This window comes from Ferrovibrio sp. (genome assembly GCF_019636075.1).
In the GTDB taxonomy this organism is placed as follows: Bacteria; Pseudomonadota; Alphaproteobacteria; order Ferrovibrionales; family Ferrovibrionaceae; genus Ferrovibrio.
Window position 1 is genome coordinate 56237 of record NZ_JAHBYG010000006.1, and the last position, 57671, is coordinate 113907.

The 57671-nt window shown below is 64.2% G+C and carries 47 protein-coding genes and 2 tRNA genes (2 of these 49 running past the window's edge); 25 read left to right on the top strand and 24 right to left on the bottom strand.

Annotated features, from left to right (window positions below; all coding sequences use genetic code 11):
• Nucleotides 1-281 carry the 3' portion of a DUF4189 domain-containing protein gene (locus tag KF827_RS04510; protein ID WP_291000827.1) on the top strand. The gene continues 88 nt to the left of window position 1, outside the view, so 281 of the gene's 369 nt are visible here — the last part of the coding sequence; its start codon lies beyond the left edge, outside the window; its stop codon occupies nucleotides 279-281.
• Between the two features lie 115 nt (nucleotides 282-396).
• On the opposite strand, the gene KF827_RS04515 is transcribed toward KF827_RS04510, so the two are convergent.
• The gene (locus KF827_RS04515) at nucleotides 397-1086 is read right to left on the bottom strand and encodes a DUF4145 domain-containing protein (RefSeq protein ID WP_291000830.1); all 690 of its coding nucleotides are present in this window, start codon (nucleotides 1084-1086) and stop codon (nucleotides 397-399) included.
• Between the two features lie 222 nt (nucleotides 1087-1308).
• A tRNA-Gly gene (locus KF827_RS04520) sits at nucleotides 1309-1383 on the bottom strand.
• A 302-nt stretch (nucleotides 1384-1685) separates the two neighbouring features.
• Between KF827_RS04520 and KF827_RS04525 the strand changes: the two genes are divergently transcribed.
• Nucleotides 1686-1761, top strand: a tRNA-Glu gene (locus tag KF827_RS04525).
• A gap of 57 nt (nucleotides 1762-1818) precedes the next feature.
• Here the strand turns inward: KF827_RS04525 and KF827_RS04530 are convergent.
• Genes KF827_RS04530 through KF827_RS04545 form a run of 4 tightly spaced genes read right to left on the bottom strand, consistent with a single transcriptional unit; the run spans nucleotide 1819 to nucleotide 5802 of the window.
• Nucleotides 1819-2199, bottom strand: a complete 381-nt coding sequence (locus tag KF827_RS04530; protein WP_291000839.1) for a nuclear transport factor 2 family protein — start codon at nucleotides 2197-2199, stop codon at nucleotides 1819-1821.
• 23 nt (nucleotides 2200-2222) lie between these two features.
• On the bottom strand, nucleotides 2223-3620 hold the full coding sequence (locus KF827_RS04535) for a hypothetical protein (RefSeq protein WP_291000850.1): 1398 nt from the start codon (nucleotides 3618-3620) through the stop codon (nucleotides 2223-2225).
• Nucleotides 3617-4348, bottom strand: a complete 732-nt coding sequence (locus KF827_RS04540; RefSeq protein WP_291000853.1) for a class I SAM-dependent methyltransferase — start codon at nucleotides 4346-4348, stop codon at nucleotides 3617-3619. Before KF827_RS04540 ends, KF827_RS04535 begins: the two co-directional genes overlap by 4 nt.
• Nucleotides 4349-4350: 2 nt before the next feature.
• Nucleotides 4351-5802, bottom strand: coding sequence for a glycosyltransferase (locus tag KF827_RS04545; RefSeq protein WP_291000856.1), 1452 nt, complete (start codon nucleotides 5800-5802; stop codon nucleotides 4351-4353).
• Between the two features lie 139 nt (nucleotides 5803-5941).
• On the opposite strand from KF827_RS04545, the gene gmd reads away from it, so the two are divergent.
• Together gmd and KF827_RS04555 are read left to right on the top strand one after the other, a co-directional pair.
• On the top strand, nucleotides 5942-7018 hold the full coding sequence (gmd, locus tag KF827_RS04550) for a GDP-mannose 4,6-dehydratase (protein ID WP_291000859.1): 1077 nt from the start codon (nucleotides 5942-5944) through the stop codon (nucleotides 7016-7018).
• 3 nt (nucleotides 7019-7021) lie between these two features.
• Entirely contained in the window at nucleotides 7022-8419 is a 1398-nt protein-coding gene (locus KF827_RS04555; RefSeq protein WP_291000862.1) for a mannose-1-phosphate guanylyltransferase/mannose-6-phosphate isomerase, read from the top strand.
• A 16-nt stretch (nucleotides 8420-8435) separates the two neighbouring features.
• On the opposite strand, the gene KF827_RS04560 is transcribed toward KF827_RS04555, so the two are convergent.
• Entirely contained in the window at nucleotides 8436-9152 is a 717-nt protein-coding gene (locus tag KF827_RS04560) for a glutathione S-transferase family protein (protein WP_291000865.1), read from the bottom strand.
• A gap of 240 nt (nucleotides 9153-9392) precedes the next feature.
• On the opposite strand from KF827_RS04560, the gene KF827_RS04565 reads away from it, so the two are divergent.
• A complete protein-coding gene (locus KF827_RS04565; protein ID WP_291000870.1) occupies nucleotides 9393-10613 on the top strand; it encodes a polyhydroxyalkanoate depolymerase in 1221 nt (406 codons plus the stop codon).
• Nucleotides 10614-10722: 109 nt separating this feature from the next.
• Here the strand turns inward: KF827_RS04565 and KF827_RS04570 are convergent, their stop codons facing one another.
• The 3 genes from KF827_RS04570 to KF827_RS04580 are packed head-to-tail and all read right to left on the bottom strand — an operon-like array spanning nucleotide 10723 to nucleotide 14306.
• Entirely contained in the window at nucleotides 10723-11127 is a 405-nt protein-coding gene (locus KF827_RS04570) for a response regulator (RefSeq protein ID WP_291000904.1), read from the bottom strand.
• 9 nt (nucleotides 11128-11136) lie between these two features.
• Nucleotides 11137-11967, bottom strand: coding sequence for a response regulator (locus tag KF827_RS04575; RefSeq protein ID WP_291000907.1), 831 nt, complete (start codon nucleotides 11965-11967; stop codon nucleotides 11137-11139).
• Entirely contained in the window at nucleotides 11916-14306 is a 2391-nt protein-coding gene (locus tag KF827_RS04580) for an ATP-binding protein (RefSeq protein WP_291000909.1), read from the bottom strand. Before KF827_RS04580 ends, KF827_RS04575 begins: the two co-directional genes overlap by 52 nt.
• Before the next feature lie 328 nt (nucleotides 14307-14634).
• Between KF827_RS04580 and KF827_RS04585 the strand changes: the two genes are divergently transcribed.
• Nucleotides 14635-22902 (top strand): hypothetical protein, encoded by an 8268-nt coding sequence (locus KF827_RS04585; protein ID WP_291000911.1) that lies wholly within the window; start codon nucleotides 14635-14637, stop codon nucleotides 22900-22902.
• A gap of 9 nt (nucleotides 22903-22911) precedes the next feature.
• On the opposite strand, the gene KF827_RS04590 is transcribed toward KF827_RS04585, so the two are convergent.
• The 5 genes from KF827_RS04590 to KF827_RS04610 all read right to left on the bottom strand — a co-directional run bounded on the left by KF827_RS04590 (nucleotide 22912) and on the right by KF827_RS04610 (nucleotide 27568).
• Nucleotides 22912-24039, bottom strand: coding sequence for an NADH:flavin oxidoreductase/NADH oxidase (locus tag KF827_RS04590; RefSeq protein ID WP_291000913.1), 1128 nt, complete (start codon nucleotides 24037-24039; stop codon nucleotides 22912-22914).
• A 49-nt stretch (nucleotides 24040-24088) separates the two neighbouring features.
• Nucleotides 24089-25477: an MATE family efflux transporter gene (locus tag KF827_RS04595; RefSeq protein WP_291000916.1), complete on the bottom strand. Its 1389-nt coding sequence runs from the start codon at nucleotides 25475-25477 to the stop codon at nucleotides 24089-24091.
• Nucleotides 25474-26094 carry a TetR/AcrR family transcriptional regulator gene (locus tag KF827_RS04600; RefSeq protein WP_291000919.1) on the bottom strand — a complete coding sequence of 207 codons (621 nt, stop codon included), beginning with the start codon at nucleotides 26092-26094 and terminating at the stop codon, nucleotides 25474-25476. Before KF827_RS04600 ends, KF827_RS04595 begins: the two co-directional genes overlap by 4 nt.
• A 119-nt stretch (nucleotides 26095-26213) precedes the next feature.
• The gene (gene phnN, locus KF827_RS04605) at nucleotides 26214-26804 is read right to left on the bottom strand and encodes a phosphonate metabolism protein/1,5-bisphosphokinase (PRPP-forming) PhnN (RefSeq protein WP_291000922.1); all 591 of its coding nucleotides are present in this window, start codon (nucleotides 26802-26804) and stop codon (nucleotides 26214-26216) included.
• A gap of 14 nt (nucleotides 26805-26818) precedes the next feature.
• Nucleotides 26819-27568 (bottom strand): SDR family oxidoreductase, encoded by a 750-nt coding sequence (locus KF827_RS04610; RefSeq protein ID WP_291000930.1) that lies wholly within the window; start codon nucleotides 27566-27568, stop codon nucleotides 26819-26821.
• Between the two features lie 224 nt (nucleotides 27569-27792).
• Between KF827_RS04610 and KF827_RS04615 the strand changes: the two genes are divergently transcribed.
• From KF827_RS04615 to KF827_RS04630, 4 genes are read left to right on the top strand one after another with little or no spacing between them, the layout of a single operon-like run.
• Entirely contained in the window at nucleotides 27793-28305 is a 513-nt protein-coding gene (locus KF827_RS04615; protein ID WP_291000933.1) for a mechanosensitive ion channel domain-containing protein, read from the top strand.
• 41 nt (nucleotides 28306-28346) lie between these two features.
• A complete protein-coding gene (locus tag KF827_RS04620) occupies nucleotides 28347-29135 on the top strand; it encodes a hypothetical protein (RefSeq protein WP_291000937.1) in 789 nt (262 codons plus the stop codon).
• 24 nt (nucleotides 29136-29159) lie between these two features.
• Complete coding sequence (locus KF827_RS04625) at nucleotides 29160-30323, top strand: YbfB/YjiJ family MFS transporter (protein WP_291000940.1); 1164 nt, start codon at nucleotides 29160-29162, stop codon at nucleotides 30321-30323.
• Nucleotides 30320-30652 carry a DUF1491 family protein gene (locus KF827_RS04630; protein WP_291000943.1) on the top strand — a complete coding sequence of 111 codons (333 nt, stop codon included), beginning with the start codon at nucleotides 30320-30322 and terminating at the stop codon, nucleotides 30650-30652. Before KF827_RS04625 ends, KF827_RS04630 begins: the two co-directional genes overlap by 4 nt.
• Nucleotides 30653-30714: 62 nt before the next feature.
• Here KF827_RS04630 and purU read toward each other — a convergent pair whose 3' ends face one another.
• Nucleotides 30715-31590 carry a formyltetrahydrofolate deformylase gene (gene purU, locus KF827_RS04635; RefSeq protein ID WP_291000946.1) on the bottom strand — a complete coding sequence of 292 codons (876 nt, stop codon included), beginning with the start codon at nucleotides 31588-31590 and terminating at the stop codon, nucleotides 30715-30717.
• A gap of 87 nt (nucleotides 31591-31677) precedes the next feature.
• Nucleotides 31678-32403 carry a DUF1194 domain-containing protein gene (locus KF827_RS04640; protein ID WP_291000949.1) on the bottom strand — a complete coding sequence of 242 codons (726 nt, stop codon included), beginning with the start codon at nucleotides 32401-32403 and terminating at the stop codon, nucleotides 31678-31680.
• Nucleotides 32404-32654: 251 nt separating this feature from the next.
• Here KF827_RS04640 and KF827_RS04645 point away from each other — a divergent pair, with 251 nt between their 5' ends.
• Nucleotides 32655-33659, top strand: coding sequence for a putative sulfate exporter family transporter (locus KF827_RS04645; protein ID WP_291000953.1), 1005 nt, complete (start codon nucleotides 32655-32657; stop codon nucleotides 33657-33659).
• Nucleotides 33660-33675: 16 nt separating this feature from the next.
• Here KF827_RS04645 and KF827_RS04650 read toward each other — a convergent pair whose 3' ends face one another.
• Nucleotides 33676-34290 carry a pyridoxamine 5'-phosphate oxidase family protein gene (locus KF827_RS04650; RefSeq protein ID WP_291000956.1) on the bottom strand — a complete coding sequence of 205 codons (615 nt, stop codon included), beginning with the start codon at nucleotides 34288-34290 and terminating at the stop codon, nucleotides 33676-33678.
• 138 nt (nucleotides 34291-34428) lie between these two features.
• Between KF827_RS04650 and KF827_RS04655 the strand changes: the two genes are divergently transcribed.
• The 3 genes from KF827_RS04655 to KF827_RS04665 are packed head-to-tail and all read left to right on the top strand — an operon-like array spanning nucleotide 34429 to nucleotide 37633.
• Nucleotides 34429-36237 (top strand): ABC-F family ATP-binding cassette domain-containing protein, encoded by a 1809-nt coding sequence (locus KF827_RS04655; RefSeq protein ID WP_291000959.1) that lies wholly within the window; start codon nucleotides 34429-34431, stop codon nucleotides 36235-36237.
• Entirely contained in the window at nucleotides 36234-36941 is a 708-nt protein-coding gene (locus tag KF827_RS04660; protein ID WP_291000962.1) for an SDR family oxidoreductase, read from the top strand. Before KF827_RS04655 ends, KF827_RS04660 begins: the two co-directional genes overlap by 4 nt.
• Nucleotides 36938-37633, top strand: a complete 696-nt coding sequence (locus KF827_RS04665; protein WP_291000965.1) for an SDR family oxidoreductase — start codon at nucleotides 36938-36940, stop codon at nucleotides 37631-37633. Before KF827_RS04660 ends, KF827_RS04665 begins: the two co-directional genes overlap by 4 nt.
• Here the strand turns inward: KF827_RS04665 and KF827_RS04670 are convergent.
• The 4 genes from KF827_RS04670 to KF827_RS04685 form a co-directional block, all read right to left on the bottom strand.
• Nucleotides 37597-38562: a transglutaminase family protein gene (locus KF827_RS04670; RefSeq protein WP_291000967.1), complete on the bottom strand. Its 966-nt coding sequence runs from the start codon at nucleotides 38560-38562 to the stop codon at nucleotides 37597-37599. The two genes, KF827_RS04665 and KF827_RS04670, sit on opposite strands and share 37 nt — an antisense overlap.
• Nucleotides 38562-41174 carry a circularly permuted type 2 ATP-grasp protein gene (locus KF827_RS04675; RefSeq protein ID WP_291000971.1) on the bottom strand — a complete coding sequence of 871 codons (2613 nt, stop codon included), beginning with the start codon at nucleotides 41172-41174 and terminating at the stop codon, nucleotides 38562-38564. The genes KF827_RS04670 and KF827_RS04675 overlap by 1 nt, the downstream gene beginning before the upstream one ends.
• Nucleotides 41175-41231: 57 nt before the next feature.
• Entirely contained in the window at nucleotides 41232-44606 is a 3375-nt protein-coding gene (locus KF827_RS04680) for a transglutaminase family protein (protein ID WP_291000975.1), read from the bottom strand.
• A gap of 171 nt (nucleotides 44607-44777) precedes the next feature.
• On the bottom strand, nucleotides 44778-45491 hold the full coding sequence (locus KF827_RS04685; RefSeq protein ID WP_291000978.1) for an RNA pseudouridine synthase: 714 nt from the start codon (nucleotides 45489-45491) through the stop codon (nucleotides 44778-44780).
• A gap of 139 nt (nucleotides 45492-45630) precedes the next feature.
• On the opposite strand from KF827_RS04685, the gene KF827_RS04690 reads away from it, so the two are divergent.
• Complete coding sequence (locus KF827_RS04690) at nucleotides 45631-46401, top strand: GntR family transcriptional regulator (RefSeq protein ID WP_291000984.1); 771 nt, start codon at nucleotides 45631-45633, stop codon at nucleotides 46399-46401.
• On the opposite strand, the gene atzF is transcribed toward KF827_RS04690, so the two are convergent.
• Nucleotides 46398-48197 (bottom strand): allophanate hydrolase, encoded by a 1800-nt coding sequence (gene atzF / locus KF827_RS04695; protein WP_291000987.1) that lies wholly within the window; start codon nucleotides 48195-48197, stop codon nucleotides 46398-46400. The genes KF827_RS04690 and atzF overlap by 4 nt on opposite strands.
• Nucleotides 48198-48201: 4 nt before the next feature.
• Entirely contained in the window at nucleotides 48202-48552 is a 351-nt protein-coding gene (locus KF827_RS04700) for a hypothetical protein (RefSeq protein WP_291000990.1), read from the bottom strand.
• On the opposite strand from KF827_RS04700, the gene KF827_RS04705 reads away from it, so the two are divergent.
• The 10 genes in view from KF827_RS04705 to KF827_RS04750 are tightly spaced (at most 31 nt apart) and all read left to right on the top strand, a layout consistent with a single transcriptional unit that may run on beyond the window.
• The gene (locus KF827_RS04705; RefSeq protein ID WP_291000995.1) at nucleotides 48547-50163 is read left to right on the top strand and encodes an ABC transporter substrate-binding protein; all 1617 of its coding nucleotides are present in this window, start codon (nucleotides 48547-48549) and stop codon (nucleotides 50161-50163) included. The two genes, KF827_RS04700 and KF827_RS04705, sit on opposite strands and share 6 nt — an antisense overlap.
• 29 nt (nucleotides 50164-50192) lie before the next feature.
• Complete coding sequence (locus KF827_RS04710) at nucleotides 50193-51206, top strand: ABC transporter permease (RefSeq protein WP_291000998.1); 1014 nt, start codon at nucleotides 50193-50195, stop codon at nucleotides 51204-51206.
• Nucleotides 51203-52048, top strand: coding sequence for an ABC transporter permease (locus KF827_RS04715; RefSeq protein ID WP_291001001.1), 846 nt, complete (start codon nucleotides 51203-51205; stop codon nucleotides 52046-52048). The genes KF827_RS04710 and KF827_RS04715 overlap by 4 nt, the downstream gene beginning before the upstream one ends.
• Nucleotides 52045-53013: an ABC transporter ATP-binding protein gene (locus tag KF827_RS04720; RefSeq protein WP_291001006.1), complete on the top strand. Its 969-nt coding sequence runs from the start codon at nucleotides 52045-52047 to the stop codon at nucleotides 53011-53013. The genes KF827_RS04715 and KF827_RS04720 overlap by 4 nt, the downstream gene beginning before the upstream one ends.
• On the top strand, nucleotides 53010-54074 hold the full coding sequence (locus KF827_RS04725; protein WP_291001011.1) for an ABC transporter ATP-binding protein: 1065 nt from the start codon (nucleotides 53010-53012) through the stop codon (nucleotides 54072-54074). Before KF827_RS04720 ends, KF827_RS04725 begins: the two co-directional genes overlap by 4 nt.
• Nucleotides 54071-54271: a DUF4089 domain-containing protein gene (locus tag KF827_RS04730; protein WP_291001013.1), complete on the top strand. Its 201-nt coding sequence runs from the start codon at nucleotides 54071-54073 to the stop codon at nucleotides 54269-54271. Before KF827_RS04725 ends, KF827_RS04730 begins: the two co-directional genes overlap by 4 nt.
• Nucleotides 54268-55650, top strand: a complete 1383-nt coding sequence (locus KF827_RS04735) for an AtzE family amidohydrolase (RefSeq protein ID WP_291001016.1) — start codon at nucleotides 54268-54270, stop codon at nucleotides 55648-55650. The genes KF827_RS04730 and KF827_RS04735 overlap by 4 nt, the downstream gene beginning before the upstream one ends.
• Nucleotides 55647-56039: an oxalurate catabolism protein HpxZ gene (hpxZ, locus tag KF827_RS04740; RefSeq protein ID WP_291001019.1), complete on the top strand. Its 393-nt coding sequence runs from the start codon at nucleotides 55647-55649 to the stop codon at nucleotides 56037-56039. Before KF827_RS04735 ends, hpxZ begins: the two co-directional genes overlap by 4 nt.
• Nucleotides 56040-56069: 30 nt before the next feature.
• Nucleotides 56070-56894 carry a sulfite exporter TauE/SafE family protein gene (locus KF827_RS04745; RefSeq protein ID WP_291001025.1) on the top strand — a complete coding sequence of 275 codons (825 nt, stop codon included), beginning with the start codon at nucleotides 56070-56072 and terminating at the stop codon, nucleotides 56892-56894.
• A gap of 31 nt (nucleotides 56895-56925) precedes the next feature.
• Nucleotides 56926-57671, top strand: the start of a protein-coding gene (locus KF827_RS04750; protein ID WP_291001030.1) for a gamma-glutamyltransferase family protein. Its footprint extends 850 nt past the window's final position; only the first 746 of its 1596 coding nucleotides appear in the window; it begins with the start codon at nucleotides 56926-56928; its stop codon lies off the right edge, out of view.

Below are 57671 nucleotides of genomic sequence, written 5' to 3' on the forward strand. Positions count from 1 at the left end.
CCGTGGTGGATGAGGAAGGCGCCGATCCCGCCGATATCGGCTATGGCGTGGGCTATGGCGAAAACCGCGACGAAGCCGCCAAGGAAGCCATGGCCGAATGCCGCAAGGCCGGCAACAAGGGCTGCAAGATCGCCGTGCGCTTCGATACCTGCGGCGCCTATGCCGCCTCCAAAACCCATTTCGGTGTCGGCTGGGGCGAAAGCAAGGCCATCGCCAGCAGCAAAGCCCTGGCCGAATGCGGCGGCAGCTGCAAACTGGTCGTCGCCGATTGCGACGAGTAAACCGCAGGTTTCCGGGGCCTGGCAATCCGCCTGGCCCTGGGGGCGGCTGATGCAGCCCCAGAAAACACAAAAGCCGCGTCATGACGCGGTTCTGCAATAATTGGAAAATTGGAATTTAATTTGCCGGATCTATCTTGCTTAGATCGCTCTCCAATTGCTCAATTCTTGCTGGCAATACATATAAATAAGAAATCAAGTAACTGAGAAGTTCTACGATCTGACGGGCCACTGCTTCATCAGGCTCAAGTTCCATATCAAAGTGGGCGCCTAGATTTCCTCCACTCCGAATGGCGTGAGATAGCGCGCTTAAAGGTGCGGAGAGATCTTTTTCTTCTTTTGCGGCATCAATCAGTTTGGCAAGTGGCAAATTTCGTTTTTCTTCTGGAACTAAAAATTTAAAAATGCCTTCAAGTGTTCGTCGACCTGAAACAGCAGCCGCTGCATAAATACCGGCATTATAAGATTCAATCGTTGAGATTAGAGCTCGTCTAAGAGGTGATGGAATAAAATCTACCTCAGAGGGCTCTGGGAAGAAATTTTGAGGGCTGGGATGCATATAAATTTCAGCAGAGTGGATGGTTGCCACCCCACTGGTATTGATTGACCAAAAACCGACCTTTCCATTACAGGAAGGACAATTTCCGGCGGCCGATACTGAATTCAGATGTCCCCCTGTTGAAAAGCCGTACAGAGTGAAAATCACTTTCGCATTACATTTTGGGCATATAGCACTTACGGCTGCAGGTCGAATCAGTCTGCCACTTATCTCGCAGCCCCGAATTGCAGAGGGATCAATCTTCTGCATCATTTTTTCCCTGATTAACGATGTTTCCTTGATTACTTATAACGTTTTGATTGTGCATTTCAGGAAATTTATAAATATAACTAGTTTTTCCGCCCGATTAAGTTGGTCTGTAACCGCCCGGTGACCACGGGCTCCCTGGCCCCGGTCAGGCTGCTCCCTGCATCAACCCCCAGAAAACACAAAAGCCGCGTCGTGGACGCGGCTTTGAGATGTTCGGAAAATTGGAGCGGGCGATGAGATTCGAACTCACGACCCCAACCTTGGCAAGGTTGTGCTCTACCCCTGAGCTACGCCCGCTCGGCGGCAAGGACGGTCAAGCCGGCCCGTTGCAGCGCCGGACTATAGCGGCCGTTTTCCGCTTTGCAAGCGTCGGATGGCACAAAAAAATCCGTTTTTATACCGGGGCTTGGCCGGGGTTGGGCTTGGGCATAGCCGGGCGGCTGGGGGCGGTGGCCCGGCTCGGGCGGGTTTAGGGCTTGCGCCTGCGGTCCGGGTCGAGTATCAGGATGCCGCCTCGCGCGCCGGCCCTGGGTTTATCCCGCAAGCCATGGCGCGCCGACCGGCCGGCCGGGCCCGCTTCTGCGCTGCCCAGCCCCCAGGTCCCCTTCGTCTAGAGGCCTAGGACGGCGCCCTCTCACGGCGCAAACAGGGGTTCGAATCCCCTAGGGGACGCCATTCTCGTACAAAACCGGGAATACAAATCGCACGCTATCGCCCCTCAAGGCCCTGCCCTCAGGGTATGGGCGTCGGCTGATACAGGATCAGCTGCCAGGTGCTGCCGCGTTTCTGCCAGAGCACGGCAAACAGATTGTTGAGGCTGCGCCGCGCGCCGTCCATTTCGATTTCCGCTGCCATCCGGCCGGTCACCAGGGCGGCGGCATCGCCCAGCGGGCGGATCGCCTGGTCATGCATGGCGATGCTCAGATAGCGCACAAAGCCGCTGCCCAGCTTTTCCAGATACTGCGCCTTGCTGTCGCTCTGGGCATTGGAATGGGTGTAGAGCAGATCCGGCGCCAGCAGCGCATCCATCGCCGCCGTATCGCCATCCAGCATGGCCTGCCGGCGCGCCGCTTCCAGCCGGCGGATGTCTGCGATGGTGGTTTCGTCGCTCATGGCATCCTCCGGTTTCCGGTTTTTTATCTGCGGCGTTTCGGCGCCGCCCAGGTGAGGCCCAGCGCGGCCAGCGTGAGCAAGGCCGGCTCCATCGGCACGCGGAAGCGCGATTGCCCGAGGAACAGATAGCTCAGCGTGAAATAGATCAGCTCGGCCAGCAACAGCAGCAGCAGGCCGGTCTCGCCCTGGCGCCATAGCCGCCACAGGCCGAACAATCCAGCCAGGCGCATCAGCAGCGCAAAAGCGGCGGTGAGCATCACCAGCAGCGGATAGACCACCTGGCCCTGGCCGAGAAAATCCCGCGCGAAGGCGGCCAGGCCCTGCCAGCGATAGCTTTGCAGGAATTGCGTGGGCGTTTCGCCCGGCAGGTCCAAGTAATTCTTGGCATTGGCCGCGCCGCCGCCCACCAGCAGGGCAGCCCAGGAACGCAGCAAGCCCTTGGCCAGCGTTACCGGCGATTGTTGCAACAGCAGCGGCCCGATCACGCTGGCGGCAAAGGCCGAACGTTCCACCGCCGGGCGGTTTTCGAAATCGCTCAGCCCGGCCTTTTCGGCCGCTTCGTTGATCAGGCGATATCGCTGGCTGGAGGCCTCGCTGGCCGAAAGCCCCTGGCCGATCTGCAACAGCTCCACATATTGGTCGGAAAGATAGAAGCCGGCATTGCTGGTGAAAAACGGCTTGCCGAATTCGGCCGCGTTGCGGGCAAACCACGGCGCCACGCAGAGCATGGCCGCCAGCGTCATCGCAATGCCGGCGGTGATGATGCCTTGCGGCGGCTTGCGCCGTGCGCCGCTATGCAGCGGGGCGGCGATCAGCGCCAGGATCGGCAGCAGGAAAGGCAGCAGCGGAATCGCATACAGCGCCACCGGGCGGGTGAGCGTGGCCAGGCCCAGCAGCAGGCCCACGCCGATGGCGCGCATCCAGCCGGGCATCAGCGCCTGCCGCCAGATACCCACCAGCGCCAGGGTGGCCAGCAGGGTGAACAGGCTTTCCGGCTGCACCAGATGCGCGGTGAACAACGCATTGGGATTGAACAGCACCAGCAATTGCGCCAGGTCGCGGGCATTGTCCAGCGGTCGCGGCAGCAGGCCGCGCACGGCCAGTGCGGTGGCCCACAGCATGGCCAGTTGCAGCATCACGATGGCATTCAGCGCGGCAGGCCAGGATAGCAGGCCCACGATGGGCGCCAGAAAGATCGAATAGAGCGGCGGCGCAAAGCTGAGCGGCACATCCAGCGCCTCCGGCCCGCTGGCCAGGATGCCATGCTGCCACAGGGTTTTTGCCGGGCCCATATACACCGCCGCATCGCCGCCATGCAGATAGGTGGCTTCGGGCGCGGCCCAAAACAGCAGCAGCAGATTCAGTGCGATGAAAATCGCCGCCAATGTACCTTGCCGGCCAAGCCGCAGTTTCCACTTCATTGCGTGCGCTCCAACACGGTCAGCAGCCGGAAGGCCATCAGCGGGCCCAGCGCTGGCATCAGCCGGTCTTCCAGCCGCAGCAGCGGTGCGGCGGCAAAACCCGGCAACAGCGACCAGGCCTTGAAGCCGCCCGAAAGCGGATAGGCAAACAGCGACAGCCAATCGGCGCGCAGCAGCCGCAGGCCGGGCATCGTGGCCGCCAGCTTCCTGGCATCGCGGCGAAACAACAGCGTGGGTATCGCCTGGTTGGAATCCCAGGGATTGCCTGGATCGCATTGCGGCGTGTCGCTCAAGGGTTCGGCCTGCATGCGCACCGGCTCGGGATGAAACAGGTGGAAAAACACACGGCTCAGCGGCGTGATGCCGGGTTCGATCAGCACCAGCCGGCCGCCCGGCCGCAACACACGCTGCGCCTCGGCCAGAAAACGCTTCGGATAAGCCAGGTGATGCAGCACATCCACCATCACGATATTGCCGAAGCTGCAATCGGCAAAAGGCAAGGCCTGGGCATCGGCCACCGCATCCAGCCAGGGCGCCGCGGCGATATCGGTGGAGATTGCGTCCGGCAGGAAGCTTTTCAGATTGCCCGAGCCGCCGCCGATTTCCAGCGTGCGGCCCTGGGGCTGGCAATGCGCCAGGATGCGGCGGTAATAATCCTGGTAGATCGCGCGCAGCACGGGCTTGCGCTGCCAGGCGGCGCGATAATCGGTCGCCGCCTCGTCGCCCATGTTCAGAAAGCCTTCAGCTTGCGATAGGCGAACAGCACCATGCGCAGCAGCAGCACGCCATGGCGGAAGCGGCTGATCTGGGTTTCGCCATAGCTGCGGCTGGCATAGCGGATCGGCACTTCCACCACTTTCAGATTCTGCTTCACCGCGCCGAAGATCAGGTCGAAATCGCCGAACGGATCGAAATCGCCGAAATAGCTGCGGTTCTCCTTCAGCACGGCATAATGCCGGCGCGAGATCACCTTGGTGCCGCACAGCGTGTCGGTGAAGCGCTGGTTCAGCAGGAAGCTGAAGATGATCGAGAAAGCGTGGTTGGCGAAGAAATTCAGCGTCTGCATGGCGCCATCCTGCATCGGATAGACCAGGCGGCTGCCATTGATGAAATCGCCCTTGCCGGTGGTGAGCGCGCGCCAGAATTTCGGCAGGTCTTCCGGCGGCACGGTCAGGTCGGCATCCAGGATCATCAATATGTCGCCGCGCGCGGCATCGAAGCCCATCCACACCGCATCGGCCTTGCCCTTGCCGGTCTGCTGCATGCATTTGATATCCCAATCGGGATAGGCATCGCGCACGCGCTGCATCTCTTCCCAGGTGCCATCCTGCGAATGGCCTTCCACGAAGATCACTTCCATATCCTCGGCGAAGCGCGGCAGGCGCTGGATCGCCGGTTCTATATTGCCGCGTTCGTTGCGCGCCGGAATCACCACCGACACCGAATGCGGCACGGTTTCGCGCCGCTTGGGCAACGATTGCGCCACCACGAAATTGCGCAGGCAGAGCGCCCGCACCAGCGGCAGGGTGGCGACATAGCGGTTCAGCAAACCGCCCAGGCCGAGCAGGCGCTTGGGCGACAGCATGCGCATTTCGCTGCGGATCGGGTCGAAATCGGCCAGCCCCAGCAGGGCCTCGATATCGCTCGGCCGCAGCCAGTTCTTCGGCGTGGCCGGCATCTTGAAGCCCAGCGCCTCGGCGGTTTTCAGCACCGGCGCCCAGAGCGGCGAATGATACACGATCACCAGCCGCGTATCGGCATCGCACAGCCGGTGCAGCAGGCTGAGGCTGCGCTCCACGTCTTCCAGGTCGCCGATCGTATCGGCCAGCAGGATGAAATCGAACGGACCTTCGATGGCGTCCAGCGTGGCCGGCGCCTCGATATCGCCGGTATGGAATTCCAGGCCGGGAAAGCGCGCGCGGGCTTCGTCGATGCAAACCTGCGACAGGTCCACGCCCACGCCGCGCGAAGGCTCCAGCGCCGCCAGCAGGTCGCCGGTGGCGCAGCCCAGTTCCAACACCCGCTTGCCGGCCGGAATCAAAAAGCGCAGATAGGCCAGGTCCTGGTCATGGAAAAACCGGTTGCGCGCGATCCAGCCCTGCCGTTCCGGCGCATAGCGGTCGGCATGGTCGCGGATGGCGCGTTTGCGCAGGGAGGTCGGGTCGGCCGGGGAAATCGCCATCAGCGGGTCATGCCATCAAAGGGTTAACAGGCAGTTGGCGGATGTTTAGCAACCCCCCTGCCGCCCCGCAAGCTTGACAGCGGCTGGGGCAGGGCCTAAGCCCAGCCAGGAGCGATTTTAGGCGTGGGAGACGGCGTATATGGCGGAAAAAGTGGCCCTGATCACCGGCGTGACCGGCCAGGACGGCGCCTATCTGGCCGAGCTGCTGCTCGCCAAGGGATATACGGTACACGGCATCAAGCGCCGGTCCTCCTCGTTCAACACCGCCCGTATCGATCATCTCTACCACGATCCGCATGAGCGCGAGGTGCGCTTCCATCTGCATTACGGCGACATGACCGATGCCACCAACCTGATCCGGCTGGTGCAGCAGATTCAGCCCACCGAGATTTATAACCTGGCCGCCCAGAGCCATGTGCAGGTCAGTTTCGAAACCCCGGAATACACCGCCAATGCCGATGCGCTGGGCACGCTGCGGCTGCTGGAAGCCATCCTGATCCTGGGCCTGCAAAAGACCGTGCGGTTCTATCAGGCATCGACATCCGAGCTTTACGGCAAGGTGCAGGAAACCCCGCAGCGCGAAACCACGCCGTTCTATCCGCGCAGCCCCTATGCGGTTGCCAAGCTGTATGCCTATTGGATCGTGGTGAATTACCGCGAGGCCTATGGCCTGCATGCCTCCAACGGTATCCTGTTCAATCATGAAAGCCCGGTGCGCGGCGAAACCTTCGTCACCCGCAAGATCACCCGCGCGGTGGCCGCCATCCAGCTCGGGTTGCAGCAGCGGCTCTATGTCGGCAACCTGGATGCCAAGCGCGATTGGGGCCATGCCCGCGATTATGTGGAGGGCATGTGGCGTATGCTGCAGCAGGACAAGCCGGATGATTTCGTGCTCGCCACCGGCCGCACCCACAGCGTGCGCGATTTCATCGAGATGGCCTTCCTGGAAACCGGCCGCAAGATTCGCTGGCAGGGCAAGGGCGTGGATGAAAAAGGCTATGATGCAGCCAGCGGCGCCGAACTGGTGGCGGTCGATCCGCGCTATTTCCGCCCCACCGAAGTAGACCTGCTGTTGGGCGATCCGGCCAAGGCGCGCGAAAAGCTCGGCTGGCAGGCCACCACCAGCCTGGAAAGCATGGTGCGCGAAATGGTGGCGGCCGATCTGGTGGCGGTGAAGCGCGAAAGCGATGTGCGCCGCCACGGCCTGCACGAATAAGCCATGGCGATCCGTCCGGTCATCCTTTCGGGCGGTGCGGGCACGCGGCTCTGGCCGTTGTCGCGCGAATTATATCCCAAGCAGCTGCATGCCCTGGCCGGCGACCGAACGCTTTTGCAGCAGACTGCCCAGCGTTTGCAGGCCGAAGGCTTCGGCCAGCCTTTGGTGATCTGCAACGAGCAGCATCGCTTCATCGTGGCCGAACAATTGCGCGAAGCCGGCATCGAGCCGCTTTCCGTGGTGGTGGAGCCGGTGGGGCGCAACACCGCGCCGGCGGTGGCGGTGGCGGCCAGCCTGGCGGCACCCGATGATCTGCTGCTGCTGCTGCCGTCCGATCATCTGGTGCGCAAGCCGGATGCGTTTTTGCAGGCGGTGCGCAATGCCGCGCCGCTGGCCCAGGCCGGCCATCTGGTCACGTTCGGCATCCAGCCCACCGCGCCGGAAACCGGCTATGGCTATATCCAGCGCGGGCCGGCATTGGGCGATGCCGGCTATCAGGTGGCGCGGTTCGCCGAAAAGCCCGATGCGGCCACGGCGGCGCGCTATATAGCCGGCGGAGATTTTTTCTGGAATGCCGGCATCCTGCTGTTTCGCGCCGATGCCATGCTGGCCGAATTGCAGGCGCATTGCCCCGATCTGCTGGCGGGCACGCAACAGGCGCTTTCCGCCGGGGCGCGGGATCTGTTTTTCTTCCGCCTGGATAACGCGGCTTTTTCGGCCATACGCGGCGAGTCCATCGACTATGCGGTGATGGAGCGCACGCAGCGCGCCGCCGTGATGCCGGTGGATATGGGCTGGTCGGATATCGGCGGCTGGCCGGCACTCTGGGCGGAAAGCAACCCTGACCAGGATGGCAATGTGCTGCAAGGCGATGTGCTGGCGCTGGATAGCCAGGGCAGCTATCTGCGTGCCGATGGCCTGCTGCTGGCCGCCATCGGGCTGAAGGATGTCGTTGTCGTGGCCGGGCGCGATGCCGTGCTGGTGGCCGACAAAGCGCGGGCCAGCGATGTGAAGCAGGTGGTGGATCGCCTCAAGGCCCAGGGCCGGCGCGAGGCCACCGAGCCGATGCGGGTTTATCGCCCCTGGGGCTGGTACGAGGATCTGGCGGAAGGCCCGCGCCATCGCGTGAAGCGGCTTTGCCTGCATCCCGGCGGCAAGATTTCGCTGCAAAAGCATGCGCAACGCAGCGAGCATTGGGTGGTGGTGCGCGGCGAGGCCCGGGTCACCCGTGGCGAAGACACATTCACCCTGCTGGTAAACCAATCCACCTATATCGCCGCAGGCCTGGTGCACCGCCTGGAAAACGCCGGCACGCTGCCGCTCGAGATCATCGAGGTGCAATCGGGCGATTATGTCGGCGAAGACGATATCGTTCGGCTGGACGATATCTACGGGCGCTGATCAGAACGGGCGCTGATCAGAACTCGACGTCGAGTTCTTCCACTTCATCGGGCTCCAGCCGCGCATCCTGGAACCAGGCCTTCATGGCCGGCAATGCCAGGATCATGTCGCGATAGGCCGCGCAGGCACCATCCAGCTTTACGTCGTAGGTCTGAAACCGGGTGCAGACCGGCGCATACATGGCATCGGCCAGGCTGGGCGTATCGCCGAACAGATAGGGCCCGCCATATTGCAGCAGGCACTCGCTCCAGATTTCCAGCACGCGGTCGATATCGGCCTGGGCGCCGGCCCAGATCTTGAAGCCCTTGTAATGCGCCTTCAGGTTCATCGGCAGGGCGGCGCGCAGATTGGCGAAGCCAGAATGCATTTCGCCGGATACCGCGCGGCAATGGGCGCGCGCTGCCTGGTCGGCGGGCAGCAGCCCGGCCTGGGGGCGGATTTCGTTCAGATATTCGGCAATCGCCAGGGTGTCCCACACCTTTACATCGTTGTGGGTGAGGCAGGGCACCAGGAAAGAGGGGGAAAGCAGCAGCAATTCGGCCCGGGTGGAGGGGTCGTCCAGCGACACCCGCTGCTCGGCCACGTTCAGCCCCGCCATCTTGCAAAGCAGCCAGCCGCGCAGCGACCAGGACGAATAATTCTTGCTGCTGATGGCAAGCGTCGCCTCGGCGGGCGCCGCCTTGGCGGTGTTGGCGCCGGTTTTGGCCTTTACGGCCGCTGCAGGCTTCGGCATGGCATCCTCGCTCTGGCGGCAATCATCCCATTGATTACCCAACGGAAAGTAACCGCTCTCGGGCTTTTTCAACTGTGTTCGGGGCGGTGCAGGCTGTTGAGTCCGCCGCCCGTTGCTGCATTATTATCTCGCAGTGCAACACGAATTGCACTAGCCTTTTCACAAGCGGTTCACAAATTCCCGGTCCCAATTGTCGCATGGTCCGGGGGCGGTCCGCTCAGGAGTGGAATTCGCTGCCTCATGATGTATCGAGCCTACCAAGCCTATTCAGACATGATGGAGCCGGTGCGCGCCATGGCCCGGTTCGCGCAGCAGACCATCCGCAGTCCGCTCAACGGCTTCGGCGAGAGCCTTCCCCTGCGCACCCTGGCCGCCGGCTTCGAAATGCTGTCGCGCGCCGACCTCACCCATCAGCGACCGAGCTATAACCTCAGCAGCATCACCGTGGGCAACCGCGAAGTGGAAGTGACCGAGGAAAAGCGCCTGGTCACGCCGTTCGGCACGCTTTTGCGTTTCCGCAAGGATATCGATACCCAGCAGCCCCGGGTGCTGGTGGTGGCGCCGCTTTCCGGCCACTACGCCACCTTGCTGCGCGGCACCGTGGCCACGCTGTTGCCCGAGCATGATGTGCATATCACCGATTGGCATAATGCCCGCGATGTGCCGCTGGAGGCCGGGCGTTTCGGCTTCGATGAATATGTCGAGCATGTGATCCGCTTCCTCGACGAACTCGGCCCCGGCGCCCATGTGGTGGCGGTATGCCAGCCCTGTGTGCAGGTGCTGGCGGCGGCGGCCGTGATGGCCGAACAGAAACACCGCGCCACGCCGGCTTCCATGACCCTGATGGCCGGTCCGATCGATTGCCGCATCAATCCCACCGAAGTGAACCTGCTGGCCACCGGCCATCCGATCGAATGGTTCGAGAAAAACCTGATCGATGTGGTGCCCGATTGTCATCCGGGCGCCGGCCGCAGGGTCTATCCCGGCTTCGTGCAGCTTACGGCTTTCATGGCGATGAACCCGGATCGCCATATGCGCTCGCATCTCGATCTGTTCGAGCATCTCTCGCGCGGCGAATACGACAAGGCCGAGATCACCAAGGAATTCTACGACGAATATTTCGCCGTGCTCGATCTCGCCGCCGAATTCTATATCGAAACCGTGCAATACGTGTTTCAGGAATACCGGCTGGCCAAGGGCGAACTCACCTGGCGCGGCAACAAGGTCAATCCCGGCGCCATCCGCCGCACGGCCTTGCTTACCGTGGAAGGCGAGAAGGACGATATCTGCTCGGTGGGCCAGACGCTGGCTGCCCATGATCTCTGCACCGGCCTGCGGCCTTATCGCAAGCGCCACCATCTGCAGCCCGGCGCCGGCCATTACGGCGTGTTCAACGGTCGCCGCTGGCAGAACCAGATCTATCCGCTGGTGCGCAACCTGATCCTCTCCAACGAGGCGTAAGGCCGCTTTATAGCGTCACCCTCGGATTCATTCCGCGGATACATGCCAAACGCAGTTGCGATGCCGAAGGCTGGATGCCCGCAACATGTTCCGGCAGGACGCGGTAAAACTACAGCCCGAACTTCTTCTGCAGCACGGTATCGATGCGCTGTTTCAGGCTGGCCAGCGATACCGGTTTCACCAGATAGCCATCCACTTGCAGCTTCTTGGCGGTGATGACGGTTTCCTGCTGTTTGTCGGCGGTCAGAAAAATCACCGGCAGGTTGCCGAAAGTGGCGCTGCTCATGCCGCGCAGCTTGGCCAGGAAGCCCAATCCATCCAGCGGCTGCATATGCACATCGCACAGCACCAGCACCGGGCGGGTGCGCACCATTTCCTTGAAGCCGGCTTCGCCATCGGCGGCTTCGTCGATCAGGCGGAAGCCGAGCTGACGCAGCAAACTGCAGATGATCTTGCGGGTGTAGTCTTCGTCTTCGATCACCAGGATGCGGATTTTATCGTATTCGATCGCCATGATGATGCCTCAGCTTTTGCCGTGCAGGATTTTCGGCAAGGCATCCTGCAATTCCTGCACGGTGGGTTCCAGCAATTCCGCCATCAGCGCGGCGGTGTCGGCATCGTTGGCATCGCAGGCATCCTGCAGGTCGGAAGCCAGATTGCCCAGCCGCGTGGCACCCATGGAATAGCCGGCGCCTTTCAGCGCATGGGCTTCATGGCGCAGCGCCTTCAGGTCGCGCGCTGCCGCTGCGGCCGCAATCTTGGGCAGCTTTTCCACGGCATCTTCCACGAACCGGCTGAGGAATTCGCCAGCCGCCGCATCGAACGCGCCGAAGGTTTCGGTCAACCGCGCCGGATCGAAGATGTCCGGATCCCATTGCGGCGTGGGCGGCGCCGGCTTGGCCAGCTTCGCATCATGGCCGGCGGGGCGGCGCAGGGGCAATGCCTGAGGCAGCCATTGCGCCAGGGCATCGCCCAGCGCGCGGCTGTTGATCGGCTTGGTGAGATAGCCATCCATGCCGGCATCCAGGCATTGCTGCTCGGTGCCGGTGAGCGCATCGGCGGTCAGTGCGATGATCGGCAGGCGCGGGCCGCCGGGCTGTTCGCTGGCCCGCACATGGGCGGTGAGTTCAAAGCCATCCATTTCCGGCATGTGGAAATCGGTAAGCAGCAGGCCGTAGCGGCCATTGCGATACATGTCCAGCGCCACTGCACCGTTTTCGCCGATCTCGCAGGCAAAGCCCATGCGCGACAGCATCTGGCGGATCACCACCTGATTGGTGGCATTGTCTTCCGCCACCAGGATCAGCGCATTGTTTTCGCGTGCAGCCTCGATGCTCGGCGGCAGCCAGGCCATATCCTCGCGGAAGGCGGTTTCGCCCGTATCATGCTGCGCGATGCCCAGGCTGACGGCAGCGGCGCGCCACAGATTGTGGCGACTGAGCGGATAGGTGAGGGTGAGGGCGAAATTGTTGCGCGCGGCGGTATCCAGCGTGGAGACCAGATTGCGCGGTGCCACAAGGGCGAAGCTGACCTTGCCGGCTGCGGCATTTTCACTGGGGAAATGCAGAACCGAACCATCCGATCCGCGTGCATCCAACAGCGCCAGATCGTGCCGGTCCTCGGCGAGCAGGCGCTTCGCTGTCGCCAGGTTGCCGGCTTCATCGATATTGGTGATGCCGGCGGCGGCCAGATATTGCCGGGCCAGTGCCAGCTGGTTGCCTTGCTGCTGCTGGGCAGGCCCACCAGCAGCACGCGCGCCGCCGAAATATCATGGGCGGGTTTCGGCTTTTCCGCGCCTTCGGCCGGCTGCATCGGCAATTCAAACCAGAATTCCGACCCTTTGCCGGCCTCGCTGCGCGCGCCGATATCGCCATGCATCAATTCGCATAAACGCTGGCAGATCGAAAGCCCAAGGCCGGTGCCGCCATATTTGCGCGCCGTCGAACTATCGGCCTGCTCGAAGGCCTTGAACAGCTTTTCCTGCTGTTCCGGCGTGAGGCCGATGCCAGTGTCGATGATGCTGAACAGCAGGCGGTCGGGATCGTCGGGCTTCGCCCGCACCCGCAGGGTAACGCTGCCTTCATGGGTGAACTTTACCGCGTTGCCGCCCAGATTCAGCAGAATCTGCCGCAGCCGGGTCGGGTCGCCGATGCGCTTGTCGGCCAGTTCGGGATCCACATCGATCAGCAGGTCCAGCGCCTTGTCGTCGGCGCGCGGCGCCAGCAATTCGCCCACGCCATCCATCATGTCGGCCAGCGAGAAAGGCACGGCTTCGATATCCAGCTTGCCGGCTTCGATCTTGCTGAAATCCAGGATGTCGTTGATCACGGTCAGCAGCGCATGGGCGGATTCCCGGATCACCTTGGCCATGCGGCGCTGCTCGCCGTCCAGCGGGGTGAGTTCCAGCAATTCGGCCATGCTCATCACGCCGTTCATCGGCGTGCGGATTTCATGGCTCATGGTGGCCAGGAAGCTGGATTTGGCCTTGGTGGCGGATTCGGCCATATCGCGGGCCTCGCGCAATTCCTCTTCCGCCTGCTTGCGCTGGGTGATGTCGGTGCTCACCAGCAGCCAGCCGCCATCCATGGTGGGGATATTCTCCACCTCCACCACCCGGCCATTGGCAAAAGCCACGTCGGATTTGCGGTAGGTGCGTTGGGTCACCACGCTGTAGCGCTGTTTGAACAAATCGTCCGGATCGCCTTCGCCATAGGCGCCGATGCTCACATTGTAGCGCACCATGTCGGCTATCGTGGCGCCGGGCGAAAGCAGATGGCCGGGCAGGCCGGTGATGGTTTCCGCATTCCGGTTGGCCATGGTCACGGTATAGGTGTCGTCGAAAGCGGTGATGCCCTGATTGATGCCATCCAGCACATTGCGCAATTGCTGGCTTTGCCGCGCCATCGCCTCGCGGGCCTGGTCCAGCGCGATGGCATTGTCGCGGAACTTGGCCAAGGCCTTGGCCAGTTTGCCGATTTCATCCTTGCGGCGCTGGCCGGGAATCCTGGCATCAAGCTGGCCGCCGGCCACCGCGCCCATGGCATCGGTTATGGCGCCCAGCGGGCGCGCCACACGGCCCTGCACGATGTAGATTGCATAGGCGGCGATCGAAAGCACCAGCACCAGCAAGAGCAGCAGGCCCTGGCCGAAATTCTGAAAATTCGCCTCGGCGCGCTGCACGATGCGGTCGGAGGCGGCGATCTTGTATTTTGCCAGGGCATTCAGCCGGTCGTTGATCGGGTCGATGGTGGGATACATCACCTCGTCGACGAAGCGGGCCAGTTGGCGCAGATCCTCGTCCTCGATGGCGGCACGGAACATCGACAGCCCGGCTTCGGCGGCGCGCATGCGGATTTCCACTTCGGCGGCCAGCCGGCGCTCTTCGGGTTCGCGCACCGAGGCGATATAGCGTCCCCATGCGGCATCCACGCCATCCTGCACCTGGGCTGAGATGCGGTGGGCGTCTTCCCACTTGGTTATGCGGTTGCGCACCTTCACCGCCAGATCGGATACCCCGCTGCCATAGGCATTCGATACTTCCTGCAGTAGCACCACCGGCAGCAAGGCTTGGTTGCGCACTTCCAGCAGGTGGCGCTGGGCGCTACGTAACAACAACACACTGGCTACCATGCCGGCGATGATTGCACCTACCAGTAGAGTCACTGCCAGGAATAAACGGGCCCGGATTGTCATCGTGTCACTCGCTCCCCGCCGTCCATGTCGGCGCACCGGATAAATATCATTGTTTTCCTGCGCTTATATCCGGAAAAACACCTTCTGCCCCGGCATTTTTTGCCGATTCGGGCCAAAATGGCCGGCCGCCGGGTTTGTGATCGCCACCACGCGCCAGGGTTAATAGCCTCTTGTGTTTTCTCCAAAATCGGCGAAATTCAACCTAGCAGGCCAGGGAAAAGCGCCGCCAGAAATGGATGGCATGGGGCTTGCGATATCTGGTGCGGAAGCAACCAGGTGAATCCGGTCCGCAGGAGCCGGATTGCGTCTCAGAAGGAGAGCGTAAGTCGTGCCGGTGGTGATCACTCTCGGGGATGATGGCTTCAGCCAGACCCATGGCAAGGTAGATACCTTGACCAGCGGGACCGGCAACGATTCCATCGCCATCACCAGCCCGGTATCCGGCGCCTTGTTCGATCTCGGCGGCGGCAGCGACAGCCTGCTGCTGCAGGGCGGCAAGAACACCGCCACGGTGCGCAACGTGGAAAGCCTCACCGGCGGCTCCGGCGCAGATACCATCCTGCTCGGCACCGCCTTCAATGGCGGCCAGCTCGATCTTGGCGCGGGCAACGACAAACTCACCCTGGCCAGCGGCGGCAACACCTTCGCGGTGGCCAATGTGGAAACCATTCTGGGCGGCAGCGGCGCGGATTATGTCACGCTGTCCACCACGGTCGCCAAAGGCAGTTACGATCTCGCCGGCGGCAACGACAAACTCACCCTGGCCGATGGCGGCAACACCGTAACCCTGGCCAATATCGAAACCATCATCGGCGGTTCCGGCGCCGATAAGGTCACGCTCACCAGCGCGGCCACCGGCCCCAGCATCGATCTGGGCGGCGGCGCCGACAGCTTGAAGCTGAATGGCGCCGGCAACACGCTTACCATCGCCAATACCGAAACCATCACCGGCGGCTCCGGTGCCGACCGTATCACCCTGTCTGGCACCATGGCCGGCGGCAGCGTGGATCTCGGCGCCGGCATCGACAGCCTGAAACTCGCCGATGGCGGCAACAGCCTCACGGTCAGCGGCATCGAAACCATCACCGGCGGCTCGGGCGCCGACAGCCTCACGGTGGCAACCGCCGGCAAGATGGAGCTCAATCTCGGCGGCGGTTCAGATAGCGTCACCCTGGCAGCACCCGGTGCGGTGGTCAGTCTTTCGCAGGTGGAAACCGTTATCGGGTCCGGCGGCAACGACAGCGTCACGCTCACCAATGCATCCACGGGCACCAGCATCGATCTCGGTGCCGGCAAGGACAGCCTCACGCTGGCCGGTTCCGGCAATACGCTCACCGTCGGCAATGCCGAAACCATCACCGGCAGCAGCGGCGCAGATACCATCACGCTCTCCACCAGCATCTCCGGCGGCCGCGTCGATCTCGGCGGCGGTTCCGACAAGCTGATCCTGGCCGATGGCGGCAACAGCATCACCGCGGCCAATATCGAAACCATCACCGGCGGCAGCGGCATTGATAAGATCACCCTGGCCAATGCGCAGAATGGCGGCGGCATCGATCTCGGCGGCGGCGCCGACAGCCTCACCCTGGCCAATGGCAGCAACACGCTCACGCTGGCCAATGTGGAAAGCATCACCGGCGGTTCGGGTTCCGATCGCATCACGCTGTCCACCACGGTTTCCGGCGGTCAGGCCGATCTGGGCAGCGGGTTGGACAGCCTGAAACTCGCCGATGGCGGCAACAGCCTCACGGCCAGCGGCATCGAAACCATCACCGGCGGCTCGGGCGCCGATCACGTCACGCTGTCGGCTGCCGGCAAGGGCGAAGTGGCTTTGGGCGGCGGCGCCGACAGCCTCACGCTCGCCAATGCCGCCAACGCGCTCACGGTGTCGGGCACCGAAACCATCATCGGCGGCTCCGGCGCCGATACGATCACGCTCACCGACGCGCTCACCAATACGCATCAGATTTCGCTCGGCGCCGGCAACGACAAGCTGATCCTGGCCAACACCGCCAATACCGGCAGCGTGGCGGGCGCCGAAAGCATCGCCGGCGGGTCGGGCGCCGATACCATCACGCTCAGCGCCACCATCGCCAAGGGCAGTATCGATCTCGGCGCGGGGGCCGACAAACTCACGCTCGCCGATGGCGGCAACAGCCTTACCGTAGCCAATGTGGAAACCATCATCGGCGGTTCGGGCGCCGATACCGTCACGCTGGGCAATGCCGCCAATGGCAGCAGCATCGATCTCGGCGGCGGCGCGGATAGCCTGAAGCTGGCCGCCGGCACCAACAATCTCACGCTGGCCAATGTGGAAAGCATCACCGGCGGCGCCGGCGCCGATACCATCGCGCTGTCCACCACGGTATCCGGCGGCCGCATCGACCTTGGCGCCGGCAACGACAAATTGACCCTGGCCGATGGTGGCAACAGCCTCAGCATCGCCGGGGTGGAAACCCTGCAAGGCGGCAGCGGCGCCGATCATGTCACGCTGCTGACCGCCGGCAAATCCACCATCGATCTGGGCGGCGGCGGCGACAGCCTCACGCTCGTCACCGGCGGCAGCAATATCACCGTGGCCAATGTGGAAAGCATTTCCGGCAGCGCCACGTCGGAAACCATCACGCTGTCCGGCGCGCTCACCACCAGCGCCAATCTCGATCTCGGCAAGGGCTCCGACAAGCTGCAACTGGCCAATCTGGCCAATACCGGCAGCATCGCCAATGCCGAATACATCATCGGCGGCAACGCGGCCGATACCATCACCCTGCTTACCACCCTGGCCAATGCCAGTATCGATCTGGGCGCGGGCAACGACAGCCTCACCCTGGCCGATGGCGGCAACCTGCTGAAACTCAGCAATACCGAAACCCTGGTCGGCGGCGCCGGCAACGACACCGTTACCCTGGGCAATGCGGTGAATGGCGCCAGCATCGATCTGCGCGGCGGCGCCGACAAGCTGATGCTGGCCAAGGGCAACAATCTTCTCACCCTCACCAATCTGGAAACCCTGATCGGCGGTGCCGGCAACGATACCATCACCCTGGGCAATGCCGTCACGGCGATGCATGTGGATCTGGGCGCGGGTGCCGACAAGCTCACGCTTGCCAATGGCGGCAACGCCATCACCGTGGTGAATGCCGAAACCATCATGGGCGGCACGGGCGCCGATCTGGTCAGCCTGAATGGCAGCTTCAAGGGCAATATCGATCTCGGCGCCGGGGCGGATAAGGTCAGCTTCGGCAATGCCGCCAATATCGCCACGCTCAGCAATGTGGAAAGCATCAGCGGCGGCACCGGCAGCGATGTGGTCACCATCACCGATGCGCTTTCCACCAGCGCCTCCATCGATCTCGGCGCCGGCAACGATGCACTCACACTCATGCAATCGGCCACGCTCACCCTGGCCAATGTGGAAACACTCACCTCGGCCGCGGGCGCCGATACGATCACCTTCTCGGCGGCCATCAGCCGCGGCCAGGTCGATCTCGGCGCCGGCAACGACAAACTGATCCTGGCCGCCGGCACCAACACGCTCACGGTCAGCAATGTGGAAACGCTCACCGGCAACAGCGGCAACGATGCCATCACCCTGGGCCGCGCGATCAGCGGTGCGCAGATCGATCTGGGCGGCGGCGCCGACAAGCTTACCCTGGCGTTGGGCGGCAACATCGTCACCGTCACCGGCGTGGAAAGCCTCACCGGCGGCACCGGGGCGGATGTCGTTACCTATACCGATGCTCAAACCGCTGCGCGGATCGATCTCGGCACCGGTAACGACACGCTTACCCTGGCCAATGGCGGCAACACCGTAACCCTGGCCGGCGTGGAAACGCTTTCCACCGGCAGCGGCAACGACAGCGTGACGCTGGTTTCCGGCGTGATGGGCGGGCAATACGATCTCGGCGCGGGCAATGACAGCATTACATTGGCGGCCGCCGGCAACAATCTCACGCTTGCGGGTGCCGAAACCATCATCGGCGGCGGCGGCGCCGATACCATCACGCTCAGCGGCACGGTGAATGGCGCCAGCATCGATCTCGGCGCCGGCAACGACAAACTCACCCTGGCGGCGGGCGGCAACACGCTCACGCTCGCCAATGTGGAAAGCATCGTCGCCGGCGCGGGCAACGACGATATCACCCTGCTCAATGCCGTGCGCGGCCGGATCGAACTCGGCGCCGGCAACGACACGCTCACGCTGGCCGATGGCAATAACCTGCTCACGCTGTCGGGCGTGGAAACCCTGGTGGCCGGCGAGGGCGACGATGCCATCACGCTGGCGGAATCCATCACCGGCCGCATCGATCTTGCCGGCGGCAACGACAAGCTCACGCTCGCCGATGGCGGCAACACCGTAACCCTGTCGGGCGTGGAAACCCTCACGGGCGGCGCCGGCAACGATAGCGTCACGCTTTCGGGCGCGATGGTCGGCCGCATCGATCTTGGCAATGGCGCCGACAAGCTGGTGCTGTCGGATGACGGCAACACGCTCACCCTGGCCGGCGTGGAAACCCTGGTGGCGGGCAGCGGCGACGACGACATCACGCTCACCGCGGCGCTGGGCAGCGCGGCCTCGATCGATCTCGGCGATGGCGAGGATACCCTGCGCCTGGCCGCCGGGGTCAACACGGTCACCATCACCAATGTGGAAAGCATCGTCGGCAATAGCGGTGCGGATACCATCACGCTGGGCAACACCGTGGATGGCCTCAGCCTCGATCTCGGCAATGGCGCCGACAGCCTCAAGCTGGCCAATGGCGGCAACACGCTCACGCTCTCCAATGTCGAAAGCGTGCTGGGCGGATCGGGCGCCGATATCGTCACGCTTACCGGCGGCATCAAGGGCGGCAGCTTCGATCTCGGCGGCGGCAACGACACGCTGATCCTGGCCGATGGTATCAACACGCTCACGCTGAGCAATGTGGAAAGCCTGGTGGGCGGCGCCGGCAACGATGGCATCACGCTCACCGGCATTGTGAATGGCGGCAGCCTCGATCTCGGCGATGGCGCCGACAGCCTGGCTTTGGCCGATGGCGGCAACAGCGTCACGCTCGGCAATATCGAAACCGTCACCGGCGGTTCCGGCGCCGATCTGGTCACCCTGGCCAATGCCCTGGCCAAGGGCAGCATCGATCTTGGTAATGGCGTCGACAGCCTGAAGCTGGCAGATGGCGGCAACACGCTCAGCATCGGCAATGTGGAAACCCTTACCGGCGGCGATGGCGCCGATATCATCACCTTCCGCGCCGGCGTGACCGGCCTGGTGGATCTGGGCGACGATAATGACGCGCTCACCCTGGCGGCCGGCGGTAACACGCTCACCATCGCCAATGTGGAAAGTCTTACCGGCGGCTCGGGCGCCGATATCATCACCCTGGCCTCGGCCGCCAATGGCCTGTCGATCAATCTCGGCGCCGGCTACGACAGCCTGAAACTGGCCGATGGCGGCAACAGTCTGTCGCTCAGCAATGTGGAAACCGTTATCGGCGGGTCCGGCGACGATGCGATCACCTTCATTACCAGCATCAAGGGCGCGCTGGATCTGGGCGGTGGCGCCAACAGCCTGGAACTGGCCGCCAAGGGCAACACCGTCACGCTGGGCAATATCGAAACCATCACCGGCGGCAGCGGCGCCGACGTGCTGGTTCTCACCACGGCGCTCACCGCCGGCTCGGTTGCGTTGGGCGCGGGCGACGACAAGGTGACCCTGGCCAATGGCGGCAACACGGTGTCGGCCAGCGGCGTGGATACCATGATCGGCGGCAGCGGCAACGATGCGATCACCTTGCTGCAGGCCCAGGGCAATGCGCAATATCTGCTGGGCGATGGCAATGACAGCCTCACTCTTGCCAATGGCACCAACAACATCACCATCGGCGGCATCGAGACGCTGACCGGCGGCACCGGCAACGACACGATCCGCCTGGCCACCGCGCAGAATGGCGGCCAATACGCGCTCGGCGATGGCGCCGACAAGCTCACCCTGGCCAATGGCGACAACACGCTCACCGTCTCCGGGCTGGAAAGCCTGGTGGGTGGCAGCGGCGCCGATGCGGTCACGCTTACCGGCACGGTGAGCGGCGGCAGCTTCCTGATGGGCGCCGGCTTCGATACGCTGGTGTTGGCCAATGGCGGCAACAGCGCCACCGTGGGCGCGGCCGAATCCATCGTCGGCGGCAGCGGCGACGACATCATCACCCTGGTGGCGGGCACCAATGCCCTCACCGTCAGTTCCATCGAAACCCTCACCGGGGCCAGCGGCGCCGACAGCGTCACCTACGCCACCGCGCTCACCAATGCCCGCATCGATCTGCTGGGCGGCAACGACAAGGCGGTGCTGGCCGATGGCGGCAACAGCGTCACCATCGCCAATGTGGAAACCATCGAATCCGGCAGCGGCAACGACAGCATCGTGCTGGAAACCGCGCTGAGCAGCGGCAAGATCGACCTCGGCGCCGGCAACGATACGCTTGCCCTGGCCGATGGCACCAACAAGATCACCGTATCGGGCGTGGAAACCCTCACCGGCGGCAGCGGCGACGACACCATCGTGCTGCTCACCAATCTGGGCACCTCGGCGCAGATCGACCTGGGCGATGGCAACGACAGCCTCACGCTGGGCAATGGCGGCAACATACTCACGCTCGCCAACGCCGAAACCATCATCGGCGGCGTGGGCGACGATATCATCACCCTGGCCATGACCTATGATGGCGGCAGCATCAATCTGGGTGCCGGCGCCGACAAGCTGATCCTCGCCGATGGCGGCAACACGCTCACCATCAACGGCATCGAAACCCTGGTGGGCGGCGCCGACGAGGATGTGATCTATCTGGGCAGCGGTTCGGCCAATGCCTATCTCGATCTCGGCGGCGGCGACGATCATGTGTATCTGGGCAGCGGCGGCGGCAGCGTGCATCTCACCAATGTGGAGAGCATCACCGGCAGTTCAGGCAGCGATATCGTCACGCTTGCGGGCACGCTGGCGGATGCCGGCATCGATCTGGGAGCGGGTGCCGACAGCCTGGCGCTGGCCGATGGCGGCAACAGCGTTTCGCTGAGCAATATCGAAACCGTGCTGGGCGGGGTGGGCAGCGATCATGTAACCCTGCTGACCACGGCCACGGCCGGCGAGATCGATCTGGGCGATGGCAATGATGTGCTGGTGCTGGCCGATGGCGGCAACACGCTCACGCTCGCCAATGTGGAAACCATCACCGGCGGCAGCGGCAACGATGCCATCACCCTGGCCGGCGCGCTGGATACCGGCTTTATCGATCTGCTGGCCGGCGCCAACAGCCTGGTTTTCGCCGATGGCATCAATCTGGCCACATTGGCCAATGTAGAGACGGTGACCGGCGGTGCGGGTGCCGACAGCATCGTGCTGGATAGCAACCTGCTGGCCGGCCATATCGATCTGGGCGCCGACAACGACAGCCTCACCCTGGCCGATGGCGGCAACATGCTCACCATCAGCAATGTGGAATCCCTGCTGGGCGGCAGCGGCGCCGATATCGTCACGCTGGCTGATGGCGGCAACAGCATCACCGTGGGCTATATCGAAACCCTGGTGGGCGGTGCCGGCGCCGATCATGTCACGCTGGATGATGCCAGCCAGAGCATCACGGTTTCCGGCATCGAAACCCTTACCGGCGGCGGCGGCGACGACAGCGTCACGCTGGCCGATGGCGGCAACGCGATCACGCTTTCGGGCATCGAAACCCTGGTGGGCGGCAGCGGCGATGATGTGGTTACGCTGCAATCCAGCCTGGCGGCCAATAGCAGCGTGGATCTCGGCGCCGGCAACGATAGCCTGGCCTTGGCCGATGGCGGCAATACGCTCACCATCGCCAATATCGAAACCATCACCGGCGGTCTGGGCGATGATGTAATCACGCTATCCAATGCCGGCGGCGCGCTCACGGCGGCCAGCATCGAAACCCTGATCGGCGGCAGCGGCGCCGACACAGTCACCCTCACCGATACGGTGAATGGCGGCGAATACGATCTGGGGGCGGGCACCGATACGCTCACCCTGGCCAATGGCGCCAATGTGATCACGGTCAGCAATGTAGAGACGGTGACCGGCGGTAGCGGCAACGACAACATCACCATCACCGGCAACCAGACCGCCTATGTATTCGGCGGCGCCGGCGACGATACCCTGCAGGGCGGCAATGGCGCCGATTTCCTGATCGCCGGCGGCGGCACCGATACGCTCACCGGCGGCCTGGGCAACGACCGTTTCGTGTTCACCGCCAGCACCGCCGGCAATGTGGTGACGGTGATGGATATGAGCGCGGGCGACCGGATCGCCTTCGACACCAACAACGAGATGCAGCTCACCGGCAATGCCTTCGTGCTGGCCGACGATCTGATCGACAACCAGAATATCCGCATGGTGGCCGATGCCAGCGCGCGTATCGGCACCAATCTGGGCGAGGCCGGCTTCGTGTATCAGCAGGATACCGGCACGCTCTATTGGGAAGGCAGCGGCGATTTCACCCAGGGCTTCGATGTGCTGATCGGCCAGATCACCGCCGATGGCTCCACGCCCTGGGCCTACGATTTCAACGCCTTCCGGGAAATGTAAGCCTGCGTTTCAGCCGGCATCCACCCGGCGCCGGCGCAGCCACCAGCCGCTTTGTTCGGGCCAGGCATCCCAGCCATTTTCCTGTTGCAGGGCCAATGCGGCATTCACGCCCCAATTGGGATCGCGCATGAATTCGCGGCCCACGGCAATCAGATCGGCGCTGCCATCGGCCAGGATCGCTTCCGCCTGCGGCCCATCCAGGATCAGGCCCACCGCCATGGTGGGGATACCGGCCTGCTTGCGGATCTCAGCGGCATAGGGCACCTGAAAGCCGGGCTTGCGCGGCAATGGCTGCGCCGTGGCCGATCCGCCCAGGCCGCCGGTGGAACAATCGATTACATCGATGCCGATGGCTTTCAATTCCGCCGCCAGCGCCAGGTTGTCGGCCATTGTCCAGCCGGCATCGGCCGGTTCCTGCGCCGAGATGCGGGTGAAAACCGGCAAGCCATCGCCGGCTGCCGCACGCACCGCGCGGGCCACGCGTAGCGGAAACCGCATCCGCCCGGCCAGGTCGCCGCCATAGGCATCGCTGCGCTTGTTGGTCTGCGCCGAAAGAAACTGGTGCAGCAGATAGCCATGCGCCATATGCACTTCCAGCAAGCCGAAGCCGGCCGCCACGGCACGCTGGGCGGCCATGCGGAAGGCTTCTTCCATCGCATCCAGTTCGGCGGGCTCCAAGGCATGCGGCAGCAGCCAGGCATCGCTGATGCGTTCGGCGCTGGGCGCCACGACATCCCAGGGCCGGTCGCCGCGCGCGATATCGGCCTGCTGCAGCGGGCCATTGCCAAACCATGGGCGCTGTACGCTGGCCTTGCGGCCGGCATGGCCCAACTGAATCGCCGGCACTGCGCCAAGCTGCTTGATTGTCTGCGCCACGTTGCTCAGCGCCTTGCCTTGCTCGTCGGTCCACAGCCCCACATCGCCATGGGTGATGCGGCCGCGCGGCTCAACCGCTGTGGCCTCCACGAAAACCGCGCCGGCGCCGCCCATGGCAAAGCGCCCCAGATGCACCTTGTGCCATTCGCCCACCACGCCATCCTGAGCGGCGTATTGGCACATCGGCGATACCACGATGCGGTTTTTCAGCGTGATGCCGCGCAGGGCGATGGGTTGCAGTAAGCGTGGCTGGTTCGGCATGTTTCTCTCCCGTTTTTTGCGGGCGCAGAACAGCATGAAGCGCCCGATATCACAAGCTCCGCCCCCAGCGCGTGAAATACACGAAGCCCGCCGTGGCCAGGCCGTAGATCGCCATGGCAAAGCCCGCCAGTGCGAATAATGTCCAGGCCGGAGCGGCGATGCTCAGCAGCCACCAGCCGCCCAGTGCCACCACGATCAACCGCAAGGTGCCGGCCAGTACCGGGCCCACGATATGGCCGGCGCCCTGGCTGGCGAAATACAGGCAAAGCCCGGTGCCGAAAAAACCGAAGCCCGCGCCGGCCGCCACCAGATAGCTGCGCGCCGATTCCAGCACGGCGGTGTCGTCGGTGAACAGCCGGGCCCATAGATCGGGGAACAGCACCACGATCAGGCCGATGATGCCCAGGGTTGTCGTGGCCATGGCGCCTGCGGTCCAGGCCACGCGGCGCGCGCGCTTGATATTGCCGGCGCCCACGGCCATGCCCACCATCGGCACGCTGGCCACGCCGATGGAAAACGCAATCGGCACCAGCAGGAATTCCAGCCGTGCGCCGATGCCATAGCCGGCCAGTGCGTTGGTGCCGAAGCGCGCCACCAGGCCGGTGAAGATCAGCACGGTCAGCACGGTTTGCAGCGGCGACAAACAGGCCACCGCACCCACCCGCAGGATATCCATGAACATCCGGCGTTGCAGTTGCAGGCCGCGCAGGCGCAGGGTCAGGCGCGCACGGCCCGAACGCAGATACCACAGCAGCACAAAGGTGCCGCCGGCAAACACCGCGATCTGCGCCAGCGCCAGGCCGGGCATGCCAAGGCGTGGCAATTGCACCGGCCCGAGTTGCAATCCCAGGCTCAGGCCGGCGCCCAACAGCACTTGCAGCAGCGCCGCCAGGATGGTGAGCAGCGAGGGTGTCATCATATTGCCGGTGCCGCGCAGGATGGAGGCCAGGATGTTGAACCACCACACTGCCAGCGCGCCGCTGAACAGCGTGTTGGAATAGAGCAGGGCCTGTTGCAGGCTGCCGTCGCGGCCGCCCAGCAGATGATAGATCAGCGGCCCCAGGCTCCAGAAAAACACCATGAAGATCACCGCCGCCAATGTGGCGATGGCCAAGGCATGCCAGGCCAGGCTATGGGCGCGCGGGATGTCGCCGCTGCCGATGGCGCGGCTGATCGCAGAGGATACGCCGCCGCCCATGGCGCCGGCCGACATCATCTGCATCAGCATCGCCATCGGAAAGGTGAGGGCCATCGCCGCCAGCGGTTCCACGCCCAGGCGACCGACATAGACGGTTTCAGCCACCGCCGCCATCGCGGTGGCCAGCATCGCCGCCGTGGTGGGCAGGGTCAGGCGCAGCAGGGTTTGAAAGATCGGCGCGGTCAGCATCAGCTCCACGCGCGAGGGCGCAGGCTTGGCGGCGGAAGCAGCGACGTTCATGCCCGCACCGCGGTGTTGGGGGTCTCGCCGTGCAGGGCTTCGATCCGCTTATGCAGGGCCGCTTTGCTGGCCTGCAGGATGGCGTCGGACAGATCCGGATCGGCCACCGCGCGTGCCAGCGTGATGGCGCCCACCATCTCGGCCAGCAGCGACAGGGCGGCTTCGGCATTGCCGCCGCCATGATTGGTCAGGCGGCCGAGCAGGGTTTTGATCCCGGCATCGAAAGCGGCGCGGGCTGGCGGCGAGAGATGCCGCATCTCGCCGCCCAGGGCGGTGATCGGGCAGCCGCTGCCGGGGTCGTCGCGGTGGTTTGCCGATACGTAGCTTTCCATCCGCGCGGCCAGCCATTCCGCGCCGCTCTTGTCGCCATGGCGGGCATCGAAGCGGGTGCGGCTATCGGCGAACATGGTGTCGATGGCCTCGGCGATCAGCGCATCCTTGGAAGCGAAATGGGCATAGAAGCCGCCATGGGTGAGGCCGGCTTCGCGCATGATGTCCTGCACCCCAACGCGCTCCGGTCCCCTGGCCCGCAGCGCCCGGGCGGCCACCTGTAAAAGCGCATCATGGGTCTGGCTGCCACGGCGGCGCCGGGCTGTAGGCAGGGAAGGCTGAGGCATGGCTGGGCTTCTTTAGGGCTGGGTTTCTTTAGGGTTGGGGATTGGTTGCCATAATATGATGGTCATCATATTTTAAAAGGCAAGAAATATCGATAAAAATATAAAATAACGATTTTTTCTTATTGCGGACGGCGCTTCAGCAGGTCCACGAAGCGGGCGGCGGTCTCGGCCAGCGGGCCGTCATTGTCCAGTCGCACAACATCGCTGCCGCTCAGGGTGAAGGCGGCGGCGCGCTGCAGGCGCTCCTCGATTTCGGCCGGACTTTCGCGGCCACGGCCCAGCAGGCGCTGGCGCAGGATATCCGGGCTGGCATTGATCAGCAGCACCAGCAGGCCGGGATAGCGCTTGCGGGCATCGTCCAGCACGGTGCGCGACACATTCACCACCACCTCGCGGCCGGCGGCCAGATCCGCCTCGATCTGTTTCGGGATACCGTAATGCAGGCCATGGGCCGGCCAGTGCAGGGCGAAATCGCCACGCGCCTGGGCGGCTGCGAAATCGGCTTCGCTCATGGCGATATAATCCTCGCCGGGCAGCCCGGGCGCGCGGGTTACCACCCGGCGCGGAAACACCACCCCGGGCCCGGCGGCGGGATCGTTCTTCAGCGCCGCGCGCGCGGCATCGAGCAGGCTATCCTTGCCCACGCCGCTGGGGCCGACCACCAGCACCAGGCGGCCGCGTCGTTTATCAATCTGCGAATCCGTTGCCATCAGCCGATGGCATATCAGAGCGTCCAGCCGCCATCAATGAGGTGTACGGCGCCGGTGGTGAAGGCCGCCTCATCCGATGCGAGATACACCACCAACGCGGCCACTTCCTCGGCGGTGCCAAGCCGGCCCATGGGCTGGCGGGAGACGAACATTTCGCGGGCCTTTTCCGCGCCGCCCACGCTTTCGCCCAGCGCGGCGATGCGATCGTCCAACGATGGCGACTGGATGGTGCCCGGGCAGATCGCATTGCAGCGGATGCCCTGGCGGATGTAATCCAGCGCGATGGATTTGGTCAGCCCGATCACGGCGGCCTTGGTGGTGCCGTAAACGAACCGGTTTGCGGCAGCCTTCACCGAGGAGGCGCCCGACGAGATGTTGATGATCGAGGCGCCGCGTTTCGCCTCCAGCATGGCCGGCAGCAACGCCTTGGTGAGGCGAAACATCGACCGCACATTCAGATCGAAGGCAAAATCCCAATCGGCTTCGCTGCAATCCAGGATCGTGCCGTGATGCACGAAGCCGGCGCAGTTGAACAACGCATCCACCGCGCCCACCTGGGCGGCGAAATCGGCAATCGCCGCCGGATCGCGCACATTCAGTTGCGTGGTGCGGATGCCGGGCAGGCTGTTCAGCTCGGCCAGCCGCTCGGCATTCACATCGGTGGCAATCACCTCGGCGCCCTCGCGCGCCATGGCCACAGCCGTCGCCCGCCCGATGCCCTGGGCCGCCGCCGTGATCACCGCCTTCTTGCCCTGTAAACGCATGCCCCGCTCCCGCTGGTTGTTTGGCCTGTTGTTCGGCCGATTATGCTGGCGGCGGATTGGCGCCGCATCTCCCATCTGATATATCAGTTGTGCCAACTCTAGCGGCTTGTCGGTATTTTGGCTATGTCCGGGTTCGGCTGGCCTTACCCTTTCGGGTGACTTCCAGCCGGCCGCCAAAGCCGCCATACTTGCAAAATCGCGCCTTATTTTCCGGGGAACCCGCAATGACCATCAATATCGACGCCTATCTGCCGCAAGTCCTGCATCTGCTCACCAGCATCGGCGGCGCCATCCTGGTGCTGATCGCCTTCTGGATCGCCGGCAGCGTGGCGCGTTCGGTGATCGCGCGGGTTTCGGAGCGCGACAAAAATCGCCGCGACGTGCTGCTGCTGCTGGCCAATGTGGCGCGCTGGGGCATCATGGGTTTCGGCATCGTCACCGCGCTTGGCACGCTGGGCGTGGATGTAACCGGCCTGATCGCCGGCCTGGGCCTTACCGGCTTCGCGCTCGGCTTCGCGCTGAAGGATATCGTTTCCAGCTTGATGGCCGGCCTGCTGATCTTGCTCAACCGCCCCTTCGTGGGCGGCGACAAGATCACCGTTACCGGCATCACCGGCACGGTCAGCAAGATCGACCTGCGCTATACCGAGGTGGTGGACGAGAATAACAACCGCCATCTGATTCCCAATGCCAATGTGCTGGGCAATGTGGTGATGGTGGCGCCTGCGGGCCAGTGATCCGGCTTTGACGTAGGGCGTTTGTTCGGGAGGGCATGGCAATGATGAAGAAAGTCGCGCTGGGCATTCTGGTCGTGGTGCTGGTTGTGGCCGGCGGCGCTTATTATCTGCTGAGCAATCTCGACAGCCTGGTGAAGGCCGCCGTGGAGACCTATGGCAGCGAAGCCACGCAAACCCGCGTCAGCCTGGGCAAGGTGGAATTGAAGATCAGCGATGGCCAGGCCAGCCTTGGCGATCTGAAAGTGATGAACCCGAAGGGTTTCAGCGACAGCGAAGCGATGAGCCTGGGGCTGATTTCGGTGAAGCTGGATGTCGCCAATTCCAATCAAACGTTGATCGTGATCAAGGAAGTTGTGATCGAGCGCCCGCATATCAGCTATGAGCAGGCCGCTGCCGGCGGCAATCTGGAAACCATCCAGAAGAATGCCCAGGCCTATGGCCAGAAGATGGCTGGCGGCGGCGCGGGCGGTGGCGGTTCGTCCGCTTCCTCCTCGGCCAGCAAGACCGGCAAGCCGGAACCCAAGCTGGTCATCGAGAATCTGTATGTGCGCGATGGCCGCATCGGCATCAGCCATGCCGCATTGCAAGGCCGCAAGCTGGAAAGCAGCCTGCCCACCATCCATCTCACCGATATCGGCAAAGCCAAGGGCGGCGCCACGCCGGCGGAAGTGGCCGAGCGTGTGCTGGGCAGCATCAGCCAGAGCGCCAGCCGCGTGGCGGTGAGCGACCTGCAGAAGCAACTGGGCGACCAGTTCAAAGGTGCGGCTGGCGCGTTGCAGCAGAATTCCGGCGGCGCTGCCGATCGCCTGAAGGGCTTGCTGTCCAAGTAAATGCCCAAGTAAGTGCCCAGGTAAATGACTGGTCCATCGCCAACCCGCAGGCTCATTGTTGGTGCGCTGCCGGGCCTGGCCGCCCTGCTGGTCGGCCTTGGCCTGGCGCGTTTCGGCTATACACCGCTATTGCCGGCGCTGATCGAACGCCATTGGCTCGAACCTGCCGAGGCGATCTATCTTGGCGCCGCCAATCTGGCCGGCTATCTCGGCGGCAGCATGCTGGCCGCCTGGCTGGCTTTGCGCTATCCGGCTGGCTGGCTGGTACGTCTGGCGATGCTGGCCGGTGCGGTCAGCTTCATCGCCTGCGCGCTGCCGCTGGGTTTCTGGTGGTTCGCGCCCTGGCGCTTCCTGGCCGGCTTCATCGGCGGCGTGCTGGTGGTGCTGGCGGTGCCGCTCTGCCTGGCCAACCTGCCGCTGGAAATGCGCGGGCGCGGCGCTGGCATCATGTTCACCGGGGTAGGGATCGGCATCGCCGCCTCGGGAACATTGGTGCCGATGCTGGCGCGCCAGGATTTGTCCACCGTATGGCTGGGCATCGCGGCCTTGGGCTTGATGCTTACCTTTCTGGCCTGGCGTAGCTGGGGCGCCGGTGATGCGGCGGCGCAATCCGCGCCAGCCGACAGCGAGGCCGGCCCGGTGCTCAGCAAGGCGGTCTGGCTGTTGCTGCTCGCCTATGGCCTGGATGCTTTCGCCTTCGTGCCGCATACGGTTTTCTGGGTGGATTTTATCGCCCGTGGCCTGGGTCGCGGCCTGGCCGAGGGCGGCAGTTTCTGGGTGCTGTATGGCGTGGGCGCGCTTTGCGGCCCGATCCTGGCCGGCTTGATGGCCGAGAAGCTTGGCTTCCAGCGCGCGGTGGTGGTTTGCTTCTTTATAAAGGCGGTTGGCCTGCTGCTGCCGGTGTTGAGCACGGCGCGACCGTCGCTGGCGGTGTCGGCGATGCTGGTCGGCGCGCTTACGCCGGGCATCTCCGCCATCACATCGGGCCGCGTGGCCGAGTTGGTGGGCGCTGCGCGCCATCGCATGGTCTGGGGCTGGATGACCACCGCCTTCGCCGTGGCGCAAGCCGCCAGCGCCTATGGCTTGGGCTTTCTATTCACCGTCACCCATTCCTATCTGCTGCTTTACCTGATCGGCGGTATCTTGCTGATAGTCGGCGGCCTGCTCGCGATGGGATCCAGGCGATGATGGATGCGCGCCTGAAGGCCGGCCTGCTGGTGCAGGCGATCTTGCGGCTTTACGACCGCGAACTGATTCCCGCCGTGCTGCGGCGGCGCGGCGATGCCGATGCTGGCGCGGTGCTGGTGAAGATTGCGGTGGATCGTGAAAACGCGCTGCTGCTCAGCCAGGCCCGCGATGCCGAAGGCCGGGCGGCCTGGCTGCGCACCGGGCCTGCGGCGGATGCGGTGATCGAGGCCGCGATTGCCAAGGCGATCGACCGCGACCCGGATATCTGGGTGATCGAAGCGGAAGACCCGCGTGGCCAATTGCCGTTCGAGGCGCCGATTTTACGCTGAAGGCCGGGGTCTGCGCTGAAAGCTGGCGCCTGCGCTGAAAGCTGGGTCCGGGCTGAACAGCTTCAGTCCTTGAATATCACGGTTTTGCGGCCGTTCAGCAGCACGCGGTCTTCCAGATGCAGGCGCACGGCACGGGCCAGCACGCGGCGCTCGATATCGCGGCCCATGCGCACCAGGTCGTCGGGCGTGTCGCGATGGCTGATACGCTCCACATCCTGTTCGATGATCGGGCCTTCATCCAGATCGGATGTCACGTAATGCGCGGTGGCGCCGATCAGTTTCACGCCGCGCTCATGGGCCTGGTGATAGGGCTTGGCGCCCTTGAAGCCGGGCAGGAAGGAATGATGGATGTTGATGCAGCGGCCAGATAGCTTGGCGGCCAGGCCATCCGACAGCACCTGCATGTAGCGCGCCAGCACCACCAGTTCGGCGCGGCTTTCATTCACCACGCGCAACACCTCGGCCTCCTGCTCCATCTTGGTTTCGCGGGTGATCGGCAGATGATGGAAGGGCAGGTCGCGCAGATCCAGGTGATCATAGCTTTCGCGCGGATGATTGGAGATGATGCCGGCCACATCCATCGGCAATTCGCCGATCTTCCAGCGATAGAGCAGGTCGGCCAGGCAATGGTCGAATTTCGAGACCATCAGCAGCACGCGGCGCGGGGTGGCGGTGTCGCGCATGGTCCAGGTCATGGCAAAGCGTTCGGCGATGGGCCGGAAGCCTTCCTGCACCGCCTTCAGGTCGCCATTGGCGCGGGTGGCCGCGAAGGTGACGCGCATGAAAAAGCGGTCGCTCAGCACATCGTCGAATTGCTGGGCATCCAGGATGTTGAAACCGGCATCGAACAGGTGGCTCGATACGGACGCAACGATGCCCGGGCGGTCGGCACAGGACAGGGTGAGCACGATTGGATGCGCGGGTGGATGCAGGGGCATGATGGCAATACCTTGGGCAAACGGCTATTGGCGGCACAAGGTAAGCATCGGCGCGGCCCCGTCAACTCCCCCGCCGGCCATACTGGATCAGCCATGCAGGCTGGTTTGCGGCCCACTGGTTTGCGGCCCACCGGTTTGCGGCCTGGCGGCGATTTCCAGGATCAGCTTGCGCCGGATCGCTTCGGCGAAACTGGCATAATCCCGCGCCGGCATGATGAAGGCGCCGGTGCCGCCGATGATATTCTGCTCATAATAGCTGTCGATATCCGGTTCCATATGCAGGATCGGCAGGCCATTGATGGTGATGCCGCGCGCCACCGCCCTGTCGCGGGCCAGGGCCGGTGGCTGGCCGCGATTGTTGCGGCCATCGCCCGATACGTCGATCACCCGGCGGGTGGCGCGAAACGGCAGCCTGTCGGCTTCCAGCAAGGCGCTGCCGAAATCGATCGCCTCGCCCGGCGCGGTGCCGCCGCCGAAAATGCTGCGCGGCACTTTGCCCAACGCAGCGCCGAAGGCCAGCACGTCGGCGCGGCTTTTCAGCAGGGTCCAGGGCAGCAGCAGGTTATGCAGGCTGGGGCCAGACCATTGGAAATAGCACACCGCCACCGCGCCATGCAGGCCGGACAGGATGGCATCCACCACCTTGGGATGGCTGAAGGCATCGGCATAGCCGCGCTGTTGCAGCACATAATGCTCTTCGCGCACGCTGCCCGAACAATCGGCTGCCAGCACCAGGGCCAGATCGGCCTGCCCGGCCTGCTGGGCGATTGCCGGTCCGGCCAGGCCGAGGGAAAGGGCGGGCAGGGCTGCCATGCCCGCCAGGATATGCCTCCGGCTGGAGAGTTGCTGGCTGTATCCGTGCCGTCTGGATGTGTGCCGTCTGGATAAAGGCGACCGCAAGCTGCTGCACCCTTTTGCCCCACAGATTGGCCATAGTATGGCATGGCCGGCACCGGCTTTTGCGGAAAAAAAATCAGCGCGGCGCCGCCGAAGGCTATAATTATTCCATATCAAGGCATTAGATTGGCTCTCCCGCCTCAGCCGCGAGCTTACCCTGTCCGCCCATGTTGTCTTCCCTCGATAAGGCCCGCGCCACGCTGCAGCATTTCGGCCCCGGCCTGCTGGTCAGCTTCACCATCGCCATCGCCGCCAGCTTTCTGGGCGAACATTATGGTGCGCCGGTGATGCTGTATGCCCTGCTGCTGGGCATGGCTTTCCATTTTCTGCATCAGGATGGCCGCTGCGTGGCGGGGATCGACCTGGCGGCCAAAAGCGTGTTGCGCGTGGCGGTCGGCCTGCTGGGCGCGCAGATCACCCTGGCGCAGATCATGAGCTACGGCCTCTGGCTGCCGTTGCTGGCGGTGGCCGGGGTGATGCTCACCATCGGCTTTGGCCTGGTGGTGGCGCGCAGCTTCGGCCTGTCGGGCCATTTCGGCCTGCTCACCGGCGGCGCGGTGGCGATTTGCGGCGCCTCGGCGGCCTTGGCGATTGCCTCGGTGCTGCCGCGCAGCGATACCAGCGAACGCGACACCGTATTCACTGTGGTGGGGGTTACAGCGCTCAGCACATTGGCGATGATCATCTATCCGATGATCACCGCCTGGCTGGGCTGGGACGATACCGCCGCCGGCATCTTCCTGGGCGCCACCATCCATGATGTGGCGCAGGTGGTGGGAGCCGGTTTCAGTATTTCGGAAGGCGCAGGCCAGGCTGCCACCTTCACCAAATTGCTGCGGGTGATGCTGTTGGTGCCGGTGGTGCTGGGGCTGGCGGTGTTTTTCCGCAAGGGCAATGCGGGCGAAACCGGCGGCGCCAAGCCGCCGCTTTTTCTGCTGGCTTTCGTGGCACTGGTGGTGCTCAACAGCCTGGGTGCGATACCGGCGCCGGCCTTGGATGCGATGAAGCAGATTTCACGCTGGTTCCTGGTCGGCGCGATTGCCGCGCTGGGGATGAAAACCTCGCTCAAGGCCTTGGCCCAGGTGGGTGGCCGCGCGGTTGGCCTGATCGTGGCGGAAACCGTGTTTCTCGCCATGCTGGCGGCCGGCGCGCTTTACATGCTGGGCCATTAGGGCCCACGCAGAGCGATCACCACATGGATTTGCGGGCGCGCTCCGGCCAGGCTTCGTCATAGGGTTTGCCGCCGATGGTGTTGTCGCTCAAGGCGGCCAGGATTTCACCGGCCGTTGGCAGGCTGCTGGCCGGCACATGGCGTTCGGGATTCCACAATTCGGCGCGGATCACCGCACGCGCGCATTGGAAATACACACTCTCCACCTGCACCACGATCACGCTGCGCGGCGGTTTGCCATCCACCTTGAAGCTGTCCAGCAGATCCGGCGCGATGCTCAAATGGGCGCGACCGTTCAAGCGCAGGGTCACGCCATGGCCGGGGATCAGAAACAGCAGGCCCACGCGCGGATCGCGCACGATGTTGCGCAGCGAATCAACGCGGTTGTTGCCCATGCGGTCGGGCAGCAGCAGGGTTTTTTCATCCTGCACGCGGATAAAACCCTTCAAATCGCCGCGTGGCGAGCAATCCAGGCCTTCCGGTCCGCTGGTGGCCAGCGCCAGGAAGGGCGAGGCTTCGATATAGGCGCGATAATGCGGGGTGATGTGGTCCACCTCTTTCACGGTCGAGGTGGGAAGCGGCTGGCCGTAAAGGGCGGTAAGCTGTTCAATCGAGGCAATCGTATGCTGCATGCTGTCCTCCGCGCGGATGCAGTATAATCCGGTGGCGGCAGGGCGGCAAATTGGATGCTTGCTGCATTCATCCGGCCCTTCCCGAAACCGGCCCGAGGCCGTATCGTCCGGCCACAATTCTGTCATCTGGAGTATGTCATGGCAGCGCCGCTGCTTATTTTGCGCGATATCGGCCTTAGTTTCGGCGGCAGCCATGCGTTGCTCGATGGCGCGGAATTTTCCGTGCTCGAACGCGACCGGCTTTGCCTGGTGGGGCGCAATGGTTCGGGCAAATCCACCTTGCTGAAGATTGCTGCCGGCTTAGTGCAGCCCGATCGCGGCGAGCGCGTGCTGCGCCAGGGCGTGACCATGCGCTATCTGCCGCAGGAGCCGGATTTCGGCGATTTCAAAACCGTGCTGGCCTATGTGGAAGCCGGCATGATGCCGGGCGACGAAGTGCATCGTGCGCGGTATCTGCTGAACGAGTTGGGCCTGACCGGCGAGGAAGAGCCGGTGCGGCTGTCGGGCGGCGAAGCGCGGCGTGCGGCGCTGGCCCGCGTGCTGGCGCCGCGGCCGGATATCCTGCTGCTGGACGAGCCGACCAATCATCTCGATCTGCCGGCCATCGAATGGCTGGAAACCGAATTGCGCGGCATGGATTCGGCGCTGGTGCTGATCAGCCATGATCGCCGCTTCCTGTCCAATCTCTCGCGCCGCACGCTCTGGCTCGATCGCGGCGAAACCCGCATGCTGGAGCGCGACTTCGGCGAATTCGAGGCCTGGCGCGACGAGACGCTGGAGCAGGAAGAGGTCGAGCGCCACAAGCTGGATCGCAAGATCGCTGCTGAGCTGGATTGGCTGCGCTATGGCGTAACGGCGCGGCGCAAACGCAATATGGGCCGGTTGCGCGGTTTGCAGGATCTGCGCCGCGAACGCCGCGACCAGCGCCGCGCGGTGGGCGATGTGAAGCTGAACGCCACCGAGGCGGAAGCCTCCGCCAAACTGGTGGCCGAGCTCGAGGGCGTGAGCAAGGCCTATGGCGAACGCGTGATCGTGCGCGAACTGGACATGCGGCTGCGGCGCGGCGACCGGCTGGGCATCGTCGGTCCCAATGGTGCCGGCAAAACCACGCTGATCAATCTGCTCACCGGCAATCTGGCGCCCGATAGCGGCAAAGCCAAGCTGGGGCAGAATCTGGCCATGGTGACGCTGGACCAACGCCGCGAAGCGCTGGATCCGCAAACCACCTTGCAGGATACGCTCACGCAAGGCCGCGGCGACATGGTGCATGTGGGCGACAAGCCGCGCCATGTGATCGGCTATATGAAGGATTTTCTGTTCGGGCCGGAACAGGCGCGCACGCCGGTGGGCCGGTTGTCGGGCGGCGAACGCGGCAGGCTGATGCTGGCGCGCGCCATGGCGGTGCCGTCCAACCTGCTGGTGCTGGACGAACCGACCAACGATCTCGATCTCGAAACCCTCGATCTGTTGCAGGAAATGCTGACCGATTATCCCGGCACCGTGCTGCTGGTGAGCCATGACCGCGATTTCCTGGATCGTGTGGTAACCCATGTGCTGGCCTATGAGGGCGATGGGCGCTGGCAGCTTTATGCCGGCGGCTATTCCGACATGCTGGCCCAGCGCGGCCCTGGCATCGCCGCGAAACAGAATGCGGCGGCCAAGCCGGAGCGCAAGGCGGAAACGTCTGCTGCCACGGCTACGGCCAAACGCCGCCTCAGCTTCAAGGACAAGCATGCGCTGGAAACCCTGCCCAAGCGCATGGCGGACTTGCAGGCCGATATCGCCAGGCAGCAGGCCAAGCTGGATGATCCGGCCTTGTTCAGCCGCGACCCGGCAGCCTTCAACAAAACCGCCGAGGCCTTGGCGAAAGCCCAGGCCGAATTGGCGGAAGCCGAGGATGAATGGCTGCGGCTGGAAATGCTGCGCGAGGAGATGGAGGCGCAATGATCGACCTGCACGGCCGCCGCGCGTTGGTCACCGGCCATAAAGGCGGCATCGGCGCCGCCATCATGGCCGTGCTGGCGGAATACGGCGCCGAGGTGCATGGTTTCGACCTGCCGGAGATCGACCTCAACGATCTCGCCGCCATACCGGGCCATGTGGCGGCCTTGCGCGCCCGCAGCGGCCCGCTGGATATTCTGGTGAACAATGCCGGCATCACCCTGCTGGGCAATCTGCTGGATCAGGATATCGCGGCCGCCGAACGCCTGCTGCGCATCAACCTGCTGGCGCCGATGGCGCTGATCAAGGCCGTGCTGCCGGACATGATCGCGGCCAAACGCGGTGCGGTGGTGAATATCGCCTCCGACCAGGCTTTCATCGGCAAGCGTGATTCGGCAGTCTATGGCGCATCGAAAGCCGCTATCGCTCAGCTTTGCAAAAGCGCGGCGCTGGATTGGGCCGGGCATAACATCCGCTTCAACGCCATCGCGCCGGGCAGTACGGATACCGCCATGCTGCACGATGTGATCGCCGAGATGGCGCGCCGCAATCCGCAATTGCCCGATGATGCCTACAAGGCCGCCGTGCCTTTGGGCCGTTTCGCCGATCCGCGCGAAATCGCCAATGCGGTGGCTTTCCTGTGTTCGGATGCGGCATCGTTCATCACCGGCGTGGTGCTGCCGGTGGATGGCGGCGGCACGGCTGCATGAGCCGCGTTGCCGTCGTTACCGGCGCCAGCCGCGGCATCGGGCGCGCGATTGCCGAAGCGTTGGCCGCGCAAGGCTGGCAGGTGATCGGCCTGGCGCGCCATGCAACGCAGCTTCCCGGCATCGACATGCGGGTATGCGACGTGACCGACCGCACGGCGATTGCCGATGCCTTTGCCGCCATCCCGCACGTCGATCTGCTGGTGAACAATGCCGGCGCGGCCGGCGGCGCCGTATTCGGCAGCGCGGAAGAGCTTGCCGGCTGGGATGGCATCCTCGAATCCAATCTCACTGCCAGCTATCTCTGCGCTGCGGCAGTGCGCGACAAGCTGCCTGATGATACTGGCCGCATCGTCAATATCGCGTCCGTGCTCGGCCTGCGCGGCGTGCCGGATCAACTGGCCTATACGGCGGCCAAGCATGGCGTGGTGGGGCTGACCAAGGCGCTGGCGCTGGCATTGGCGCCGCGCCGCATCACGGTGAATGCGATCTGCCCGGGCTGGGTGGATACCGCGATGGCGCAGGCGCGGTTCAGGGAACTTGGCATCAGCGCCAAGGATGCGGCGGCTGGCACACCCACGGGCCGCATCACCACGCCGCAGGAAATCGCCGCCCTGGTGCTGTATCTGGCCAGCGCCGCCGCTGGCAACCTGACCGGTCAGGCTTTGGGCGTGGATGGCGGCGCGACGCTCTGAGATTGAGTTTGGGTCTGGCCCTGGCTCTGGGCTTGCGTCTGTTTCGGCGGCGCATCCAGCGGCAGCAATTCCACCGCCACGCCCACGCGATGCGGCCCGCCGCCCAACACCACGCCGCGCACCGGGCTGATATCGTTGTAATCGCGGCCCACCGCCAGCGTAACGTGATCTTCGCTCACCACCAGATCGTTGGTGGGGTCGAGATCGATCCAGCCATGCGCATCGCCGCACCAGACCGATACCCAGGCATGCGAGGCATCGGCGCCGCGCAGGCCGTTTTCATCGCCTGGCTGCATGGTGCGGATATAACCGGATACATAGCGCGCCGCCAGGCCATGGGAGCGCAGCATGGCGATTTGCAGATGGGCGAAATCCTGGCATACGCCGGCACGCTGCTTCATCGCCTCGGCCACCGGGGTGAACACTTCGGTGGCGGTGGGGTCGTAGCGGAAATCGTCGTGGATGCGCTTGGTCAATTCGCGCGCCGCCGCCAGGATCGGCCGGTCCGGCGGCAGGCTTTGGGCGGCATAGGCGGCAATCGCATCGTCGGCATCGGCCATCGGCGAACCGAGGGCGAATTCGCAAGGCTCGAAGGCCTTGGGAAAACCATCGCCGTTCAGCAGGTCGCGGATGCTCTCCCAGGGCGGAGTTTCGGCTTCCGGCGGTGCGGTGAAGGGCTGCACGTCCACTTCGGCGGTCAGTTCCACATCGAAGCGCGTATGCGGTTCCTCGATGGAAAGATGCGAAACCAGATTGCCGAAATGATCGCGGCCGATTTCGCCGGTGCGGCCTTCCGGCGCGGTCTGCACCGCGCAATCGGTTACGGTCTGGCGCGGCCCGCTCTGCAAGGTCAGGTGCAGCAGGTGATACGACATGTCCACCGGCCAGCTATAGCTGTAGGACGTGGTGTGGCGCAGGCGATAGCGCATCAGCGACCGAACCCGAAGGATTGCGCCAGCTGGATATGCGAGAAATAGGTGCGCGTCAGCTGATCGGAAATATCCATCAGGGCCTGGGTGGTGGCGTCCAGGCTGCCGCGCAGGCGCGATACCAGGGTCTGCCATTCGGCGGCCGGCACTTCATCGCGGTCGAATTTCTCCACGATATCCTCGAAGGGCTTGCCCAGCGCCAGGCAATCCTCGCCGCGCGGCGGCTGGTCGCGGCGCGGCAGGATATCCAGATGCTGCGACATGGTGTTGAGCTGGAAACCCAGCGCATGGGGATTGCTGCCATCCAGCAACAATAGATCGAACACGGCGGCCGGTTGCAGCGAGGCGCGATAGCGGCGCCGATAGGTGAGGCTGGAATCGTTCAGCTCCAGCGCGATGCGGAAGCCCGGCTCGGGCGCGGTGGTGAGCACCGTGGTGGCGGCCGAAACGCTGCGCGAGATATAGATCGCGCGTTCCAGCCGGCGCCCGAAATCCAGGAAACGCCAGCCGCTGCCGCGTGTCATGTGTTCGGCCAGCATGCCGGCAATCGCCGCCGTGGTGCGGATCATCTGATCGCAGAATTCCAGCATCGCATCGGGATCGCCTTCGGCGCTGGTGCGCGATAGCCGCAATTCGCCCAGCAGATGGTTCAGCAGCCGCCACATATCGGCCGAGAAACGATGGCGCGCCACGGCAGCCAGCCGCTCCATGGCATCCAGGGTCTGGCCCAGCATCTGGTTGGACGCGGCGGCACGCGCCACGGCTTGGGCGAAGGTTTTGCTGTCGGGCGGCGCGGCGGCGGCGCGCTGGTCGATCAGGCCGCAGCGGCTGAGCGCGCGGGCCAGCACGCCCATCTCCACCATGTCGCGCGCGCTGCCCAATTCGCCCACCAGGCGGGTCAGCGTGGCGCGCAGCAGGCGGGCGCCGTCATCCAGCCGTTCAACGGAGCGGCCAAGCCAGAACAGATCGTCGGCCACGCGGCTTTGCAGGGTTCCCGAGGTGCGGCGCAATTGCAGGCGTTGGCGCGGCGCGTTGCCACGGATCACCAAGGGGCCGGGATCGGTGGCTTCCACCCACACATCCTTGTTCACGCCGCCGCGCTGCATGGTGGCGCGGAACGGATCGCCGCTTTGCGGCACGCGGGCCAGGCCGCCGGGCATCACCACATAGCCATCGCCATCGGCCACCACCTGCACACGCAGCAGGATCGGCGTGGGTTCCAGCTTGCCATTGGCGCCCAGGCCGGGCGCCACCGATGGCACCGTGCGCTCCTGCGCCACATAATCGCCGGGCCGGGCCTTGATGCGGGCCAGCAATTGCGCGCGGGCGGCATCGCTCAGATCGCGCACGCTCAGCGGCAGGGCGCGCAGATCGCGGGCGCCGCGCACCACCATGTCGTCGAAACGGTTTTCCACTTCGCGCAGCGCATAGCTCTGGCCGCACCACCAGGTGGCCACCGAAGGCAGTTTCAGGGTTTCGCCCAGCAGATGTTCGGCCAGGGTGGGCAGAAAGGCCTGCATCGCCGGCTGTTCGGCCAGGCCGCTGCCGATGCCATTGCACATCGCCACCCGGCCCTCGCGCACCGCCTGCATCAGGCCGGTTACGCCCAGGGCGGATTCGGCGCGCAATTCCAGCGGGTCGCACCATTCGCCATCCAGCCGCCGCAGGATCACGTCCACCGGCTCCAGGCCGGCCAGGGTTTTGATGAAGACCCGGCCATCGCGCATGGTAAGGTCGGCACCCTCGACCAGCGTGGCGCCCAATTCGCGGGCCAGATAGATATGTTCGAAATAGGCTTCGTTATACGGGCCAGGCGTGAGCAGAACCACGCGCGGATTGTCGCTCATATGCTGGCCGCGCGCCTGCAGGTCGCTCTGCCAGAAATCGAAATAGCGGGTCAGCGGCCGGGTGCGGCATTCGCGCAAGGCCTGGCCCATCAGGCGCGACATCACGCGGCGATTCTGCAAGGCATAGCCTGCGCCGGCGGGTGCCTGGCTGCGATCGGCGATCACCCGCCATATGCCATCGGGGCCGCGCACCAGTTCGGCGGCATAATGCTGCAACATGCGGCCGGGCATGCTGCCATCGGTGCGGCAGGCGGCGCGCAGGAAGTCGCGGTGGCCATAAACCAGCGCCGGCGGATAGCGCCCCTCGCGCAGCAGGTTCATCGGGCCGTAGAAATCGCGCAGCATGCGGTCCAGCAATTCGGCGCGCTGGATCAGGCCGGCCTCGATGCCGGCCCATTCCTCGGCCGATAGCAGCACCGGCACCGGGTCTAGCCGCCAGGGCCGCTGTTCGGGCAAAGGCGGTGCGATATCGGGGGCGCCGCGCCCGGCGGGGTCGCTGGGCAATTCGTAGAGATTATAAGTAACGCCCTCGTCTTCCAGATGCTGCCGGCCGCGTTCGGCGCGTTCGACCAGGCCGTTGGGGCCGAGCAGGCTCAGCGAGGCGAGCAGTGGCTGCCAATGCCGACGCACCACGCCCTGGCCGGTCACCATCTCGTCGAAGGCCGGCGGGTCTTCGGACGCAACGCGACCTGCCGGCGCCGGGATGGCGGCATCCGGGGCGGTGGCGTTCGGTGCGTCTACCTTTGCCTTCTGCGCAGTCGACATGGGCACCCAACGGGCTCCCTGGGGTTGATGCCTGGATGGGAACGATTCGCCCCTACTTTAGCCGCCGCGCAGGTCCAGGGTAAGCGGTTGATCGCCCGGACGGGGCGGTTTCGGCGCGGGTGCCGGCATGGCTGTCGGTGTGTGGTTGATCGGGAAGAAGCGCGCACGGCGGCGTGCCTCGGCTTCGTTGGCATTCACCGGGAAGGTGTCGTAATTGCGGCCGCCCGGATGCGCCACATGATAACTGCAACCGGCCAGCGGGCGATTGTTCCATGTATCGAACAGGTCGAAACTCAGGGGCGTATGCACACCTATCGTGGGATGCAGCGCGCTGGGCGGGCCCCAGGCCTTGAAGCGCACGCCGGCCACATATTCGCCGGGCACACCCGTGGCGCGCAGCGGCAACGCGCGCCCGTTGCAGGCGATGGTATAGCGTTCGCCGGTCAGGCCCTTTGCCTTCACCTGCAAACGCTCCACCGAGGAATCCACATAGCGTGCGGTGCCGCCTGAAGAGGATTCCTCGCCCAGCACATGCCAGGGTTCCAGCGCGTGGCGCAATTCCAGCTCGATGCCGCGCGCGGCGATTTCGCCCACTTTGGGAAAACGGAATTCGGCATGGGCGGCAAACCAGGCCGGATCAAGCTCGAAGCCGTTTTCCTTCAGGTCGATCAGCACCTCGTTGAAATCCTGCAGGCAGAAATGCGGCAGCAGGAATTCGTCATGCAGGCGGGTGCCCCAGCGCACGGGGGTGCGCTTATAGGGATTTTGCCAGAAGCTGGCCATCAACGCGCGCAGCAACACCTGTTGCGCCAGGCTCATGCGGGCATCGGGCGGCATCTCGAAGGCGCGCAATTCCACCAGGCCGAGGCGACCGGTGGGGCCATCGGGGGAATAGAGTTTGTCGATGCAGAATTCCGTGCGGTGGGTGTTGCCGGTCAGGTCCACCAGCACGTTGCGGAAGATCCGGTCCACCAGCCAGGGCGGTGGATCGGGGAAACGATCTGCCTGTTCGAAAGCCACCGCCAGATTGGTCAGCGCATCGTCGCGCGCCTCGTCCACGCGCGGATGCTGGCTGGTCGGGCCGATGAACAGGCCGGAGAACAGATAGCTCAGCGAGGGATGATTCTGCCAATAGCCCACCAGGCTGCGCAGCAGATCGGGCCGGCGCAGGAAGGGGCTGTCGACCGGCTGGGCCGCGCCCATCACCACATGATTGCCGCCGCCGGTGCCGACATGGCGGCCATCCAGCATGAATTTTTCGGTGCCAAGGCGGGTCTGGCGCGCTTCCTCGTACAGCACCGTGGTGCGGTCCACCAATTCGCGCCAGTTTTCCGATGGGTGGATATTCACCTCGATCACGCCGGGATCGGGGGTGACGCTGAAATGATGCAGGCGCGGATCGCGCGGCGGCAGATAGCCTTCGATCACCACCTTGTGGCGGATCAACGCCGCCGTATCCTCGATGGCGGCGATCAGATCGAGATAATCCTCGGCCAGTTCGGCCGGCGGCATGAAAACATGCAGCAGGCCGCCGCGCGGCTCCACGCAAATCGCGGTGCGCACAATGCCTTCGGCGGAGGTTTGCGCGGCGGGCACGCTGCCGGAAATCGTCGGCAATCCCGCCGGGCGATAGGCTTTGCCTTTTGCCCAGGCCTGCATGCGCTCTTGCGTCTGGCGGTCGGTCTCGCGGAACTGCGCCATGGGCGGCAATGGGGGCGGCAAGGGCGGCCGGCGTTCCATCGTATCGGGTTCGGCGATCTGCAGCATGTCGCCGGGCTCGGACCAGGGCAGGCTGTCCAGCGGCAGGCGATAGCCCATGGGCGAATCGCCTGGCAGCAGGAACATGGTTTGCGGCCGCAGGAACCAGGCGCCCGAACGCCAGCGCGGCGGCGGGCCGCCGGCAAGGCCGGAGCGTTCGCGGAACAGCGGCAGGGCATAGCCCACCACCTTGTCCAGCCCCTGCTCGAAGATGCGGGCCAGGCGGGCGCGCTCCTGCGGGTCTTTCAGCCGCGACTTGAACGGATCCACGTTCACCGGCAGGCGACGCTCGCGCCACATATAATACCAGGCATCCTCGAAACCGGGGATGCGGAAGCCGGGATCCACCTGCAAACGCTCGGCCAGGGCAGCCGTGAAGATATCGGCATCCGATACCGTGGCGCCGTCTCCGGCATCCTCATCGGCGGCCAGCAGGCTGCGGTCGCGCCAGATCGGTTCGCCATCGCGGCGCCAATGGCACGACAGCGCCCAACGCGGCAATTGTTCGCCGGGATACCATTTGCCCTGGCCGTAATGCAGCAAAGTACCGCTGGCGTATTTATCCGCCAGCCGCCGGATCAACTGGCCGGCCAATGCGCGTTTGTTGGGGCCGAGCGCTGCGGTGTTCCATTCCGCGCCTTCCATGTCGTCGATCGACACGAAAGTGGGTTCGCCGCCCATGGTGAGGCGCACATCGCCTTTTTGCAGCGCGGCTTCCACCGTGTCGCCGGTCTTGAGCAGGCGGGCCCAGGCATCGTCGTCGATTGCCTTGGTGACGCGCGGGGTTTCGTGGAACCGCCGCACATTCATGGCGAAATCGAATTCCACCTCGGCCTCGCCGATCAGGCCCGAAATCGGTGCCGCCGATTGCGGTTCCGGCGTGGCGGCCAGCGGGATATGGCCTTCGCCTGCCATCAGGCCGGATGTGGGATCGAAGCCGATCCAGCCGGCGCCGGGCAAATACACTTCGCACCAGGCATGCAGGTCGGTGAAATCCGCCGTGGGGCCTTCCGGGCCTTCCAGCGGCTTCACATCGGCCACCAACTGGATCAGGTAGCCCGACACGAAACGCGCGGCGAAGCCCAGATGGCGCAGGGCCTGCACCAGCAGCCAGGACGTGTCGCGGCAGGAACCGCTGGCATTGCCGAGCGTCTGCTCGGCGGTCTGTACGCCGGGTTCCATGCGGATGAGATATTTGATCTCGTTGGCCAGGCGCTGGTTCAGCCCGACCAGAAAATCCACCGTGCGGATCGGCTTGGCCGGCTTGCGGTCTACGCTGGCCAGCCATTTGCGCAGCAGCGGGCCGGGATCGGACAGCTTGCGGAACGGCGCCAGTTCCTCGTCCAGCGTGGGATCGTAAGTGAAGGGGAAATGCTCTGCTTCGGGTTCGAGGAAGAAATCGAACGGGTTGATCACCGCCATGTCGGCGACCAGGTCCACCACCACCTCGAAATGATCGGTGCGTTCGGGGAAGACCAGCCGGGCCATGTAATTGCCCTGGGGATCCTGCTGCCAGTTGATGAAATGGTCGCCGGGCGAAATCTTGAGCGAATAGCTCAGGATCGGCGTGCGGCTATGGGGCGCCGGGCGCAGCCTCACCACCTGGGGCCCCAGGTTGATCAGGCGGTCATACCGGTAAGTGGTGCGATGGTGCAGCGCGACCTGGATGCTCATTGTTAACCGTTTACCGCCGTAATGGAACCTGACAGGTGAAATGCAATCGGTATGCCGGCCTCGATGCAAGCGAAATCCGCATGCAAATGGCGTCTGGGCTAGGCCGGTCGCATAATGGGGCGGCTTGGTGGCGCTTAATTAAGCAATTTTGTGCCGCTGATGCGCGGGCTGCTACGAATTGGGCAGAAGTTCCGGCGCGGCAATCCGTTTCAGCATATCCCGGAAACGCGGCGGCAGCGGCGCCTCCACCTGGATCGGCGGTGCGGCTTCCCGGTAGGGAATGGTCAGGCTGCGGGCATGCAGCAGCAGGCCGCCGCCATCCCCCGCCGCGATATTATGATCGCCTTGTGCGCCGCCATAGCGCGTGTCGCCCAACAGCGGGCAGCCAAGCTGGGCGGCATGCACGCGGATTTGATGGGTGCGGCCGGTGCGCGGGCGGAATTCCAGCCAGGACAGACCGGCTTTGCTGGCCAGCACGCGATACAGCGTCTCCGCCTTTTGGCCGGCGGAATCCACCGCCATATGCCAGCCGGCGGGCGAATTGCGCTTGATCAGCGGCGCATCGATCCGGCCTTCCTGTTCCTTCGGACAATGCAACACGATGGCCCAATACACTTTTTCGATCCGGCCCGCCGAAAACAGCCGGCCCAGCTTCTTGATCGCCTTGTCGTGCCGGCCGAGCAGCAGACAACCGCTGGTATCGTGATCCAGCCGATGCGCCGCACGCGGCGTTTGTCGCGTGCCGAAGCTGAGGTCGCCGAAGCCGTCTTCCAGCGCGGGGCCGCCGGCGGGGCCGGCATGCAGCTTCACGCCGACCGGCTTGTTCAGCACGATCAGACTGGAATCGCGATACAGAATTGCAGAAGCAAGTGAAACCGGTTGCATCACCCTGTGACCTAGCATGACCGTAAAATTTTAGCGATGGTGCCGGAAAGCCGCTCCACTTGGCATGGCTTTCGCTTGGAATTTCATCGGAGTGACACCAAGTCTGTCTTAGATCGTTTTACAGTTTGGAACCGATGCCGTGAGTGCGCCTGTCGAAACCCGCAAGATTCTGCTCGATCTCACCTTGGAGGATGCGCCGCGCCGCGCCGGTGGCCGCCCCACCTTGGCCGACGATCTGCGCCGCCGCCTGGCCGATGCGATCATGGGCGGCGAATTACCGCCCGGTAGCCGGCTGGACGAACATGACCTGGCCGACCGCTATGGCATGTCGCGCACGCCGGTGCGCGAGGCGCTGCGCCAATTGGCCGCCGTCGGCCTGGCGGAATACCGGCCGCATCGCGGCGTGATCGTGGCTTTCCCGGAACAGAATCGTATCGCCGAGATGTTCGAGGTGATGGCCGAGATGGAAGCGCTTTGCGCCCGCCTGGCCGCTCTGCGCATGGATGCCGCCGAGCGCCGCGAATTCGAGGCCCTGCATCGCCGCTCGCTGGAGCATGTGCGCGAGGGCCAGTTGGATGATTACGACGCCATCAATCTTTCCTTCCATTCGATGCTGTATCGCGGCACGCGCAACCGCTTCCTGGAAGAAACCACATTATCCGTGCGCCGCCGCGTGCAGCCCTTCCGGCGCAGTCAGTTCCGCGTATTGGGCCGTCTGGCGAATTCCTTCGCCGAGCATGACCGGATCGTTGAAGCCGTGCTGCGCGGCGATGCCCAGGCAGCGGAAGCCGCGATGCGCGACCATGTGGGCCGGGTCAGCGTGGCTTCGGCCAGCCTGATCGAGGGCCGCCGGCAATCCTCGGCAACCGATGCGGATCCGGTTGCCGATATGGGCCCCGCAGCCGATTAAGCCGAGACGGCCCGATAGGCGCGCCAATCGCCATAGGATGAGATATCCTCGGCAGAGGCCACGGCGGCGGCTTCGCACAGGAACCCCTTCACGCTGCTGCCATCGTTTAGCATAACCGTGCCGATGCCCAGCGGTGCCGGGATGCCGGCCACGAAACTGCCGAAGCCGGCCAGCGGCAGATCCCAGATTTCACCGCTGACCGCAACGCCATTGCCCGAAACCTGCACCAGGCCGGGCCGCGCGGTGCGGCCTTCGCCGATCCGATACAGGCGATAACGCGGCGCGGTGTGGCAGGGGCCGAGCAGGCGGCCGCCCAGCGCCAGCAGGTCTGGGTTCAGCGGCTGGCCGCTCATATGCGCACCGAATACGGCAACCGCCGCGCGCGGATAGGCCAGCGTAGTGTCTGCGACCCGTGCCGGCTGCGGTGTTTTGCCCGCACCCAGGGGCAGGCCGGTGGCGGCATGGAAGGCAGCACCGAAAGCGGCCAGCACAGGTTCGTGGAAGGCCGGTGCGATCAGGGTGATGCCGCTGGGCAGGCCGTCCTTGCGCATGGCATTTGGCACGGCCAGGGCAGCGAGATCGAAGTAATTCACGAAGTTGGTGTAATAGCCCAGATTGGCATTCAGCTTCAGCGGCTCGGCCAGGATATCGGCCACGCGATAGATCGTGCCGCTGGTGGGCACCAGCATGACATCCACCTGCTGCCAGAGCGGATCGGTCTGCTGTTTCAGCGCACGCAGCCGTTGCTGCATGCGATACAGCGCCACGGCATCGGCTTTCTGCCCGCTTTCCAGGATGCCGCGCGTGACTGGATGGATCGCATCGGGCTGTGCGGCCAGGAAATCGCTCAAAGCCGTTGTGCGCTCGGCTGCGCCGGGCGGCGAATACAGCATCGCCTGAGCTTCGGCGAATGGCGCGTAATCCACCTCCACCATCTCGCCGCCCATGGCTTGCAGGCGTTCGATGGCTATGGCGAAAACCCGCGCGGCTTCCGCATCGCCGAAGAATTCCAGCGGCTTCGGCACGGCAAAGCGGAATTGCGCGGGCAGGGCGGCCTGGCTTGCGCGATAGCCCAGCGGCGCGCTGCGCGAATAGGCATCGGCGGCATCCGGTCCGCGCGCGGCTTCCAGCACCGCCATGGCATCGGCCACCGTGAGGGCGAAAACCGAGATGCAATCCAGCGAGCGGCAGGCCGGCACCACGCCGCTGGCCGGCAGCAGGCCGATGCTGGGCTTGAGGCCGACGATATTGTTGAAGCCGGCCGGCACGCGGCCCGAACCGGCGGTATCGGTGCCGAGCGCGAAACTGACCAGACCGGCGCTGACCGCCACCGCCGAACCCGATGAAGAGCCGCCCGGCACATAATCCTTGTTGAAGGGATTCACCGCCACGCCATAAGGCGAGCGCACGCCCACCAGGCCGGTGGCGAATTGATCCAGATTGGTCTTGCCGATGGGGATGGCGCCGGCGGCGATCAGCCGCTCCACCGCCTTGGCCGAAACCGCAGGGCTATAGGCATACTCTGCGCAGGCCGCCGTGGTGGGCAGGCCGGCCAGGTCGATATTGTCCTTGATGGCGAAGGGTATGCCATAGAGCGGCAGGCCGGCGGGGCCATGCTTTTCCAGCGCCGCCGCCATTGCCAGGGCCTGCTCGCGGGGCACTAGGCTGATCCAGACGGCATCCTCCCCACGTGCGGCGATACGGTCGTAAATCGCCGCGATCACCGTGGTCGGGCTGGCGCTTCCGCTCTGGTATGCATCGCGCAGGAATTGGCAGTCGAGGCTGGCGATAGACATGGATTCAGGCTCCTGAAAGGCGCTCAAATGCGGTTGCTCTGCTTAGTGTATGCAATAGCCATACCGGCCGGAAAACGTGATATTTTGCTGAAAATCCAGTGAGTTTAAGTCTATTTATGGCGCTGTAATAATCAGAGTTGCTAATCACATTGCCTAAAAATGATACAATAATAGGAAAAATAAAAATGCCTAAAAAATATACATAATTACCCAGCGGAAGGAATTCTGAAAGCGAATTCATATCGATGCCTCTGGTGCCTGTTTGAGCAGCCTTAATGGCACACAGGTTGCAGTACGGGAAACGACGCACAGCAAGTGCCGCCGATACGCAAATCCAGAGGAGACCGCCATGCAACGCCGTGCTTTCCTGTTAGCGAGTTCGATTGTCACCGCAACCGGACTGCTGCTTGCCGCCGCCGCGCCCGCCGCCGCGCAATCGCGCCAGGAAACCCTGGTGGTGCTGGTGGAGAACGGCCCCAACAGCCTGGATATCCATGGCGTGGGCACCAGCTTCCGCTCCTATGTGGCGGCCTGGAACATGTATGACCGCCTGATCACCTTCGGCCGCAAGACCCTGCCCGATGGTACGCTGAGCTATGATTACAGCAAGATCGAGCCGGAACTGGCGGAAAGCTTCACTGCTGCGCCGGACGGTAAATCCTTCACCTTCAAGATTCGCCGCGATGCCAAGTTCCATGATGGCTCGCCGGTTACCGCGCATGACGTGAAATGGTCTTACGACCGCGCGGTCAGCGTGGGCGGCTTCCCGACTTTCCAGATGGCGGCCGGCAGCCTCACCAAGCCCGAGCAGTTCACCGCCGTGGATGATTACACCTTCCGCGTCGATCTGCCCAAGCCCGACAAGCTGGCGCTGCCCGATATGGCGGTGGTGGTGCCGGCCATCTTCAATTCCAAGCTGGCCAAGAAGAACGCCACCGAAAAAGACCCCTGGGCGATGGAATGGATGAAAACCAATTCCGCGGCCGGCGGCGCCTACAAGCTGGAGAAATGGGCGCCCGGCCAGGAAACCGTACTGGTGCGCAACGACGATTGGAAAAGCGGTCCGCTGCCCAAGATCAAGCGCGTGATCATGCGCGAGGTGCCGTCCGCCGGCAATCGCCGCGCGCTGATGGAGCGCGGCGATGCCGATATCTCGGTGGATATGCCGCAGAAGGATGCAGCCGAACTGCTTGCCGGCAAGGATGGCAAATACAAGGTGGTGGGCGTACCGATCGAGAATTCGCTGAAATATATCGGCATGGTCACCACCATGAAGCCGTTCGACGACGCCCGTGTGCGCCAGGCCATCGCCTATGCCACGCCGTTCGATCAGATATACAAGACCGCGATCTACGGTCGCGGCATTCCGATGTCGGATGGTCCGGCCGGCGCGCCCAAGGATGCCTCCTGGCCGCAGCCCTTCCCGGTCAGCACCGATCTGGAAAAGGCCAAGAAGCTGCTGGCCGAGGCCGGCTATCCCAATGGTTTCGAAACCACGATCTCCATCGATCTGGGCGATGCGACGGCCTCTGAGCCGGAAGCCGTGCTGCTGCAGCAATCGCTGGCGCAGATCGGCATCAAGACCACCATCGAGAAGATTCCGGGCGCCAATTTCCGCAGCGCCATGCTGCAGAAGAACCGCCCGCTGCATATCGCCTCGTTCGGCGGCTGGCTGAACTTCCCGGATTATTACTTCTTCTGGGGCTATCACGGCCAGAATGCGGTGTTCAACACCATGTCTTACAAAAACGAGAAGATGGATGCGCTGATCGATGCTTCGCGCTACGAGGCCGATCCGGCCAAGTACAAGGAGCAGGTGATGGGCTTCATCAAGATGTCGATCGACGAAATGCCCCGCGTGCCGCTGTATCAGCAGATTCTCGATGTGGGCATGCAGAAGAACATCAAGGGCTATACCTACTGGTTCCATCGCCAGCTTGATGTGCGCCAGATCGAGAAGCTGTAAACCGGCGTAACCGGGCAGGAGGGGCGGCGATGCTGCTGTTGATCGGCAAGAGATTGCTCAGTGCGATCCCCAGCGTGATCGGCGTGCTGGTCGTCACCTTCCTGCTCACCCGCGCCTTGCCCGGCGATCCGGCGGCCTATTTCGCCGGGCCGGCGGCCACGCCGCAGGCGATTGCCGAAATCCGCAAATCGCTTGGGCTGGATAAAAGCCTGCCCGAGCAATTCGTGGTGTATGTGAAGGATCTGGCGCGCGGCGATCTGGGCAATTCCATCGCCACCGGCCGTCCGGTGCTGGAGGAGGTGCGCAGCCGCCTGCCTGCCTCGCTGGAACTCACTTTGCTGGGCCTGGTGGTATCGGTGGGCATTGCCGTGCCGTTGGGCGTGCTGGCGGCGACGCGGCCGGGATCGTGGATCGACCATAGCTGCCGGGTGATCACCACGGCCGGGGTTTCGCTGCCGGCGTTTTTCACCGGCCTGCTGCTGATCTATGTGCTGTATTATCTGCTGGGCTGGGCGCCGGCGCCGCTGGGGCGGCTTGATATCTTCAATTCCGCGCCGCGCGATATCACCGGGCTGTATCTGGTCGATAGCCTGCTGGTGGGCGACCTTGAAACCTTCTGGGCCGCCTTGAAGCAATTGCTGCTGCCGGCTTTTACGCTTGCGGTGTTTACCCTGGCGCCGATCGCACGCATGACCCGGGCTTCCATGCTGGAGGTGTTGTCCAGCGATTTCATCCGCACCGCGCGGGCCAGCGGCCTCAGCCCCGGCAAGGTGGTGTATGCCTATGCCTTCCGCAATGCCATGCTGCCGGTGGTCACCACACTGGGCATGGTGTTTTCTTTCCTGCTCGGCGCCAATGTGCTGGTGGAGAAAGTATTCTCCTGGCCCGGCATCGGCACCTTTGCCATCGAGGCGCTGATCGCCTCGGATTATGCGCCGATCCAGGGTTTCGTGCTCACCATGGCGTTGATGTATGTGCTGCTCAATCTGGCCATCGACGTGCTCTATATCGTGATCGATCCGCGCGTGGGTTTCGAGGCATGAGCGAAACCTGGAAACATATCCGCTATGTGCTGACCGAAAACCCGGTCACGCTGTTTGCCTTCGGGCTGTTCGGCCTGCTGTTGATCTGCGCTTTGTTCGGGCCCTGGCTGGCGCCGCATGATCCGCTGTTCACCGATGCCGCGCGCGCCCTGAAGCCGCCTTCCGCGCAGCATTGGTTCGGCACCGATGCGCTGGGCCGCGATATTTTCAGCCGCGTGCTGGTGGCCACCCGGCTGGATCTCGGCATCGCTTTTTCGGCGGTGATCCTCACCTTCGGCATCGGCGCCATTGCCGGCATCGCGGCGGGCTATTTCGGCGGCTGGACCGACCGCGTGGTGGGCCGCATCGCCGATACCATCATGGCGTTTCCGCTTTTTGTGCTGGCCATGGGCATCGTGGCCGCGCTCGGCAACACAGTGGGCAATATCGTGATCGCCACGGCCATCATCAACATGCCGCTCTACGCTCGCGTGGCACGCGCCGAGGCCAATATCCGCCGCAATGCCGGCTTCGTTGAGGCGGCCAGATTATCGGGCAATTCGGAAGGGCGGATATTGTTCATGCATATCCTGCCCAACATCCTGCCGATCCTGATGGTGCAATGCTCGCTCACCATGGGCTATGCGATCCTGAATGCGGCGGGCCTCAGCTTCATCGGTTTAGGGATTGCGCCGCCCACGCCGGAATGGGGCATCCTGGTGGCCGAGGGCGCGCAATACATCATCTCAGGCGAATGGTGGGTGGCGCTGTTTCCCGGCCTGGCGCTGATGCTGGCGGTATTCTGCTTCAACCTGCTGGGCGATGGCTTGCGCGACATGGTGGACCCCCGGAGGCGCACATGACGTCGGTTCCGCTTCTCGACGTGAAAGACCTGAGCGTGGAATTCCGCACCCGTGGCGGCATCGTGAAGGCGCTGGACCGGGTGGATTTTTCGGTCGAGAAGGGCGAGATGATCGCCATCGTGGGCGAATCCGGTTCGGGCAAATCGGTTTCGGCCTACACCATCATGGGCATTCTCGATCCGGCCGGAAAGGCCACATCGGGCAGCGCGGTGTTCGGCGGGCAGGATCTGCTGCGCGCCAAGGAATCCGAATTGCGCGAATTGCGCGGGCGCGAAATGTCGATGATCTTCCAGAATCCGCGCGTGGCGCTCAATCCGATCCGCCGGGTGGGCGCGCAGATCGCCGATGTGCTGATCGAGCATGGCGGCGTCACCCGGGCCGAGGCGCCGGGCCGCGCAATCGACATGCTGAAGAAAGTGCGCATCCCCGATCCCGAGCGGCGCGCCAAGGCCTATCCGTTCGAGCTTTCCGGCGGCATGTGCCAGCGCATCATGATCGCCATCGCGCTGGCCTGTTCGCCCAAGTTGCTGATCGCCGATGAACCCACCACCGGTCTGGACGTGACCACTCAGGCGGTGATCATGGACCTGATCGCCGAACTGGGCGCGGCGCAGGGTATGTCTACCGTGCTGATCACCCACGATCTCGGCATGGCGGCGGAATATTGTAATCGCATCGTGGTGATGCATGCCGGCCATGTGGTGGAAACCGCGCCGACGGCGGAGTTGTTCAACAATCCGCGCCATCCCTATACCGCGCGACTGATCGCTGCCACGCCACGCCCCACGGCTTCGTTGCGCGGCCTGGCCTCGATCCCCGGTTCGCTACCCGATCTGCGCGCCACGCATATTCCGCCTTGCCGCTACAGCCTGCGCTGCGAGCGCAAGACCCCCGATTGCGACAAGCCGCTGCCGGTGCATCGGCAGAAGGACGGCGCCCTGGTGGCCTGCTGGAATCCGCTATGACAGACCAAACGCCCCCCAAAGAAACGCCGCTGCTGGATGTTACCGCGCTCTACAAGCTGTTTGCGGTGGGCAAGCCGGCGGCGCGCTTCAAGCGGCCGGTGAAGGAATGGCTGCAGGCAGCCGGGCCGTCGCCGAAGCTGCATGCCGTGGATAATGTGAATTTCACCATCGCACGCGGCGAGACGATGGGCCTGGTGGGCGAAAGCGGCTGCGGCAAATCCACGCTGGTGCGCCTGCTCACCCGTCTGCTCGATCCCACCGATGGCAGCATCCGCCTGAATGGCGAGGAGATCGGCCAGATGCCGGCCAAGGGCTTCGGTTCCAGCCCTTACCGGCCGCGTGTGCAGATGGTGTTCCAGGATGCCACCGACAGCCTGAATCCGCGCTACACGGCTTTCGATGCCATCGCCGATCCGATCAACCGGCTGAAGCCGATGCCCTCCGCCGATCTGGCCAAGCGCGTGGCGGAACTGGCCGATTTGTGCGGCCTGCCGCAGGCTTTGCTGTCGCGCTTTCCGCATCAATTGTCGGGCGGCCAGAAGGCCCGCGTGGGCATCGCACGCGCCATCGCCGTCGATCCCGAATTGCTGATCCTGGACGAACCCACGGCGGCTTTGGACGTGTCGGTGCAGGTGGTGATCCTGCAATTGCTCGACGATCTGAAGCAGCGCTTAGGCATGAGCTATCTGTTCGTCAGTCACGATCTCAATGTGGTTCGGCTGCTCTGCGACCGCGTGATGGTGATGTATCTGGGCAAGATCGTGGAGATCGGGCCGGCGGATTCGGTGTTTCGCAATCCGCGCCATCCCTACACGCAGGCCTTGCTGTCGGCGATTCCGCATTTCGAGCCCGGCGCGGCCAGCGCGCGTATCCGATTGGGCGGCGAGCCGCGCAGTCCGATCGATCCATCGCCCAATGTCTGCCGTTTCATGGGCCGTTGTCCGAAAAGCATCGCGCAATGCGAAACCGCGATGCCGCACTTGCGGCCGATGGCGCCGGGCCATGAGGCGTCATGCCATCTGGCGGAGCCCGATGCCGATCTGGTAAAGGTTATTGCATGACACAAAAGCCCTTCGATGCCGAAGCCTATGTCGAACAAGCCGCCGCGCTTGCCGGCTTGTCCATCCCTGCCGAATGCCGCGCGGGCGTGATCGACAACCTGCGCCGCGCCCATGGCATCGCCCAGGCCTTCCTGCATATTCCGCTGCCCGATGACACCGAGCCCGGCAGCGTTTTCACGCCCGGCATGGCGCCATGATCGATATTTCCAGCCATGGGCATGAAATCGCGGCTGCGATCCGCGATGGCAAGGTCAGTGCCATTCAGGTGTTGCAGCAATTCCTTGCCCGCATAGACGCAGTGAACGGTCAGTTGGGTGCCTTCACCGCCATCACCGCCGAACGTGCGCGCGCCAAGGCCGCTGCCATCGATACGGCGCGCGGGCGGGGCGGCGATCTCGGTGCGCTGGCGGGCGTGCCGTTTGCGGTGAAGAACCTGTTCGATATTGCCGGACTGGCCACGCTGGCCGGCTCCAAGATCAACCGCCAGGCCAAGCCGGCGCAGCAGGATGCCACGCTGATCCAGCGTCTGGAGGCGGCCGGTGCCATTCTGGTCGGCGGCCTCAACATGGGCGAATACGCCTATGATTTCACCGGCGAGAATGCGCATTACGGGCCGTCGCGCAATCCGCATGATCCCACGCGGATGAGCGGGGGTTCTTCGGGTGGCTCGGGTACGGCAGTGGCCGGGGGCATGGTGCCGCTCAGTTTGGGATCGGATACCAATGGTTCGATCCGCGTGCCGTCCTCGCTCTGCGGTCTGTTCGGCCTGAAGCCGACTTTCGGCCGGCTGTCGCGCCATGGCAGCTATCCGTTTGTATCCAGCCTGGATCATCTGGGCCCGCTGGCGCGCAGCACGCGCGACCTGGCACTGAGCTACGATGCCATGCAAGGCCCCGATCCGTTCGATCCGGTCTGCGCCCAGCGGCCCAAGGAAGCCACCATTCCGCATCTTGAGGCCGGCATCGCGGGCTTGCGCATCGCGGTGCTGGATGGCTATTTCGCCGAAGGCGCCGAACCTGAGGCGCTGGCTGCCGTGGCGGCATTTGCAAAAGCCCTGGGAACCGAACGCCGCGTGCAGATCGCGGAAGCCGCCGCCGGCCGCGCGGCAGCTTATGTGATCACCAATATCGAAGGCGCCAATCTGCATCGCCAGCGCCTGCGCGAAAGGCCGATGGATTTCGATCCCGATACGCGGGATCGCTTTCTGGCCGGCCTGCTTCTGCCCGGCGAATGGTATGCTCAGGCCCAGCGTTTCCGCCGCCATTACTGCGCTCAGCTGAACGAGTTGTTCCGGGACGTGGACATCCTGCTGGCGCCGGCCACGCCCTGCAGCGCGCCCAAGCTGGGCCAGAAGATGATGACGCTGGGCGGCGTGGAATTGCCGGTGCGCGCCAATCTCGGGCTTTACACCCAGCCGATCTCGTTCGCCGGCCTGCCGGTGGTGGCCGCGCCTTATACCGAGGGTGCGCTGCCGATCGGCGTGCAGATCATCGCCGCGCCCTGGCGCGAGGATTTGGCGCTGCGGGTGGGGCGTTATCTGGAACAGAGCGGCGTGGCCGCATCGAGGCTGCCGTGAGCTATGAAATCAACATCCCCGATGTGCTGGCCGAAGTGACCGCCGCTTTCCAGCGCTATGAAGCCGCGCTGGTGAGCAACGATGTGGCGGTGCTGGATGAATTGTTTTTCAAGCATCCGGTGACCCTGCGTTTCGGCGTGACCGAGAATCTGTATGGCTATGATGCCATCGCCGCTTTCCGCTCGGGCCGTTCGCCGGCAGGCCTCGCACGACGTATCTTCAACACCGTTATCACCACTTATGGGCGAGACTTCGGCACTGCAAACACCGAGTTTCAACGCGATGGCAGCGACAAGACAGGTCGCCAGAGCCATACATGGTTGCGCACGCCCGATGGCTGGCGCATTGTCGCAGCCCATGTCAGCCTGCTGGAGCAACCCAAGGGCTGATCCATTCAGCTCGTTCCTTGGTTTTGCTTCATGTCTCTCGATCTTACCCAGATTCTGTTTTTCGGTTTTCTGCTGTTGGCCGCCGGTGCGCTGGCTGGTATCACCGCCGGTCTGCTCGGCGTGGGCGGCGGCATCGTGATCGTGCCGGTGCTGTGGCACCTGTTCGCCAGCCTCGGTATCGACGAGGCCGTGCGTATGCATGTGGCGGTGGGCACCTCGCTGGCCACCATCATCGCCACTTCGGCCTCCAGCGTGCGCGCGCATCATCGGCGCGGTGCGGTGGATTTCGACCTGCTGAAAAGCTGGGGCCCCTGGATATTCATCGGCGTGCTGGTGGGCACGGCGGTTGCCGGCTATGTGAAAGGCCCGGTGCTGACAGCGGTGTTCGCCAGCGTGGCGGCTATCGTGTCGTTGCATATGGGCTTCGGCAAGCCGGAATGGCGGCTGGCCGAAAGCCTGCCCAAGGGCCCTGCCAAGGCCGGCCTGGCCGGCTTGATCGGCGCCATCTCCGCCATGATGGGCATCGGCGGCGGCACGCTCAGTGTGCCGATCCTCTCGCTGTTCGGCTATCCGATCCATCGCGCGGTGGGCACGGCGGCGGCGATCGGCTTCATCATCGGCATTCCCGGCGCCATCGGCTTTGTGCTGGCGGGTTGGAATGTGCCCGATCTGCCGCCGTTCTCGCTGGGGTATATCAGTCTGCTCGGCTTCGCGCTGATACTCCCCACCTCAACCCTGCTCGCTCCGGTGGGGGCAAGGCTGGCCCATGGCCTGAATACTCGCAACCTCAAGCGCGTATTCGCCGTTTTTCTAGGTTTCACGGCTTTGCGGATGTTCTACGATCTGCTCTCTTGATTCGTCGTTGTTTCAGTAGAGAGCCGTTTCGATGTTGAATACGCCGCGCGCCCGCCGAGGCATGGTCACCGCCCCGCATCATCTTGCGGCGCAGGCCGGGCTTTCGGTTTTGCGCGAGGGCGGCAATGCCATCGAGGCGGCGGTGGCGGTGGCGGCCGCGCTGTCGGTGGTCTATCCGCATATGACCGGCATCGGCGGCGACGGTTTCTGGCTGGTGGCCGAACCGGGGCAGGAGCCCCAGGCCATCGAGGGCTGCGGATCGGCGCTGATGGATGCCACCGATGCCGCCTATGCCGGCCGCGATGCGATTCCCTGGCGCGGCATTCTGGCGGCCAACACGATGGCGGGGGCGATTTCGGGCTGGGATGCGGCTTTGCAGGTTTCGGCGCGCTGGGGCGGCCGGCTGCCATTGTCGCGCCTGGTGGAAGAGGCCGTCTGGCATGCCGAGCAGGGTTTTGCCGTCACCCAGAGCCAGGCCGAACTGACCGCCGAGAAACTGCCTGAATTGCGCGATGCGCCGGGCTTCGCCGAAACCTTCCTGCTCGATGGCAAGCCGCCCAGAACCGGCGAGATCATGAAACTGCCGCGCCTGGGCGCCACCTTGCGTGCGCTGGCGCAGGATGGGCCGGACAGCTTCTATCGCGGCAAGCTGGCGGCTGCCATTGCCGCCGATCATGCCCGCATCGGCGCGCTGCTGAAGCCTGCCGATCTGGCCAATCATCAGGCCCGGCTGCCGGCGCCGCTGAGCGTGAAGCTGCGCAAGGCGCGGCTGTATAA

Bases quoted from the DNA above. Each gene is read 5' to 3' on its own strand.
- KF827_RS04640 (WP_291000949.1), bottom strand. From the start codon at position 32,403: ATGGCAGCCCTGCCCGCCCTTTCCCTCGGCCTGGCCGGACCGGCAATC.
- atzF (WP_291000987.1), bottom strand. From the start codon at position 48,197: ATGTCTATCGCCAGCCTCGACTGCCAATTCCTGCGCGATGCATACCAG.
- KF827_RS04735 (WP_291001016.1), top strand. From the start codon at position 54,268: ATGATCGATATTTCCAGCCATGGGCATGAAATCGCGGCTGCGATCCGC.
- KF827_RS04620 (WP_291000937.1), top strand. From the start codon at position 28,347: ATGATGAAGAAAGTCGCGCTGGGCATTCTGGTCGTGGTGCTGGTTGTG.
- KF827_RS04715 (WP_291001001.1), top strand. From the start codon at position 51,203: ATGAGCGAAACCTGGAAACATATCCGCTATGTGCTGACCGAAAACCCG.
- KF827_RS04675 (WP_291000971.1), bottom strand. From the start codon at position 41,174: ATGTCGACTGCGCAGAAGGCAAAGGTAGACGCACCGAACGCCACCGCC.
- KF827_RS04535 (WP_291000850.1), bottom strand. From the start codon at position 3,620: ATGAAGTGGAAACTGCGGCTTGGCCGGCAAGGTACATTGGCGGCGATT.
- KF827_RS04670 (WP_291000967.1), bottom strand. From the start codon at position 38,562: ATGCGCTATCGCCTGCGCCACACCACGTCCTACAGCTATAGCTGGCCG.
- KF827_RS04685 (WP_291000978.1), bottom strand. From the start codon at position 45,491: ATGCAACCGGTTTCACTTGCTTCTGCAATTCTGTATCGCGATTCCAGT.
- KF827_RS04680 (WP_291000975.1), bottom strand. From the start codon at position 44,606: ATGAGCATCCAGGTCGCGCTGCACCATCGCACCACTTACCGGTATGAC.
- gmd (WP_291000859.1), top strand. From the start codon at position 5,942: ATGGCGGAAAAAGTGGCCCTGATCACCGGCGTGACCGGCCAGGACGGC.
- KF827_RS04545 (WP_291000856.1), bottom strand. From the start codon at position 5,802: ATGGCGATTTCCCCGGCCGACCCGACCTCCCTGCGCAAACGCGCCATC.
- KF827_RS04565 (WP_291000870.1), top strand. From the start codon at position 9,393: ATGATGTATCGAGCCTACCAAGCCTATTCAGACATGATGGAGCCGGTG.
- KF827_RS04570 (WP_291000904.1), bottom strand. From the start codon at position 11,127: ATGGCGATCGAATACGATAAAATCCGCATCCTGGTGATCGAAGACGAA.
- KF827_RS04705 (WP_291000995.1), top strand. From the start codon at position 48,547: ATGCAACGCCGTGCTTTCCTGTTAGCGAGTTCGATTGTCACCGCAACC.
- KF827_RS04515 (WP_291000830.1), bottom strand. From the start codon at position 1,086: ATGCAGAAGATTGATCCCTCTGCAATTCGGGGCTGCGAGATAAGTGGC.
- KF827_RS04575 (WP_291000907.1), bottom strand. From the start codon at position 11,967: ATGGCCTGGCTGCCGCCGAGCATCGAGGCTGCACGCGAAAACAATGCG.
- KF827_RS04665 (WP_291000965.1), top strand. From the start codon at position 36,938: ATGAGCCGCGTTGCCGTCGTTACCGGCGCCAGCCGCGGCATCGGGCGC.
- purU (WP_291000946.1), bottom strand. From the start codon at position 31,590: ATGCCCCTGCATCCACCCGCGCATCCAATCGTGCTCACCCTGTCCTGT.
- KF827_RS04580 (WP_291000909.1), bottom strand. From the start codon at position 14,306: ATGACAATCCGGGCCCGTTTATTCCTGGCAGTGACTCTACTGGTAGGT.
- KF827_RS04660 (WP_291000962.1), top strand. From the start codon at position 36,234: ATGATCGACCTGCACGGCCGCCGCGCGTTGGTCACCGGCCATAAAGGC.
- KF827_RS04730 (WP_291001013.1), top strand. From the start codon at position 54,071: ATGACACAAAAGCCCTTCGATGCCGAAGCCTATGTCGAACAAGCCGCC.
- KF827_RS04725 (WP_291001011.1), top strand. From the start codon at position 53,010: ATGACAGACCAAACGCCCCCCAAAGAAACGCCGCTGCTGGATGTTACC.
- KF827_RS04595 (WP_291000916.1), bottom strand. From the start codon at position 25,477: ATGAACGTCGCTGCTTCCGCCGCCAAGCCTGCGCCCTCGCGCGTGGAG.
- KF827_RS04540 (WP_291000853.1), bottom strand. From the start codon at position 4,348: ATGGGCGACGAGGCGGCGACCGATTATCGCGCCGCCTGGCAGCGCAAG.
- KF827_RS04625 (WP_291000940.1), top strand. From the start codon at position 29,160: ATGACTGGTCCATCGCCAACCCGCAGGCTCATTGTTGGTGCGCTGCCG.
- KF827_RS04720 (WP_291001006.1), top strand. From the start codon at position 52,045: ATGACGTCGGTTCCGCTTCTCGACGTGAAAGACCTGAGCGTGGAATTC.
- KF827_RS04530 (WP_291000839.1), bottom strand. From the start codon at position 2,199: ATGAGCGACGAAACCACCATCGCAGACATCCGCCGGCTGGAAGCGGCG.
- KF827_RS04645 (WP_291000953.1), top strand. From the start codon at position 32,655: ATGTTGTCTTCCCTCGATAAGGCCCGCGCCACGCTGCAGCATTTCGGC.
- KF827_RS04655 (WP_291000959.1), top strand. From the start codon at position 34,429: ATGGCAGCGCCGCTGCTTATTTTGCGCGATATCGGCCTTAGTTTCGGC.
- KF827_RS04615 (WP_291000933.1), top strand. From the start codon at position 27,793: ATGACCATCAATATCGACGCCTATCTGCCGCAAGTCCTGCATCTGCTC.
- phnN (WP_291000922.1), bottom strand. From the start codon at position 26,804: ATGGCAACGGATTCGCAGATTGATAAACGACGCGGCCGCCTGGTGCTG.
- KF827_RS04555 (WP_291000862.1), top strand. From the start codon at position 7,022: ATGGCGATCCGTCCGGTCATCCTTTCGGGCGGTGCGGGCACGCGGCTC.
- KF827_RS04610 (WP_291000930.1), bottom strand. From the start codon at position 27,568: ATGCGTTTACAGGGCAAGAAGGCGGTGATCACGGCGGCGGCCCAGGGC.
- KF827_RS04710 (WP_291000998.1), top strand. From the start codon at position 50,193: ATGCTGCTGTTGATCGGCAAGAGATTGCTCAGTGCGATCCCCAGCGTG.
- KF827_RS04590 (WP_291000913.1), bottom strand. From the start codon at position 24,039: ATGCCGAACCAGCCACGCTTACTGCAACCCATCGCCCTGCGCGGCATC.
- KF827_RS04745 (WP_291001025.1), top strand. From the start codon at position 56,070: ATGTCTCTCGATCTTACCCAGATTCTGTTTTTCGGTTTTCTGCTGTTG.
- KF827_RS04600 (WP_291000919.1), bottom strand. From the start codon at position 26,094: ATGCCTCAGCCTTCCCTGCCTACAGCCCGGCGCCGCCGTGGCAGCCAG.
- KF827_RS04560 (WP_291000865.1), bottom strand. From the start codon at position 9,152: ATGCCGAAGCCTGCAGCGGCCGTAAAGGCCAAAACCGGCGCCAACACC.
- KF827_RS04650 (WP_291000956.1), bottom strand. From the start codon at position 34,290: ATGCAGCATACGATTGCCTCGATTGAACAGCTTACCGCCCTTTACGGC.
- KF827_RS04630 (WP_291000943.1), top strand. From the start codon at position 30,320: ATGATGGATGCGCGCCTGAAGGCCGGCCTGCTGGTGCAGGCGATCTTG.